Origin of the sequence: Asticcacaulis benevestitus DSM 16100 = ATCC BAA-896 (assembly GCF_000376105.1) — a bacterium.
GTDB classification, from domain to species: domain Bacteria; phylum Pseudomonadota; class Alphaproteobacteria; order Caulobacterales; family Caulobacteraceae; genus Asticcacaulis; species Asticcacaulis benevestitus.
Genome location: NZ_AQWM01000005.1, coordinates 55,118 through 110,492, shown reverse-complemented (window position 1 = coordinate 110,492; position 55,375 = coordinate 55,118). Strand labels below are relative to the sequence as shown.

At 60.8% G+C, this 55,375-nt stretch carries 60 protein-coding genes and 1 tRNA gene (2 of these 61 cut by a window edge); 25 read left to right on the top strand and 36 right to left on the bottom strand.

The features are described 5' to 3' along the window. Together B060_RS0108940 and B060_RS0108935 are read left to right on the top strand one after the other, a co-directional pair. Window positions 1–881: the end of an outer membrane protein assembly factor BamB family protein gene (locus B060_RS0108940; RefSeq protein ID WP_018081435.1), read on the top strand. It extends 1,237 nt beyond the left edge of the window; the window shows 881 of its 2,118 coding nt (coding positions 1,238–2,118); its start codon lies beyond the left edge, outside the window; its stop codon occupies window positions 879–881. 97 nt (window positions 882–978) lie between these two features. After that, complete coding sequence (locus B060_RS0108935) at window positions 979–2,997, top strand: TonB-dependent receptor (RefSeq protein ID WP_018081434.1); 2,019 nt, start codon at window positions 979–981, stop codon at window positions 2,995–2,997. On the opposite strand, the gene B060_RS0108930 is transcribed toward B060_RS0108935, so the two are convergent. Next, entirely contained in the window at window positions 2,994–3,926 is a 933-nt protein-coding gene (locus B060_RS0108930; RefSeq protein ID WP_236621544.1) for a sugar phosphate isomerase/epimerase family protein, read from the bottom strand. The two genes, B060_RS0108935 and B060_RS0108930, sit on opposite strands and share 4 nt — an antisense overlap. A 133-nt stretch (window positions 3,927–4,059) precedes the next feature. Between B060_RS0108930 and B060_RS0108925 the strand changes: the two genes are divergently transcribed. Both B060_RS0108925 and B060_RS0108920 read left to right on the top strand, forming a co-directional pair. Further along, entirely contained in the window at window positions 4,060–6,207 is a 2,148-nt protein-coding gene (locus tag B060_RS0108925) for an exonuclease domain-containing protein (protein ID WP_018081432.1), read from the top strand. 85 nt (window positions 6,208–6,292) lie between these two features. Then, window positions 6,293–6,820 carry a cysteine hydrolase family protein gene (locus B060_RS0108920; protein WP_018081431.1) on the top strand — a complete coding sequence of 176 codons (528 nt, stop codon included), beginning with the start codon at window positions 6,293–6,295 and terminating at the stop codon, window positions 6,818–6,820. Here the strand turns inward: B060_RS0108920 and B060_RS0108915 are convergent. Together B060_RS0108915 and B060_RS26485 are read right to left on the bottom strand one after the other, a co-directional pair. Beyond that, entirely contained in the window at window positions 6,817–7,041 is a 225-nt protein-coding gene (locus tag B060_RS0108915) for a hypothetical protein (protein ID WP_018081430.1), read from the bottom strand. The two genes, B060_RS0108920 and B060_RS0108915, sit on opposite strands and share 4 nt — an antisense overlap. Before the next feature lie 26 nt (window positions 7,042–7,067). After that, window positions 7,068–7,484, bottom strand: coding sequence for a hypothetical protein (locus B060_RS26485; protein WP_018081429.1), 417 nt, complete (start codon window positions 7,482–7,484; stop codon window positions 7,068–7,070). A gap of 147 nt (window positions 7,485–7,631) precedes the next feature. Between B060_RS26485 and B060_RS0108905 the strand changes: the two genes are divergently transcribed. Together B060_RS0108905 and B060_RS0108900 are read left to right on the top strand one after the other, a co-directional pair. Continuing rightward, on the top strand, window positions 7,632–7,931 hold the full coding sequence (locus B060_RS0108905; RefSeq protein WP_018081428.1) for an antibiotic biosynthesis monooxygenase family protein: 300 nt from the start codon (window positions 7,632–7,634) through the stop codon (window positions 7,929–7,931). A gap of 67 nt (window positions 7,932–7,998) precedes the next feature. Next, on the top strand, window positions 7,999–8,298 hold the full coding sequence (locus B060_RS0108900) for a helix-turn-helix transcriptional regulator (protein ID WP_018081427.1): 300 nt from the start codon (window positions 7,999–8,001) through the stop codon (window positions 8,296–8,298). On the opposite strand, the gene B060_RS0108895 is transcribed toward B060_RS0108900, so the two are convergent. After that, window positions 8,295–8,570, bottom strand: a complete 276-nt coding sequence (locus B060_RS0108895) for a hypothetical protein (protein WP_155847566.1) — start codon at window positions 8,568–8,570, stop codon at window positions 8,295–8,297. The two genes, B060_RS0108900 and B060_RS0108895, sit on opposite strands and share 4 nt — an antisense overlap. A gap of 184 nt (window positions 8,571–8,754) precedes the next feature. Further along, window positions 8,755–8,830 (bottom strand) — tRNA-Ala (locus B060_RS0108890). A 121-nt stretch (window positions 8,831–8,951) separates the two neighbouring features. Between B060_RS0108890 and B060_RS0108885 the strand changes: the two genes are divergently transcribed. Further along, window positions 8,952–9,257, top strand: a complete 306-nt coding sequence (locus B060_RS0108885; RefSeq protein WP_018081425.1) for a YggT family protein — start codon at window positions 8,952–8,954, stop codon at window positions 9,255–9,257. 6 nt (window positions 9,258–9,263) lie between these two features. Beyond that, window positions 9,264–9,536: a DUF167 family protein gene (locus tag B060_RS0108880; protein WP_018081424.1), complete on the top strand. Its 273-nt coding sequence runs from the start codon at window positions 9,264–9,266 to the stop codon at window positions 9,534–9,536. On the opposite strand, the gene B060_RS0108875 is transcribed toward B060_RS0108880, so the two are convergent. The 10 genes from B060_RS0108875 to B060_RS27140 form a co-directional block, all read right to left on the bottom strand. Next, the gene (locus B060_RS0108875) at window positions 9,520–9,960 is read right to left on the bottom strand and encodes a hypothetical protein (protein WP_018081423.1); all 441 of its coding nucleotides are present in this window, start codon (window positions 9,958–9,960) and stop codon (window positions 9,520–9,522) included. The genes B060_RS0108880 and B060_RS0108875 overlap by 17 nt on opposite strands. Before the next feature lie 130 nt (window positions 9,961–10,090). Further along, window positions 10,091–11,158 (bottom strand): 3-isopropylmalate dehydrogenase, encoded by a 1,068-nt coding sequence (gene leuB / locus B060_RS0108870; RefSeq protein ID WP_018081422.1) that lies wholly within the window; start codon window positions 11,156–11,158, stop codon window positions 10,091–10,093. Beyond that, on the bottom strand, window positions 11,158–11,751 hold the full coding sequence (gene leuD, locus B060_RS0108865; RefSeq protein WP_018081421.1) for a 3-isopropylmalate dehydratase small subunit: 594 nt from the start codon (window positions 11,749–11,751) through the stop codon (window positions 11,158–11,160). The genes leuB and leuD overlap by 1 nt, the downstream gene beginning before the upstream one ends. A 2-nt stretch (window positions 11,752–11,753) precedes the next feature. After that, a complete protein-coding gene (leuC, locus tag B060_RS0108860; protein WP_018081420.1) occupies window positions 11,754–13,181 on the bottom strand; it encodes a 3-isopropylmalate dehydratase large subunit in 1,428 nt (475 codons plus the stop codon). A 196-nt stretch (window positions 13,182–13,377) separates the two neighbouring features. After that, window positions 13,378–14,322, bottom strand: a complete 945-nt coding sequence (locus B060_RS0108855; protein WP_018081419.1) for a branched-chain amino acid transaminase — start codon at window positions 14,320–14,322, stop codon at window positions 13,378–13,380. A gap of 169 nt (window positions 14,323–14,491) precedes the next feature. After that, window positions 14,492–14,770 carry an ACT domain-containing protein gene (locus B060_RS24110; RefSeq protein WP_018081418.1) on the bottom strand — a complete coding sequence of 93 codons (279 nt, stop codon included), beginning with the start codon at window positions 14,768–14,770 and terminating at the stop codon, window positions 14,492–14,494. After that, window positions 14,748–16,433, bottom strand: coding sequence for an acetolactate synthase 2 catalytic subunit (gene ilvG / locus B060_RS0108845; protein WP_018081417.1), 1,686 nt, complete (start codon window positions 16,431–16,433; stop codon window positions 14,748–14,750). Before ilvG ends, B060_RS24110 begins: the two co-directional genes overlap by 23 nt. A 134-nt stretch (window positions 16,434–16,567) precedes the next feature. Continuing rightward, window positions 16,568–17,575 carry a ketol-acid reductoisomerase gene (gene ilvC / locus B060_RS0108840; RefSeq protein WP_018081416.1) on the bottom strand — a complete coding sequence of 336 codons (1,008 nt, stop codon included), beginning with the start codon at window positions 17,573–17,575 and terminating at the stop codon, window positions 16,568–16,570. Window positions 17,576–17,618: 43 nt separating this feature from the next. Further along, complete coding sequence (locus tag B060_RS0108835; RefSeq protein ID WP_018081415.1) at window positions 17,619–18,191, bottom strand: IlvD/Edd family dehydratase; 573 nt, start codon at window positions 18,189–18,191, stop codon at window positions 17,619–17,621. A gap of 109 nt (window positions 18,192–18,300) precedes the next feature. Further along, the gene (locus B060_RS27140; RefSeq protein WP_018081414.1) at window positions 18,301–18,453 is read right to left on the bottom strand and encodes a hypothetical protein; all 153 of its coding nucleotides are present in this window, start codon (window positions 18,451–18,453) and stop codon (window positions 18,301–18,303) included. Between the two features lie 330 nt (window positions 18,454–18,783). Between B060_RS27140 and B060_RS0108825 the strand changes: the two genes are divergently transcribed. The 3 genes from B060_RS0108825 (at window position 18,784) to B060_RS0108815 (ending at window position 22,688) form a co-directional block, all read left to right on the top strand. Next, complete coding sequence (locus B060_RS0108825) at window positions 18,784–19,743, top strand: alpha/beta hydrolase (RefSeq protein WP_018081413.1); 960 nt, start codon at window positions 18,784–18,786, stop codon at window positions 19,741–19,743. Window positions 19,744–20,072: 329 nt separating this feature from the next. After that, window positions 20,073–21,938: a dihydroxy-acid dehydratase gene (gene ilvD / locus B060_RS0108820; protein WP_018081412.1), complete on the top strand. Its 1,866-nt coding sequence runs from the start codon at window positions 20,073–20,075 to the stop codon at window positions 21,936–21,938. Window positions 21,939–22,004: 66 nt separating this feature from the next. After that, window positions 22,005–22,688: a DUF4197 domain-containing protein gene (locus B060_RS0108815; protein WP_155847567.1), complete on the top strand. Its 684-nt coding sequence runs from the start codon at window positions 22,005–22,007 to the stop codon at window positions 22,686–22,688. Window positions 22,689–22,710: 22 nt separating this feature from the next. Here the strand turns inward: B060_RS0108815 and B060_RS0108810 are convergent, their stop codons facing one another. Next, window positions 22,711–24,198 (bottom strand): methyl-accepting chemotaxis protein, encoded by a 1,488-nt coding sequence (locus B060_RS0108810; RefSeq protein ID WP_018081410.1) that lies wholly within the window; start codon window positions 24,196–24,198, stop codon window positions 22,711–22,713. 328 nt (window positions 24,199–24,526) lie between these two features. Here B060_RS0108810 and B060_RS0108805 point away from each other — a divergent pair, with 328 nt between their 5' ends. Further along, complete coding sequence (locus B060_RS0108805) at window positions 24,527–26,161, top strand: long-chain fatty acid--CoA ligase (RefSeq protein WP_018081409.1); 1,635 nt, start codon at window positions 24,527–24,529, stop codon at window positions 26,159–26,161. Between the two features lie 4 nt (window positions 26,162–26,165). Here B060_RS0108805 and B060_RS0108800 read toward each other — a convergent pair whose 3' ends face one another. The 3 genes from B060_RS0108800 to B060_RS0108790 all read right to left on the bottom strand — a co-directional run bounded on the left by B060_RS0108800 (window position 26,166) and on the right by B060_RS0108790 (window position 30,129). Next, window positions 26,166–27,050: an AraC family transcriptional regulator gene (locus B060_RS0108800; RefSeq protein WP_018081408.1), complete on the bottom strand. Its 885-nt coding sequence runs from the start codon at window positions 27,048–27,050 to the stop codon at window positions 26,166–26,168. Window positions 27,051–27,153: 103 nt separating this feature from the next. Further along, window positions 27,154–29,121 (bottom strand): putative bifunctional diguanylate cyclase/phosphodiesterase, encoded by a 1,968-nt coding sequence (locus tag B060_RS0108795; protein WP_018081407.1) that lies wholly within the window; start codon window positions 29,119–29,121, stop codon window positions 27,154–27,156. 108 nt (window positions 29,122–29,229) lie between these two features. Continuing rightward, window positions 29,230–30,129 (bottom strand): peptidylprolyl isomerase, encoded by a 900-nt coding sequence (locus tag B060_RS0108790; protein WP_018081406.1) that lies wholly within the window; start codon window positions 30,127–30,129, stop codon window positions 29,230–29,232. A gap of 138 nt (window positions 30,130–30,267) precedes the next feature. Between B060_RS0108790 and B060_RS0108785 the strand changes: the two genes are divergently transcribed. Beyond that, entirely contained in the window at window positions 30,268–30,696 is a 429-nt protein-coding gene (locus B060_RS0108785) for a VanZ family protein (protein ID WP_155847568.1), read from the top strand. A gap of 14 nt (window positions 30,697–30,710) precedes the next feature. Here B060_RS0108785 and B060_RS0108780 read toward each other — a convergent pair whose 3' ends face one another. The 4 genes from B060_RS0108780 to hemC are packed head-to-tail and all read right to left on the bottom strand — an operon-like array spanning window position 30,711 to window position 34,933. Then, window positions 30,711–32,261: a heme biosynthesis protein HemY gene (locus B060_RS0108780; protein ID WP_018081404.1), complete on the bottom strand. Its 1,551-nt coding sequence runs from the start codon at window positions 32,259–32,261 to the stop codon at window positions 30,711–30,713. Beyond that, window positions 32,258–33,229, bottom strand: a complete 972-nt coding sequence (locus B060_RS0108775) for a COG4223 family protein (RefSeq protein WP_018081403.1) — start codon at window positions 33,227–33,229, stop codon at window positions 32,258–32,260. Before B060_RS0108775 ends, B060_RS0108780 begins: the two co-directional genes overlap by 4 nt. 8 nt (window positions 33,230–33,237) lie before the next feature. Next, window positions 33,238–33,990: a uroporphyrinogen-III synthase gene (locus tag B060_RS0108770; RefSeq protein ID WP_155847569.1), complete on the bottom strand. Its 753-nt coding sequence runs from the start codon at window positions 33,988–33,990 to the stop codon at window positions 33,238–33,240. A gap of 1 nt (window position 33,991) precedes the next feature. After that, on the bottom strand, window positions 33,992–34,933 hold the full coding sequence (gene hemC / locus B060_RS0108765; RefSeq protein WP_018081401.1) for a hydroxymethylbilane synthase: 942 nt from the start codon (window positions 34,931–34,933) through the stop codon (window positions 33,992–33,994). 82 nt (window positions 34,934–35,015) lie between these two features. Between hemC and tsaD the strand changes: the two genes are divergently transcribed. The 3 genes from tsaD to B060_RS0108750 all read left to right on the top strand — a co-directional run bounded on the left by tsaD (window position 35,016) and on the right by B060_RS0108750 (window position 37,629). After that, entirely contained in the window at window positions 35,016–36,125 is a 1,110-nt protein-coding gene (gene tsaD / locus B060_RS0108760; RefSeq protein WP_026172709.1) for a tRNA (adenosine(37)-N6)-threonylcarbamoyltransferase complex transferase subunit TsaD, read from the top strand. Then, entirely contained in the window at window positions 36,122–37,129 is a 1,008-nt protein-coding gene (locus B060_RS0108755; RefSeq protein WP_018081399.1) for an NAD(P)H-dependent glycerol-3-phosphate dehydrogenase, read from the top strand. Before tsaD ends, B060_RS0108755 begins: the two co-directional genes overlap by 4 nt. Window positions 37,130–37,266: 137 nt before the next feature. Further along, window positions 37,267–37,629, top strand: a complete 363-nt coding sequence (locus B060_RS0108750) for a hypothetical protein (RefSeq protein ID WP_018081398.1) — start codon at window positions 37,267–37,269, stop codon at window positions 37,627–37,629. Between the two features lie 61 nt (window positions 37,630–37,690). Here B060_RS0108750 and B060_RS0108745 read toward each other — a convergent pair whose 3' ends face one another. Further along, window positions 37,691–38,428, bottom strand: coding sequence for a creatininase family protein (locus B060_RS0108745; protein ID WP_018081397.1), 738 nt, complete (start codon window positions 38,426–38,428; stop codon window positions 37,691–37,693). Window positions 38,429–38,635: 207 nt separating this feature from the next. Here B060_RS0108745 and acs point away from each other — a divergent pair, with 207 nt between their 5' ends. Then, window positions 38,636–40,579 carry an acetate--CoA ligase gene (gene acs / locus B060_RS0108740; RefSeq protein WP_018081396.1) on the top strand — a complete coding sequence of 648 codons (1,944 nt, stop codon included), beginning with the start codon at window positions 38,636–38,638 and terminating at the stop codon, window positions 40,577–40,579. A gap of 92 nt (window positions 40,580–40,671) precedes the next feature. Continuing rightward, window positions 40,672–40,977: a hypothetical protein gene (locus B060_RS0108735; protein ID WP_018081395.1), complete on the top strand. Its 306-nt coding sequence runs from the start codon at window positions 40,672–40,674 to the stop codon at window positions 40,975–40,977. On the opposite strand, the gene B060_RS0108730 is transcribed toward B060_RS0108735, so the two are convergent. The 5 genes from B060_RS0108730 to rlmN form a co-directional block, all read right to left on the bottom strand. Continuing rightward, entirely contained in the window at window positions 40,974–41,264 is a 291-nt protein-coding gene (locus B060_RS0108730) for a DUF1905 domain-containing protein (RefSeq protein ID WP_018081394.1), read from the bottom strand. The two genes, B060_RS0108735 and B060_RS0108730, sit on opposite strands and share 4 nt — an antisense overlap. Beyond that, window positions 41,254–41,889 carry a DNA-3-methyladenine glycosylase family protein gene (locus B060_RS0108725; protein WP_018081393.1) on the bottom strand — a complete coding sequence of 212 codons (636 nt, stop codon included), beginning with the start codon at window positions 41,887–41,889 and terminating at the stop codon, window positions 41,254–41,256. Before B060_RS0108725 ends, B060_RS0108730 begins: the two co-directional genes overlap by 11 nt. A 40-nt stretch (window positions 41,890–41,929) precedes the next feature. Beyond that, window positions 41,930–42,751 carry a hypothetical protein gene (locus B060_RS0108720; RefSeq protein WP_018081392.1) on the bottom strand — a complete coding sequence of 274 codons (822 nt, stop codon included), beginning with the start codon at window positions 42,749–42,751 and terminating at the stop codon, window positions 41,930–41,932. Between the two features lie 6 nt (window positions 42,752–42,757). Next, window positions 42,758–43,216, bottom strand: coding sequence for a DUF350 domain-containing protein (locus B060_RS0108715; protein ID WP_018081391.1), 459 nt, complete (start codon window positions 43,214–43,216; stop codon window positions 42,758–42,760). A gap of 150 nt (window positions 43,217–43,366) precedes the next feature. Continuing rightward, complete coding sequence (gene rlmN / locus B060_RS0108710) at window positions 43,367–44,590, bottom strand: dual-specificity RNA methyltransferase RlmN (protein WP_018081390.1); 1,224 nt, start codon at window positions 44,588–44,590, stop codon at window positions 43,367–43,369. Between the two features lie 130 nt (window positions 44,591–44,720). Between rlmN and B060_RS0108705 the strand changes: the two genes are divergently transcribed. Next, entirely contained in the window at window positions 44,721–45,179 is a 459-nt protein-coding gene (locus B060_RS0108705) for a hypothetical protein (RefSeq protein WP_018081389.1), read from the top strand. Between the two features lie 98 nt (window positions 45,180–45,277). Then, on the top strand, window positions 45,278–46,993 hold the full coding sequence (locus B060_RS0108700) for a methyl-accepting chemotaxis protein (RefSeq protein ID WP_018081388.1): 1,716 nt from the start codon (window positions 45,278–45,280) through the stop codon (window positions 46,991–46,993). Window positions 46,994–47,075: 82 nt separating this feature from the next. Here the strand turns inward: B060_RS0108700 and B060_RS0108695 are convergent, their stop codons facing one another. Then, window positions 47,076–47,726 carry a YitT family protein gene (locus B060_RS0108695; RefSeq protein WP_018081387.1) on the bottom strand — a complete coding sequence of 217 codons (651 nt, stop codon included), beginning with the start codon at window positions 47,724–47,726 and terminating at the stop codon, window positions 47,076–47,078. A gap of 148 nt (window positions 47,727–47,874) precedes the next feature. Beyond that, window positions 47,875–48,624: a HesA/MoeB/ThiF family protein gene (locus tag B060_RS0108690; RefSeq protein ID WP_018081386.1), complete on the bottom strand. Its 750-nt coding sequence runs from the start codon at window positions 48,622–48,624 to the stop codon at window positions 47,875–47,877. Between the two features lie 61 nt (window positions 48,625–48,685). On the opposite strand from B060_RS0108690, the gene hslV reads away from it, so the two are divergent. Genes hslV through hslU form a run of 3 tightly spaced genes read left to right on the top strand, consistent with a single transcriptional unit; the run spans window position 48,686 to window position 51,010 of the window. Next, window positions 48,686–49,243: an ATP-dependent protease subunit HslV gene (hslV, locus tag B060_RS0108685; RefSeq protein ID WP_018081385.1), complete on the top strand. Its 558-nt coding sequence runs from the start codon at window positions 48,686–48,688 to the stop codon at window positions 49,241–49,243. After that, a complete protein-coding gene (locus B060_RS0108680) occupies window positions 49,240–49,710 on the top strand; it encodes a GNAT family N-acetyltransferase (RefSeq protein WP_018081384.1) in 471 nt (156 codons plus the stop codon). The genes hslV and B060_RS0108680 overlap by 4 nt, the downstream gene beginning before the upstream one ends. 1 nt (window position 49,711) lies before the next feature. Further along, on the top strand, window positions 49,712–51,010 hold the full coding sequence (gene hslU / locus B060_RS0108675) for an ATP-dependent protease ATPase subunit HslU (RefSeq protein WP_018081383.1): 1,299 nt from the start codon (window positions 49,712–49,714) through the stop codon (window positions 51,008–51,010). On the opposite strand, the gene B060_RS0108670 is transcribed toward hslU, so the two are convergent. Together B060_RS0108670 and B060_RS0108665 are read right to left on the bottom strand one after the other, a co-directional pair. Then, entirely contained in the window at window positions 51,011–51,289 is a 279-nt protein-coding gene (locus B060_RS0108670) for a DUF3144 domain-containing protein (protein ID WP_018081382.1), read from the bottom strand. Window positions 51,290–51,296: 7 nt separating this feature from the next. Next, window positions 51,297–51,761 carry a low molecular weight protein-tyrosine-phosphatase gene (locus B060_RS0108665; protein WP_018081381.1) on the bottom strand — a complete coding sequence of 155 codons (465 nt, stop codon included), beginning with the start codon at window positions 51,759–51,761 and terminating at the stop codon, window positions 51,297–51,299. A gap of 58 nt (window positions 51,762–51,819) precedes the next feature. Between B060_RS0108665 and nth the strand changes: the two genes are divergently transcribed. Beyond that, window positions 51,820–52,515, top strand: a complete 696-nt coding sequence (gene nth / locus B060_RS0108660; RefSeq protein ID WP_018081380.1) for an endonuclease III — start codon at window positions 51,820–51,822, stop codon at window positions 52,513–52,515. Here the strand turns inward: nth and B060_RS0108655 are convergent. Both B060_RS0108655 and B060_RS0108650 read right to left on the bottom strand, forming a co-directional pair. Beyond that, window positions 52,499–53,017 carry a GNAT family N-acetyltransferase gene (locus tag B060_RS0108655; protein WP_018081379.1) on the bottom strand — a complete coding sequence of 173 codons (519 nt, stop codon included), beginning with the start codon at window positions 53,015–53,017 and terminating at the stop codon, window positions 52,499–52,501. The two genes, nth and B060_RS0108655, sit on opposite strands and share 17 nt — an antisense overlap. Continuing rightward, a complete protein-coding gene (locus B060_RS0108650; protein WP_236621545.1) occupies window positions 53,007–53,939 on the bottom strand; it encodes an ATP-grasp domain-containing protein in 933 nt (310 codons plus the stop codon). The genes B060_RS0108655 and B060_RS0108650 overlap by 11 nt, the downstream gene beginning before the upstream one ends. Before the next feature lie 58 nt (window positions 53,940–53,997). Between B060_RS0108650 and B060_RS0108645 the strand changes: the two genes are divergently transcribed. After that, window positions 53,998–54,993, top strand: coding sequence for an adenosine kinase (locus B060_RS0108645; protein WP_018081377.1), 996 nt, complete (start codon window positions 53,998–54,000; stop codon window positions 54,991–54,993). A gap of 139 nt (window positions 54,994–55,132) precedes the next feature. Here the strand turns inward: B060_RS0108645 and B060_RS0108640 are convergent, their stop codons facing one another. Then, window positions 55,133–55,375: the end of a Smr/MutS family protein gene (locus B060_RS0108640; protein ID WP_018081376.1), read on the bottom strand. It continues 333 nt past the right edge of the window; 243 of the gene's 576 nt are visible here — the last part of the coding sequence; the start codon falls outside the window, past its right edge; its stop codon occupies window positions 55,133–55,135.

The following is a 55,375-nucleotide window of genomic DNA, read 5'->3' as shown; positions in this document are numbered from 1 at the left end:
CCACCGTGCGTTCGCGCGGGGCATTTGATCCGCCTTCGATCGGCGGCACTATCCTGCTGCCCGGCATGGACGGTGGCGCCGAATATGGCGGTGCGGCCTATGATCCGCAGACTGGCCTGCTCTATGTCAACGCCAACGAAATGGCGTGGATTTTGAAGGTCAAGAAACAGCCACCACTGATCGCGGGTCGCAGCGGCGAGGCCCTGTATCAGAACGCCTGCGCCACCTGTCATGGTGTCGAGCGCAAGGGCTCTCCACCGGAATTTCCGTCTCTGGTCGGGGTGGCGCAGCGCCTGACCGACGCGCAGATCGAACGCCAGATCACGGTAGGTGGTGGACGGATGCCGGCCTTTGCGCAGTTCGATGCGGCCGACCGTGCCGCCCTCATCGGCTATCTCAAGGGGGATCCGAGGCAGACCGCGCAGAAAGAAGCGCCGGCCTATCCTTCGACCGACGGTGACCCGTATGTCTTCGATGGCTATACGCGATTCCTCGATCCGGACGGCTATCCGGCCATCGCGCCGCCGTGGGGCACCCTGTCGGCGATCAATGTCAACACCGGTGAATATGCCTGGAAAATCCCGCTCGGCGGCTATCCCGAACTGGCCGATCAGACGACCGGCAGCGAGAACTATGGTGGCGCGGTGGTGACGGCCGGTGGTGTGGTTTTCATCGCCGCTACGATCTATGACAACAGGTTCCGCGCCTTTGACAAGCGCACCGGCAAGCTGTTGTGGCAAACCACCCTGCCGGCGGCCGGTATCGCCACCCCCGCCACCTACAGCGTGGGCAAGAAGCAGTATGTCGTCATCAGCGCCGGCGGCGGCAAGAACGCCAAGGTTAAGCCGGGCGGCGAGATCATCGCCTACAGCCTGCCCTGAGACCTAGCCTTCTTTGAGACCCAGCCTTCTTTGAGAATAGAGTGGATTTCTTATTTTATTCCGGCGATGAGGAGCGCTGTAACCGGCGGAGACGAGCATGACATACCTTGGACTGGGCCTGATCGCACTGGCCGGAATGGCGCAGGCGGAGGCGCCGACCGAGGTCATCGTCCGCGCTCATCGTTTCAGTGCCTATGCGGGTGATGCCGCTTTCAGCCGTGTCGATATCACGCGCGATGCGCTCCAGCGCGGCGCGGCGGCGGACCAGACCTTGAAAGACGCCGCGCAGGCCTCGCTGTTCCGCCGTTCCTCCAGCCTGACCGCCAACCCCACCGTGCAGGGCATGAGCCTGCGCGCCATCGCCCCTTCCGGCGCCGGCCGTGCTCTGGTGACGCTGGATGGTATTCCGCAGAACGACCCCTTCGGCGGCTGGGTGATCTGGGCCGCGCTTCCGCCTGAAGCTTTGAGCAGCGCCCACGTCGTGCGTGGCGCCGGTGGCGGTGCCTATGGCGCCGGCGCGCTGACCGGCGTGGTCGATCTGTCACTGGTGCCGCCACAGGCCCTGCAACCCTATGCCGAGGTCAGTCTCAACGATAACGACAGTCGTGTTTTTGCCGGTGGTATTGCGGTCGGCGGTCTGGGTATCCACCTGCTCGATCAGACCTTGCACGGTGATGTGCCGGTGCGCGGCAGCCAGCGCGGCGCGGCCGATGTCGAGACCCATGGCCGCGATAAAAGCGTGCTGGTCAATGGCCAGTGGACGGTGGGCGAGGGCGAGCTGTCGCTGCTGGCGGGTGGCTATGACAGCGTCCGCGAGACCGGTCTCAAAGGCGCTACGGCGCGCTCCAGAGGCGATCAGGTCAGCCTAGCCTATACCCGCGCTCCGACAGAGGAGCGCAACGGGTATCGTCTGCAAATCTGGCACAAGGATTCCGATCTCGCCAACCGCTCGGTCTCGGTGCAGGCGGGCCGCGTCGCGACAACGCTGGCCAATGATCAGGTCAAGACACCGGCCACAGGCAACGGCTTCAATGCCGCCATACGTCACCAAACACCGAAATCAGAATGGGAGATCGGCATCGATGCCCGCACGGGCGATGGCGAGTCGCGCGAATATTACCGCTATATGGCGGGCGCGCCGACGCGCTATCGGGTGGCCGGTGGCGAGAACAGCCTGATCGGTGTCTATGCCGAGGGCACGCGTTTTCGCGGCCCCCTGACCCTGACCGGTGCACTGCGTGTCGATCAGTGGCGCACAAGCAATGCGCATCGCTATGAGACCGATCTGATCACCCATCTGCCGGTGCTCGATCTCGCCTTGGCGGGCAAGGAACAGACCCTCGCCTCGGCGCGTCTTGGGCTGGCCTATGCGGTGACGCCGCAGTCGACGTGGCGTGTGGCGGCCTATAACGGTTTCCGGCCGCCCAGCCTCAATGAGCTTTACCGGCCGTTCCGCATTGGCAACGATATCACCGAAGCCAATGCCGACCTGAAACCGGAACCCCTGGCAGGCGCCGAACTCGGCTGGCGCTTTGCTGGGGCTAGGCTCTCGTTGGATAGCGATATTTTCTACAATGTGGTGACCGATCCGATCACCAATGTGACGCTCGGTATTGGTCCTGGCACCTTCCCGCTGGCGGGTTTCGTGCCGGCTGGCGGCGCCTATCGCCAGCGCCAGAATGTCGGGGAGATCCGCGCCTATGGTCTGGAAGCGCAAGGCCGCTATGTGCTTGGCGAACGGTTAAGCCTGACATCCTCCCTGACCGTGACCCATGCCCGCGTCGCCGGTGCGTCAGGCGCGGTCAATGGCAAGCAACCGGCGCAGGCGCCCGATTACAGCGCGTCCGTCGGCATGACGGGACGGCTGGCCAAGGTCGATCTGCGCGCCGATGTGGTGTTTGAAGGCCAGAGCTTCGAGGATGACCTTAATGTCTTGCCGCTGAAGGCCTACAGCAAGTTCAATCTGTCCGCCGGTTACGCTTTTACGCCCCATATGGGGGTGACGGTGCGGGTTGATAATGCGCTCGATGCAGCGGTGCCGATTCAGCGCAGCAACGATGGCACGATCAACTACGATACTGGCCGCGCTGTCTGGCTGAGCCTGAGCTATCGTTAAAGTGAGGCGATAAAGGCGCGGCTGTCTTTCAGCGATTCGATGGCCGGCTTGAGGAAGGGTGGTTCCTGCTCAACGAAATAGCTCTTCACACCCAGCTCCTGCGCGGCGGCGAAGACCGGCTTCCAGTCGATCATGCCATGACCGACTTCGGTTGAGCGGAAACCGGCAGCTTGCTTGTCGTCCTTGATCATGTCCTTGATGTGCAGCAGGTCGAGGCGATCAGCGTATTTTTTCATCGTCGTCACCGGATCGAGGCCGGCCACCGCCACCCAGCCGATGTCGAGTTCGGCGCGCAACTGCGCCGCCGGGGCAGCCGACAGCAGGATGTCGTAGCCGGTCTGGCCGCCGCCCAAATTTTTGAATTCCATCGGGTGATTGTGATAGGCGAATTTCAGGCCGGCGCCGGTGACGATCGGGGCGATCTTCGCCATATGCTCGGCGTTCATCTTCCAGGCGTCGGCGGTCATGGCCTTGGTCATGCCGACGATCCAGTCGGAGCCGGCGGGCAGGGGCGTCGGTGTCTTCGGTGACGAGCAGACCAGCCATTCGGCACCGAGCGCCAGGGCATCGGCGATATCGCGCTCCATATGATCGATCAGGCTGGGCATGTTGGTGTGGGCCGAACGAATTTTGAGGCCGGCGGCTTCGACGAGCCCCTTATACTCCAGCGCCGTCTTGCCCTGGAGGCCGGCGGTCTCGACCACATCATAGCCTGCGCCCTTGATGGCTTTCAGCGTGCCGGGAATATCCCTGGCCAGTTCGGCACCGACCGTCCAGAGCTGCATCCCGACCGGCCAGGTATCCAGCACGGATTTTGGTTTGGGCGCGGTGGTATCGGGGGCCTTGCTGCAGCCGGCCAGCAGGCCTGCGCTCAAAAGCGCCGCACTGCCGAATAGCATATGCCGACGTGAAGGGATGAAAGGGGTCATGGTATCTTCCTGCCTGTAGGTGCGATCTGTCGTCGCGTGACAGGAGAAAAGCACGAATTGTAATCGTGTACAATCGTTAACCGAGACATGTCCGTCTTGTTTTATTGGTCCGGAACATATATAGAACAATCCTATGGCCCGTGACTTCATAACCCTGCCGCCGCTCTATTACCGCGATCACTTTCTGGAGATGATCGGCTTCGTGACGTCGGTCTATGGCGCCATGCTGGGCGAAGACGAACAGGCCTTTATCAGCCGTTTCGGAGAACTGGATGAATGGGCGCAATGCCTCTATATCCGCATGGTCAACCGCAAAAAGGCGGTCTTCTCGCCCGGTGACCTGGACTATCAGGAGATCGGCGACCTGTGGGGCGGGCTCGATCAATTACGCGAACATGGCTTCATCCGTGAGATTTGCGCGCAGGATTATCACGCCTGTCTCGACGATCACGCCAAGCCTGACTTGCAGAATCTGGCGAAGGACCATGGGCTTGAGGTCAAGTCCGGCTGGTCAAAACCAAGGCTTGCCGATCATATCCAGGCCCATCTGGCCTATGACGCCTTTGCCTCCGGCTTCCTGCGTTCGGACCATTTTGTGCCGGAACACAAGGATACGCTCGGCTTCCTGCTCTATCTCTATTTCGGTCGCTTAAGCGACAACATGACCAGCTTCGCTCTGCGTGATCTCGGCGTGGTGTCGGTGAAGGCGCGCGACAGCTATCAGGCGCGCTTTGATAACTTGCAGGCAGCGCGCGCCGGCTATTTCTATACGCGGCAATTGCAGGCGTTGAGGCAGGGGGCCGATGCCACGGCGCTGGCTGATAGCCTGGACGCATGGCCGCCGGCTGAGAGCGAGGCCAGTCAAACCTTGCGTGATACTCTGCTGCACCAGATCGGCCTGGCGTTTGAAAAGCGCAAGGATACGGCTCGCGCGCTCGACATCTATGCCCGTTCCGGTGCTTTCGAAAGCCACGAGCGCGGTGTTCGCCTTCTCTACGCTATGGGCGCCACCGATGAGGTCAAGGCGCGGCTCGAAGCCATGTTGCAAAGCCCGGCGCATGATGAGGAATATATCTTCGCCAGCGATTTCTATGCCCGCAAGTTTGGCCAGCAACGCATGGGTATCTTCACCCATCTGCTGCGTTCGGCCGAGACGCTAGAGGTCGATGAACTGTTCCGCGGCGATGCCGAATACGCCGCCATGCAGGCCTATGCCAAACAGGGCTGGACGCCTTGGCACAGCGAAAATGATCTGTGGGCGGTGCTTTTTGGCCTGTTGTTCTGGGAAGAACTGTTTGAAAGCGCCGCAAGCTTTGGTTCGGATTTCGATTGCCGGCCACAGAGCCTGAAAGATCGCACCTTCCACACGCGCTTTGCCGATCAGATCGCGCAAAAACTGGCGTGGGTGCGCGCAGGTGAGGCGACGGATTACATGCGCGATATTATCCGGCGTCATCATGGCGAGAGCAACGGGCTGTTTGTCTGGTTCAAGGGGCTGGAAGACCTGGTCACTGCCTTCTTAAGCGCTGCCCCGCGCGACGCTGTGGCGGGTTTGCTGCAAAACATGGCCGAGGATTTCTATGGTTTGCGCGATGGTTTCCCCGATCTGGTGCTGATCCGCGACGACGCGGTGCGCTTTGTCGAGATCAAGGGCGAGGGCGACTGCGTGCGCCGCCACCAGTTGGCGCGGCTGAACCTGTTGCGCAGTTTGGGTTTCGCGGCCGATATCTGCCGGGTTAGTTACCGCACCGATCCAGATCAGGTTTATGTTGTGGTCGATGTCGAAACCACTGGCGGGCGGCCCCCCAATGATCGCGTCACCGAGATTGGCGCGGTCAAGGTGCAGCATGGCCGCGTCATCGGTGAGTGGTCGTCGCTAATCAATCCGGAGAAACGTATTCCGCAGTTCATCACCCAACTGACGGGAATCAGCAACGATATGGTGCGTGATGCGCCTAAATTTGCCGATATCGCCGATGACTTCGCAATGTTTATCGAAGGCGCCATATTTGTGGCGCATAATGCGACATTCGACCATGGGTTTATCGCCAGCGAGTTTCGCCGCTTGGAACGGCGCTTTCGCCACCCCAAACTGTGTACCTGCGCCTCGATGCGCAAACATTACCCCGGCCACGCCTCCTATGGCCTGGCCAATCTGTGCCGTGCGTTCAATATCGAGCTGAAAAACCACCATCGCGCCCTGGCTGATGCACGCGCTGCTGCCGAACTGCTTCATCTTATTAATGAAAAACGTCTCGAAGGCTTGTCATCCTGCGCTTAAGTTGACTAAAAGAACTGATCCAAAGCGGCCTAGAAACCCTATAAGCCAGTGAGCTAAATTCTAAGCGCCTTGAAGAGGGGAATTCATGTCTGAAGAGTCACAGGTCTTGATTGTCGTTGATGTGCAAAAAGGCTTTGTGACGCCACAATCTGAGCATGTGGTGACGGCGCTCGAGAACCTGCAATACGAGTTTGATTATGTCGTCTTCACCAAGTTCTACAACCCCGACCCGTCGCCGTTTCGCAAGCTGCTGAACTCTGCATCCATGGCGCCACAAAGCCCGGAGACCGAACTGGCCCTGACGCCACGCGAGGATGCCGTCATTATCAGCCGGCCACTCTATAGCTGCGTTACCGAAGCCTTGCTGGTGCGGTTAAAAACCTGGGGTTTAAAAGAAGTCTTTATCGCCGGCATAGGCACAGAGACCTCCGTGCTCAAGTCGGTGACAGATTTGTTTGAGCTGAATATCCGCCCATGGGTTTTGAAGGATTTGTGCGCCAGCGAGAAGGGCGCCGAATTTCATGATCCGGCCATCGCGATCATGAGTCGACTCATCGGTCAGCAACACGTCATCACCTGCAATGGCGCCGAGGCAAATATAGCGCGAAGCTAAACGTCTTCCGACTCTTTGGGGTGTGGAAACAGACGGTTTTTTCCGGCCCAGATGCCACCTAAAATGGCCAGAACGCCGATACCGGCCAACCCCGCCAGGGTCAGGCTGGTTTTGGGCATATTGCGATAATTGATGAGCAGGCGCTCGGCCTTCATACTCAATGTATCTTTCACCAGCGGCGCATAGGGGGCGGCCGTGGTGGGGGCGTCGACATAATCCATGATTCACCTGTGCGAAAAGCAGAACTCTAATAGCTGCTGGGGGGATCGCTGGCAGGGAAGCTGTCATCGATCATCGAGTCGATCTGATCTTCATCAAGACGGTCTCGCATCTCCTTGTCGCGCCGCAGATGGGTGCTATGCGGCGTGGTGCGGAAAAATCCCTTGAGGAAACCTTCGATAAAGGTGCTGACAATGGCCAGAGTTGTCGCGTGCCCAGTCTTGTAGCCCAGTGCGGCCTTTGTGGCCTTGACCGACTCGGCCTCGCTGATCGGCTCATCCGCCACATGATCGGGCTTGATAAGCTTCTCATCCGTGCCCTCTGGCGCGAAGGGATCGCTGGGCCCATGGCCTTGAGCCACCTCAGCCGAGGATGTGCCATCACCGGCATAAGGGGCTTGCGCACCAGCCTGCTGGGTATCGCTGATATCTTTGAGATCGGGCATAAATGTCCTCCTGTTTGACGCTCAGTGTAGACTCTGGCGGATAAGGACACGCTGGCGATCAGGCGCGCCTTGCGTAAGGTGTTGGTAAGCGGCTTGAGAAAATAGCCGCGCCATGACATAGAGGTGCGCCTCGCCACAGGAGCCCTCATGATCACTGAAATCGCCACCCTGCGGATCGATTCCGCCAAGTCTGCAGAGTTTGAAGCCGCTGTTGCCGCCGCCGCGACCTATTTCAAGGCTGATGCCGGCTGCCATGGCATGTCGCTCGAAAAGGTTATCGAAGATCCGGGCGTCTATAATCTGCGTGTCCTGTGGGAAACGGTCGAGGCCCATACGGTCGGCTTCCGCGGCAGCGATAATTTCCAGCAATGGCGCGCCCTGGCCGGTCCTTTTTTCATCGAACCGCCGAAAGTTGTCCATTGTGAAACCGTCGGCAACTATTTCTGATACAATGAGGGCTTCCTAAGCGCGGCCTTACCCTTTATGGGTGACCGCAACTTATGAGATTCCAGTTATGAACGATACCCCGCAAGAACCCGCCCGCACCACACGCCTGTCGCTGCTGACCCCGCTCGAATTCGCCAAAATCGCCGATCTGGCCTGGCGCACCGATCCGCGCGGTTCGCTGGCCCGCCAGATCTCCGAAGCCATCGGCGTTTCGGAAAGCTCGATCGAGCGCTGGCTGAAAGATGAACGGCACCCGGCGCCGCCCGAACGCATCGCCGAGGCCCTGCGTCTGGCGGATAAGCGCATGCATGAAAATTCCGATTTTCTCTACAAGGTCGCCATCACCCTGTCGCAAAATCCGGCTTAACGTCTGAAGATGATCCGCAGGGCCGTGGTCAGCGCCACGGTCAGGCCGATACCGGCGATAACCGTCATGGCGATATTGAGCAGGTCGTCAGAATCTGGCTGCGTTTCCGGCACGCCTTCGGAGCCGCCAAGCGGTCGTTTGGCCTGAAGTGGTGCTTCAGCCGGCATCCACTCCCAGATGCCGGGATAGCGGCTCTCCGACTCCGGCATGTTGATATTGACGGGCGGGACGTAGGCGGCGGAAGGGCTAACGGGCAGGGACAACTCTGGCATGGGGTGCTCCAGATGGATGTGGAACCGAACGGCCATCATACGCCGATTTTAAAATAAGTCATCAATCTTGACGTTAACGTAATTCGACACACGCGTCTGTATGTAGTGATACGGTGCAGTTTTACGTGAAGCCGAAGAGGATTGGCCTGGCCAGATATAGGGATCGGTGGGACCGAAGGCACGGTGGTGGAGCTATGCGGATTCGAACCGCAGACCTCCTCATTGCGAACGAGGCGCTCTACCAACTGAGCTATAGCCCCGTGCCGTTTCGGTCCCGTGTTATTAAGGCAAGTTTGACCGCTGTCAAGCGCTCCTTAACTTGTAGTCGCTAGGAAATACCCTATATTGACATGAGTTTAACGCGCAGGGGCAACCGCACGCATGGCCGGATTTATTTTCTTTATCATCAACGGGCTTTTTTCGTTTGTTATCTGGTCGTTGATCCTGAGCGCGATCCTGAGCTGGCTGGTGGCCTTCAACATCATCAATACCCGTAACCGCGCCATGTACATGGTCATGGACGTCCTTGACCGGATCACGACGCCGATTCTGGCGCCCTTCCGTATGCTGATCCCGCCGATGGGTGGCCTCGATATCAGCTTTATAGTCGCCTTTCTGGTGATCAAGGGGATGCAGATCTATCTGCTGCCGCCGGCCTACATGACCCTGCAACAACTGATCGGCTAAGCCCTTATGCGGCTTTATGTGCGCCTGACACCGAAGTCGTCGGTCGAACGAATCGATGGCTGGGATATGGACGACAAGGGGCGGCGTTTTCTGAAAGTTCGGGTGCGCGCTGCGCCGATCGAAGGCAAGGCCAATGAAGCGCTGATCGCCTTTCTCGCCAAGAGCCTGAAGGTGCCGAAATCACGGCTTACCCTGGTGACGGGCGACACGGCGCGCCTCAAGCAGATTGATATCGATGGCCTTGATGAAGTGGCTTTAGCGATTAGTTTTCCAGATTAGGCATGCCCAGAATGCATATGCGGTTGTCGGCGCTTAAGGCGGGGATATCGAACGGGCCAAGGGTAGCCCCTCCGAGCTGAATAAACAGCGTGTTGTCGTGGCTGAGCGCATCGACCAGGTCCTGCGAAGCCGGCAGGGCCACCTGGGTTGCATCGGTCACGCCGTAGCCTTTGAAACTGCTGCCCTCGGTCATGATGACGAAGGGGGTATACCAGTCACGCGGCAGGTTCAGGGTATCCACCGTGATCGCCAGCCGGAGATCGCCTTGTGTCGTCTTGTCGAGCACGATCAGTGTGTCGAGTTGAGGCTCCAGGCTGACGCTGCACGTCGTCTCATCGCCGACCATGCGCCAGAGTGGCGCCGCCTGACCGGGCAGGGCAATCAGCCCTAAGAGAGCGATGGCTGACAGAACTAAACCTTTCATTCGCCTCCCTTCCACGATTGCGCAATGCACCAAGGTTAGCGTGCGTCCTTGCCGCTCGCCAGACAAAAATAAGGGTTCCAGAGCCGAAGCCCTGAAACCCAAGTCTACCTTTGCGAGGTATGCGAAGACTTTACGCGGCGACTGTGGCGCTTTCACGAATTTGAGCGTTGATCGCCGCAGAAACCTGCGAACCGGAAGCCGTGCCGCCAAGGTCGCGCGTGAGAACACCCTTTTCGACCACGGCATCAATAGCCGCGTCGAGTGCGTCAGCTTCTGTCAGCAGATTGAGCGAGAAGCGCAGCAGCATGGCGACGGACTTGAGGGTGCCGATCGGGTTGGCGAGGTCCTTGCCGGCGATATCCGGGGCGGAGCCGTGGATCGGCTCATAAAGACCCTGACCGGTGGCGCCCAGCGAAGCGGAGCCCAGCAGGCCAATCGAGCCCGGCAGCACCGAGGCGAGATCGGACAGGATGTCACCGAACATGTTTTCCGTCACCACCACGTCGAACGAGGTCGGGCGGGTGACGAGGTGCATGGCCATGGAATCGACCAGAGCGTGCTCCAGTTCGACGTCCGAATACTCTTCCTTGTGCAGGCGGATGACGGTTTCGCGCCACAGGCGGCTGGTCTCGATGACATTGGCCTTATCGACGCTGGTCACCTTGTTGCGGCGCTTGCGAGCGGCTTCAAAAGCGACGCGGGCGACGCGCTCGACTTCGGCGACCGTATAGACGCACTCGTCGGTAGCGGTGGTCTCGGTGCGCGTCTGCTTGCCGAAATAGAGGCCGCCGGTCAGTTCGCGCACGATCAGCATGTCGGCGCCTTCAACGACCTCACGCTTGAGCGGCGAACGGTGGACCTGCGAGGCCTTGACGTCCATCGGGCGGAGATTGGCGAACAGGCCCATGGCCTTGCGCACGGCCAGCAGGCCCTGCTCAGGGCGTTGCTTGCCTAAGTCCCACTTCGGACCGCCAACGGCGCCGAGGATCACAGCGTCAGCCGCGCGGCAGGCCTTGTCGGTGTCTTCGGGGTAGGGGTTGTTGTCGGTATCGATGGCGATGCCGCCGATGCGCTTTTCGTCGAAATTAAAGGTGTGGCCGTAGACCTCGCCGATGACCTTCAGGGCCGACACGCCGGCAGCGGCGACTTCGGGACCGATGCCGTCACCCGGCAGGACGACGATATTAAAAGTGCCCATTATGCGGCTTCCTTGTTGTTGGCTTTCTCGTAGGCTTCGATGGCGGGCAGGCGCTTCAGCACCCAGCCCATGGCGTCAACGCCTTCCAGCAGACACTGGCGGGCGAATTCCTCGACCTGGAAGGTGAAGACGGTGCCGTCTTCCAGGGTCAGGGCGCAGGTTTCCAGATCGATGGTGACGCGCTGTTGCGGGTTGGCGAGCAGCTTGTCATAGGTCGCCTTGTCGACGACGACCGGCAGCAGGCCGTTCTTCAGGCTGTTCGACTTGAAGATGTCGGCGATCTCGGTCGAGATGACGGCCCTGAAGCCGTAATCCATCAGCGCCCACGGGGCGTGTTCGCGCGAGGAGCCGCAGCCGAGATTGTTGCCGGCCACCAGCACCTGGTGCTCGCTGGCGTCGATGGTATTGAGGATGAAATCCTTGTTCGAACCATCGGCATTGTAGCGCCAGTCATTGAAGGCCACCTTGCCCAGACCTGCCTTGGTGGTCGTGGTCAGGAAGCGGGCAGGGATGATCTGATCGGTGTCGATATTGGCTTCCGGCAGAACGACGATGCGCGATGAGAAGCTGTTGTTGGATTCTTGATTGCTCATCTTTATGCGCTTTCCAGAGCCATGAATTGACGGGGATCGGCGACATGGCCGGCGATGGCCGAGGCGGCAGCGGTGGCCGGCGACGCCAGTACGGTGCGCGAACCGGGGCCCTGACGGCCTTCGAAATTACGGTTGGAGGTCGAGACGGCCAGTTGGCCCGGCAGGACGAAATCGCCGTTCATGGCGATGCACATCGAGCAGCCCGGCAGACGCCATTCGGCGCCGGCATCGGTGAAGATCTTGTCGAGACCTTCCTTTTCGGCCTCAAGACGAACCCACTCAGACCCCGGCACGACGAGGGCGCGAACGCCCGCGGCGACCTTGCGACCCTTGAAGATATCGGCGGCGGCGCGCAGGTCGGACATACGACCATTGGTGCAGGAACCGATGAAGACGACGTCGACCTTGGCGGCGCTTCGCGAGTCTCCACCTTTCAGGCCCATATATTTCAGGGCGCGTTCTTCGTCTTCGGTGTGTGCCACCGGCACGCCCTTGACGATGGGTGCGCCCTGGTCAGGCGAGGTGCCCCAGGTTGCCATCGGCTCGATGCTTGAGCCGTCGATACGGATTTCCTTGTCGAAGGTGGCACCTTCGTCGGAGGCTAGCTTGAGCCATTCAGCAGCAGCGACATCGTAGTCGGCGCCTTGCGGTACATATTCGCGGCCACGCAGCCATTCGACCGTCTTGGCGTCGGGGGCGATCATGCCGCAGCGGGCGCCGGCTTCGATCGAGAGGTTACAGACCGTCATGCGGCCTTCCATGTCGAGCGCTTCGATGACCGGGCCGGCATATTCCAGCGCGTAGCCGGTGCCGCCGGAAAAGCCGAGCGTGGCGATAATGGTCAGGGCAACGTCCTTGCCGGTCACGCCGGGCTGGAGCTTGCCGTCGACGGTGATGCGCATGGTCTTGGGCTTGCGCTGGGCCAGGCACTGGGTGGCCAGAACGTGGCCGACTTCCGAGGTGCCGATACCAAACGCGATGCAGCCGAAGGCGCCGTGGGTCGAGGTGTGCGAGTCGCCGCAAACGACGGTGTAGCCCGGACGGGTCAGACCCATTTCCGGCCCGATGACGTGGACGACGCCGCGGTTCTCGGCATCATAGCCGAACAGGCGCACGCCGTTCTTCGCGGCGTTGTCTTCCAGCGTATGGACCTGAATCTCCGCTTGTGCCGTGATGTAGGGGCGGTTGCCGTCAGCGTCGGGGCGCAGGGTGGGAATGGAGTGATCCAACGTGGCGAAGGTGCGGTCCGGGCGGCGGACCTTGAGGCCGCGGGCTTCCAGTTCGGAAAAGGCCTGCGGGCTCGTGACTTCGTGGACAAGGTGCAGGTCGATATAGAGCACGGCGGGGCTGGTGGCGCCCTCCGGCTCGACGACGTGCGCGTCCCATACTTTTTCAAACAGCGACTTTGGAGGGCTAGATTGGGCGGTCATGGTTTCGTCTCGTTATTTAAAGGAAGCAAGACACCCCACCACCACGCCGCAAGGGCGGCGCGGTCCCCCTCCCCGACAAGTCGGGGAGGTATAAGATTAGCTTTTCCTATATCTCCCCAGCTAGCTGGGGAGGGGGACCGCACGACGCCGAGCGTGCTCGGCTAGATGCGGTGGTGGGGTTTCTTACTTTAAAAGTTTACTCAGCCGGAACAGCGGCCTCGATCGGGTCGAGCCAGCCGAAGCGGTCTTCCGTCGTGCCGTTGAACAGGCCGTGGAACAGGGTCATCAGGCGCTTGGTGACCTTGCCCGGACCGGCGGCGCGGGTCGGGATGTCGTCCACCGAGCGGATCGGGGTGATCTCGGCGGCTGTGCCGCACATGAAGACCTCGTCGGCGAGGTACAGCATTTCGCGCGGCAGGGCCTGTTCGATGACTTCGATGCCATCGGCCTTGGCCAGCTTGATGATCGAGTCGCGCGTAATGCCACCCAGGATGGAGGCGGCGACCGGCGGGGTGTGAATTTTGCCGTTCATGATCAGGAACAGGTTTTCGCCAGCGCCTTCCGACAGACGGCCATCGGTGCCGAGGCCCAGACCTTCGGCATAGCCACGGCCGCGCGCTTCCTTGCCGATCAGGTAGGACGACAGGTAGTTGCCGCCCATCTTGGCCGCGTTGGGGATGGTGTTCGGTGCGGCGCGCTGCCACGACGACACGCAGACGTCGACGCCCTTGGTCAGGCCTTCTTCGCCGAGATAAGCGCCCCATGGGAAGGCGGCGACGGCGAAATCGACCTTGATGTTGTCGCCCTTCGGCGTGACGCCCAGGCCATTTTCACCGAGGAAAGCGACCGGACGCCAGTAGGCGCTCTTTAAGCCGTTGGCGGTCAGGGTGTCCTTACAGGCCGCAATCATCTGATCGAGCGTGTAAGGGATGTTGATGCCGTAGATGCGGGCGGAATCTTCCAGGCGCTGCAAGTGGTCGCGCAGGCGGAAACCGACGGAGCCATGCGGGGTTTCGTAGGCGCGGATGCCTTCGAAGACCGAGGTGCCGTAGTGCAGGGCATGAGTGAGGACGTGGACCTTGGCGTCTTCCCAGTTGAGAAGTTGGCCGTTCATCCAGATTTTATCAGCGAGTTTGGTCATGTGTTTCAGCAATCTTGAATATGTTCGAATGGGGAACTCTGTACGCCTTTTCACAGGCGCCAAAAAGAGGGGTTTTGCTAAGGCGTGGCAAAACCGCATACTTGGCCGGGGCCGCGACCACGGCCCCGATACCCCAAATCCCCAATGCTTGATGTCATCGCGTGAGGGTTCATGCGCTGACCTTATTCTTTATGGCCGATGTCGTGACGCCGCGCGGATCGGCGCTCAGGCGCCTGATGCCGTAGAGGCGGTCGATCTGAAGACCAAGTGTTTCGAGATTGCGCGAGGCTTCACGCGGACGAAGCGTCAGCGACAGGCCGCGCTTGTCCTCACCGAGATCATAAAGCTCGGCGCCATCGATGTTGAAGCCCCGGCGCTCCACGAGCCCTAAGATACGCAGCAGGGAGCCTTCCAGGCGATCCAGCTCAATATGAATCAAGTGGTTCATCCCAACGCTCCTCCATCATTTCCGCATTCGACGCGCCCGGCGGCACAAGCGGCCAGACGTTTTCGCGGGGATCAATCAAAACATGCAACAGGGTCGGACCCTCGGCGGCCAGCAGCTTGTCCAGCGCACCCTCGACCTCATGGCGATGGGTGATGCGGAAGGCTGAGAGACCGAACGCCTTGGCGACCTCGACGAAATCGGGATTATCCGACAGGTCGATTTCACTGTAATTTTCCTGGTAGAACAGTTCCTGCCACTGGCGCACCAGGCCGAGCGAGGAGTTGTCCAAAAGAACGATCTTCAGGGGGATGTTATAGCGGTTAAGCGTCGCCATCTCCTGAATGTTCATCATAAAGCTGCCGTCGCCGGAAATGGTGACGACGTGGTGATCCGGGCGCGCCAGCTTGGCGCCGACACCGGCCGGCAGGCCATAGCCCATGGCGCCGGAACCGCCCGACGTCAGGTGGCCGCGATTGTGGGCGAACTCGCAGTGCTGCGCCACCCACATCTGGTGCTGGCCAACGTCACAGGCGGCGACGAACTTGTCGCCGGCCTTTTCCGACAGCGATTTCAGCAGGCCGGGCGCATAGACGCCCTTGCCGGGAGCATTGTACTTGAAGCGGTGCTCCCACTTGTCGGCCTTGCACTTCTCAACCCATTTCTGGATGCCAGACACCTTGGGGTTCAGGGCTTTCAACGCGGCTTTCAGATCACCGACCACGGCGACATCGGCATGGCGCAGCTTGTTGATTTCCGCCGGATCGATATCGAAATGGATGACCTTGGCGTTGGGCGCGAAGGCATTGAGCTTGCCGGTGGCGCGGTCGTCGAAACGCGCGCCCAAGGCGATCAAAAGATCAGTTTCCTGAACGGCGGTATTGGCGGCGCGGGTGCCGTGCATACCCAGCATACCGAGCGCCAGATCGTGCGTGGTCGGCAGCGTGCCGAGGCCCTTGAGGGTCGAGACGACGGGGATGCCGGTGCGGGCGACAAAATCGCGCAGTTCCTGGGTGGCATTGGCCATTTCAACGCCGCCGCCGATATAGAGCAGGGGCTGTTTGGCGGCTTCAATCATTTTCGCGGCGGCTTCGATCGACTTCGGATCGGCGGCCGGCGGTGTCCAGGTCGGGAAGGTGGCGACCGATGAGACCTCGACCTTCGAGGCGGCGACGTCCTTCGGAATATCGATCAGAACCGGACCAGGGCGACCTTCGACGGCGATGGCGAAGGCCTCGGCGATGATGGCGGGAATGTCGGCGGCATCGCGGACCAGCCACGAGTGCTTGACGATCGGCAGGCAGATGCCGAGGATATCGACTTCCTGGAAGCCGTCCGTGCCCATCAGGTGCGTGGCGACCTGGCCTGTGATGCAGACGAGCGGGACTGAGTCCATATAGGCGTTGGCGATGCCGGTGATCAGGTTGGTGGCGCCGGGGCCGGAGGTGGCCATGCAGACGCCGACGCCGCCGGTCGAACGCGCATAGGCGTCAGCGGCAAATGCCGCGCCCTGCTCATGGCGGACCAGAATGTGCTTCAGGCCGGAACCGGCCAGGGCGTCGTAGATGGGCATGATGGCGCCGCCCGGATAGCCGAACACGGTCTCGACCCCCAACGCTTTCAGCGTGGAGATGACCAGTTGGGCGCCTGTGGGTTGGTTGCTCATCTTATCTTACTCGGTGTGTGTGACTTGGTAGATCTTCTTCCCATGAAGAGAAGAAGGGTGGCGGCGGACCCGCCTAGGTCCGCCGCCGCTGTCGGATTGAAACCCGATCAATCCTGACGTTCTTTTATCGATGTTTACGCCTCGACATTGGCCTTGTTCTGCAGCCAGCTCATGCGCGAACGCAGATCCTTGCCGACCACTTCGATCGGGTGCTCCAGATCCTGACGCATCAGGGCGTTGTAGCGCGGACGGCCGGCCATGTTTTCCAAAATCCAGTCGCGGGCGAAGTCGCCCGACTGGATGTCGGCCAGCACTTCTTCCATGCGTTCGCGGGTTTCTTCGTTGATGATGCGCGGGCCGGAGACCAGGTCGCCGTACTTGCAGGTTTCCGAAACAAAGGAGTGCATCTTGGCGAAGCCGCCTTCATACAGCAGGTCAACGATCAGCTTCAGTTCGTGCAGAACTTCGAAGTAGGCGATTTCCGGACGGTAGCCGGCGTTCACCAGGGTCTCGAAGCCCATCAGAACCAGTTCGGTGGTGCCACCGCAGAGGACGGCCTGTTCGCCGAACAGATCGGTTTCGGTTTCTTCCTTGAAGGTGGTCTCGATCACGCCACCGATGGTGCCGCCGATGCCACGGGCATAACCCAGCGCCTTGCGCGAAGCCTGGCCGGTGACGTCACGGTCAACGGCGAACAGCGACGGCACGCCGCGGCCGCGTTGATATTCGCGACGGACCAGATCGCCGGGGCCCTTGGGGGCAACCAGGATGACGTCGAGGTCGGCGCGGGCGATGACGCGGCCGTAAAGCACCGAGAAGCCGTGGGCGAACAGCAGGGCGGCGCCCTTCGGGGCGTGCTTTTCGATGATGTTCGAGTAGATTTCAGCGTGGCTCATGTCCGGGGTCAGGATGGCGATGATGGTCGCGTCCTTGACGGCGTCGGCGATCTCGGCGGTTTGCAGGCCGTCGTGCTTGGCCTTTTCCTCACCCGAACCGCCGGCGCGGACACCGACGATCACGTCGGCGCCGGAATCGCGCAGGTTCTGGGCATGAGCGCGGCCCTGGCTGCCATAGCCGATGATGGCGATGCGCTCACCCTTCAGGCTGTCGGGGGAAACGTCGTCATTCGTATAGATCTTCACAGTAGGCTCCGTAGTCTTTTTAAGTAGAAGGATTGGGATGGGATCAGGCGCCGAACATGCGGGCGTAACGTTCGCCGGGGGCGAAGGATTTCGGCGCATGGGCGTTGAAGGTTTGAGCGCCCTTGGCCGCGGCGTCGCTCATCAGGTCGATGCGGCGGGCAGCAAGGTCGATGTGGATGGTGTCGCCGTCACGCACCAGCGCGATGGGGCCGCCGGCGGCGGCCGAAGGCGCGACATTGGCGATGACGCGGGCCATGTAGCCGTTGGTGGCGTGGCCAACGCGGCTGTCGGTGATGATGCTGACCTCGGCCAGGCCCATGATATCCAGCGAGCGGCTGATGGCCGTCAGGGCCTCGGTGGAGGCGCCGCGCATGATGATGATGTCGCCATCGGTGATGTCGCCGGCCATGATCGCGTCCTGTGCCGCTTCGGCATGACCGAAGACGCGGGCCGTGCAATCGAACGCGGTCTCGAACATATCGGTGCGGATGACGCAGCCTTCGGGCGCCAGGGTGCCGTGCATAATCGCGAAACCACCCGTTTGCGCGCCTACAAGTGCGCCGGCGCCGTAAAACGGAGCGGAGGTCTCTTGCTTTCTCAGGGGCTGGATGGTCACGATAAACTCTCTTTTCAGGTGCGTCTGGGTTTAGATGTGCGAAAAAAATCCCGCTCGGATCAGGAGCGGGAGGATGTTGATCCTCAAAGTGCGGGTGTTTAAACCTGCGCTACCACTCCGGAAGCATGGGGCGTACAATTACGCCCCCAATAAGCAGCGATACGAGGTCGAGTACGATGACAGCCATGGCAAAAGAAACAGCCAGAGCGATAAGCTCTTGCGTCTTGTCTTGCTTCAGGGTGATGGCCTTGGCCATGGTCATGGAACCGCTCCGCGCTGCCCGGTGTGGGTGCGTTGAAGCCATATAGTCAGATGTTTTTGAAAATTGCAAAGGAAAAATTGGAAAAATTTTCCTGCATTTCAAGCTATTACGGCATTGCAGCAAAATAATTTGCCTTTAATTGGGCATTTGCGGGCGGATTATTTCTATTTAAGGCGCTGAATCACGAAAAAGCGCGGCAGTCCGGCGGAAAAATCGCAACAATCTCTCCCCACGCAGAAATAACCATAACCCTGCGGAAAGCGCCCTCCCTTGCCAAGCGAGGTGCGAGGTCTATCATGCTTATGCCTTATAAAAATAAGAGGGAGCGCCATGAAACTGATCGTCGCTGCGATTCTGAGCCTGTTTATCTCGTCTCAGACCATGGCTGAAGCGCCGCGAAAGCCGGGTGATTATCCGCTCGGTGCTGACTCTGAGGTGAAGGCGGTGCCGCATGGCCAGGTCATCGGGCCGGTCGAGTTTCACGCCAGAGCCTTTCCCGGCACGGTGCGGCGCTATTGGGTCTATGTGCCGGCCGGTTATGACGCCAAACGCCCTGCCAATCTCTTGGTGTTTCAGGACGGCCAGCGCGCGCTCAATCCCGGTGGCCCGCTGCGCGTCAATACCGTGCTGGACAATCTGATCGCCCAAGGAGCTATCCCGCCCACGATCGGCGTCTTTGTCACGCCCGGCAATCTCAGCGAACACTATCCGGATAATCTCGGCATGAGCAATCCCGATCATCGCGCCGAGGAATATGACGCGCTGGGCGATGACTATGGCCGGATGCTGATCGAGGAGCTTTTGCCCGAGGTGGCGAAGACCTACGTGTTTAGGTCTGATCCGAAAAAGCGTATCATCGGCGGCACCTCCTCTGGAGCGATGGCCGCCTTTACCGTGGCGTGGAATCACCCGGAAGCGTTTGGCAATGTCATCAGCCTGATCGGCTCCTACACCTCGATCGGCATGCATCCGGCGACGGCGACCACGCCCTTTGTTCCCGGCGGTGACACCTATCCCGGCCTGATCCGCAAATCGAAGATCCGGCCTCTACGTATCTTCATGCAGGATGGTTCGAACGATCTCGACAACGAACACGGCAACTGGTTCCTGGCCAATCAGCAGATGGTCAAGTCACTGGAATGGGCCAATGCCAATGCTGACCCATGGAAGCTGGGTCCGGCGCGCTATGACCTGAAATATGTCTGGGGCGATGGCAGCCATTCCGACCAGCACGGCGGCGCGATGCTGCCGGATATTCTGCGGTGGATGTGGCGCGACGATGTGAAGTAAGGCCACCCACAGATGACACAGATTTTTAGAAAGAGAAGGAATCCACAGATAAACCAGATAAGCACAGATAGCCCGTTAGGAGGTGGCTGGGTGCAATAAGACTAAAGCTTATTGAGCGCCTTTGGCGCTCGGACGGCACGAACAAAGAGTCACCATCCCCTACCAAACGCTCTGACCATCTGGGCTTATCTGGCTTATCTGTGGACCGCTTTTCTTCACTCCACCTCAAAGCCATCGCAAAAATCATTGCCTAAAACCGCATGAAGCCTATATAGAGCCCATCCCGCAAAGCCTTGTTTCTCTTATATTTGCTTACACAGGTAACGACCATGCCCGCTTTACGCTCCCGCACCACCACCTTTGGCCGCAACATGGCGGGCGCACGGGCGCTCTGGCGCGCGACCGGCATGAAGAACGAAGACTTCTCCAAGCCGATCATCGCGGTGGTCAATTCCTTCACCCAGTTCGTGCCCGGCCACGTCCACCTGAAGGACTTAGGCCAGCTTGTGGCGCGCGAGATCGAAAAGGCCGGCGGCGTCGCCAAGGAATTCAACACCATCGCGGTCGATGACGGCATCGCCATGGGCCACGGCGGTATGTTGTACAGCCTGCCGTCGCGCGACCTGATCGCCGACTCGGTGGAATACATGGTCAACGCCCACTGCGCCGACGCCATGGTCTGTATCTCCAATTGCGACAAGATCACGCCGGGCATGCTCAATGCCGCCCTGCGCATCAATATCCCCGTCATCTTCGTCTCCGGCGGCCCGATGGAAGCCGGCAAGGTGGTCTGGCCCGACGAGAACGGCGTGGCAAAAACCCACGCGCTCGATCTGGTCGACGCTATGATGCAGGCCGGTGACGAACGCATTTCCGACGCGCAGGTGCAAGCGGTCGAGGAAGCCGCCTGTCCGACCTGCGGGTCGTGCTCGGGCATGTTTACCGCCAACTCGATGAACTGCCTGACCGAAGCGCTGGGCCTTTCGCTGCCGGGTAACGGCACTACGCTTGCTACCCACTCCGACCGCGAGCGCCTGTTCTGCGAAGCCGGCCGCACCATCGTCGATCTGTGCGAGCGCTGGTATGATCAGGATGACACCAGCGTGCTGCCGCGTTCCATTGCCACGCGCGAAGCCTTCGAGAACGCCATGACGCTCGACGTCGCCATGGGCGGTTCGACCAATACGGTGCTGCATATCTTGGCCGCTGCCCAGGAAGCCGGCGTTGATTTCACCATGGCCGATATCGACCGGATTTCACGCAAGACGCCCTGCATCTGCAAGGTGGCGCCGGCCTCGGCCGATGTGCATATCGAAGACGTTCACCGCGCCGGCGGCATTGTCGGGATCCTGGGCGAACTGCATCGCGGCGGCCTGATCCATGGCGAACTGCCGACCATTCACAGCCCCTCGATGGCGGCGGCGCTGGCGCACTGGGATATCAAATCCTCCAACGATTCCTCGGTGGCCGAGTTCTTCAAGGCGGCGCCGGGTGGCGTGCGCACCACCCAGGCCTTCTCGCAATCGAAGCGCTGGGATGATCTCGATACCAACCGCCAGTCGGGCGTGATCCGCTCGGTCGAAAACGCCTTCACCAAGGATGGCGGCCTGGCGGTACTCTACGGCAATATCGCCGAAAAGGGCTGTATCGTGAAGACGGCCGGTGTCGATGAATCGATCTGGAAGTTTACCGGCAAGGCGCGTGTGTTTGAATCACAAGACACAGCGACGACGGCGATCCTCAACAACAAGATCGAGGCTGGCGACGTGGTGGTGATCCGCTACGAAGGCCCCAAGGGCGGACCGGGCATGCAGGAAATGCTATACCCGACCACCTATCTGAAATCCAAAGGTCTGGGCAAGGCCTGCGCGCTTCTGACCGATGGCCGTTTCTCCGGCGGCACGTCGGGCCTTTCCATCGGTCACGCTTCGCCGGAAGCGGCGGCCGGCGGCCTGATTGCGCTGGTGGAAGATGGCGACAGTATCGAGATCGACATCCCTAACCGCACCATCCATCTGGTGCTGTCGGATCGTGAGATCGCCGAGCGCCGCGCTGCCGAGGAACATCGTGGTGAGGATGCCTATACGCCAAAGAACCGCGAACGCTATGTCTCGACCGCGCTCAAGGCCTATGCCGCCATGGTCACCTCGGCCGATACCGGCGCCGTGCGCGATCTCAGCCTGCTGAAGCGCTGATCTTAACACTTGCGAACGGCGGAAATCTGCCGCACCTTGGCGCCCTTAAGACAGGGGAGCCGGGGCATGGATAGAAGATATGTGATGGCGGGGGCTTTAAGCCTCTTCGCGATGGGGCTTTCCGAAGAGGCTTTGGCCAAGCTGGGTTTGTCCGACAAGGATGCCCAGAGCGGCCTGCGCCAGATTTTGAAACAGGGCACCGAAGCCGCCGTGACGCGATTGTCGCAGACCAACGGCTACTGGAACGATTCCGCAGTGCGTATCCCCCTGCCGAAGACCTTGGCGCAGACTCAAAAGCTGCTCAAGCCGATCGGTCAGTCCAGTGTGCTCGATGATCTGCACCTGCGCATGAACCGCGCGGCCGAAACCGCGGCGCCGGTGGCCAAGGGGTTGTTCGTCGATGCCATCCAGTCGATGACGATCAAGGACGCGGTCGGCATTGTCAAAGGCGGCAACACCTCCGGCACCGACTATCTCAAAAAGACGACCACGCCGCGCCTGACCACGGCCTTTACGCCGCCGATGCAGAGCGCCATGCAGGCGACCGGCGCCGTTGATTATTTCGACCGAGCCATCCGCCGCAACAATCTGCAGAGCTATTTCAAGACCGACGCCAAGACCTATCTGGGGGATTATGCCGTTGGCCTCGCCCTGCAGGGCCTGTTTCATTATGTCGGCACGGAAGAGGTCGCCATCCGCCGCGATCCGGCCAAGCGCACGACGGATATTCTGAAGACGCTGTTCGGTTGAAACCCTTTAAGTCTTCATGCGTCTAGGCGACGAGAACCTCGACATCCGCCTTCACCTTTTCGGACGCTTCGGCGACGTTTTGGAAGGTGTGGTTGATGTGGCCCAGGCTGTCATTGATCTGGCCGATCGCCGAAACGGCCGACTGCATGTTGGCGGTGATCTCGTTGGTCACGGCATCCTGCTGTTCGATGGCGCCGGCCACCGAGGTGACGTTATCGAGCACATCGTTCATCGAGGTCGAGATCAGGGTGAGGGCTTCGACCACCTCGCCGGTGACCGACTGCATGGTGGCGATCTCGGCGGCGATGGTCTTGGTCGAGGCCGCGGCCTGATTGGCCAGGTTCTTCACTTCCGAAGCGACGACCGCGAAGCCCTTGCCAGCCTCGCCTGCGCGGGCGGATTCGATGGTGGCGTTGAGCGCCAGCAGGTTGATCTGGCCGGCGATGTTCTGGATCAGGGTGACGATGTTGTTCATCGCTGCCGCCGATTTATCGAGCGAAGCAGCTGATTGATTGGCATTTTCAGCATGGCGGAATACGCCCTGCACACTGTTGCGTGCATTACCCATGCTGTTGGAAATTTCGCGCACACTCTGGCTCAACTCTTCCGATGCGGCGGCCACCGAATTGATGATCGCGCCGGTTTCCGATGAGGCGGTGGTGGCCGATGACGTCATCTGCGTTGCTTCGGTCATTTGCGTCATAACGCTGCCGAGGTCGCTGTTGATGGTGTTGCCAAGGTTCTCGTTGCGCATGCGCTTGCGCACCGCCTCGGTGGTGTCGATGGCGAACTTGACCACCTTCACAACGGTGCCGGTATCATCGAGGATTGGGTTGTAGGTGGCCTGGATATAGACTTCGCGGCCACCTTTGCCGATACGTTTATACTCCGCCGCCTGAAACTTGCCGGCGCGCAGGTCGTCCCAGAAACGACGATAGTCGGCGGAGGCAGCATAGGCCGGCTCGCAGAGCTGGCTGTGTGGTCGTCCCCTGATCTCGTCGATACGGTAGCCCAGCACATTGAGGAAATTCTCGTTGGCGGCGATGACCTCGCCCTGCGGCGTGAATTCGATGACCGCCTGCGAGCGTTGCAGGGCGTCGATCTTACCGCGCTGGTCGATCTCGGTCATCTTCGCCGCGGTGATATCCGAGGCGAACTTAATCACCTTGATAACCCGGCCGGTCATATCGCGGATCGGATTATAGGTGGCCTGCAACCAGACGACCTTGCCGTCTTTACCGAAGCGCTTGAACACACTGGACTGGAAGCGGCCTTCGTTGAGATCGCTCCAGAAGCGGCGATAATCGTCGCTGGCGGCGTAGGCTTTGTCGCAAAACAGGTTGTGTGACTTGCCGGCGATCTCATCGAGCCGATAGCCCATGGCCTCCAGGAAGTTCGCATTGGCGGTCAGAATTTCGCCCTTCGGCGTAAATTCGATGACGGCTTGCGAGGCGCTCAAGGCGGCGACAATGCCCTTAACGTCGGTAGCGGCCTGTTTGGAGAAAAACATGATCCCTGGTTCCTGGGAACATTGTCCCTGTATTTTATGATGGCGTCAGCCTTGTGAGACGTTTTTTTGTATACGCGTTACGGTTAACAAGCTGTTAGCGGGTGAGACTTTCACGCGTAATAACTGTTGAAATTTCAACAACTTGAGCGGTCGTTTTAGAATCGGCATGTCTTCACACGGGAAAAATATAACTTCGTTCTTCAAGGCTGGCTGGATGGTTTCCGCAAGGTGAGGCGCAAGATTCCGTTTCCCAAGTCGACCTCTTCAGGTTAACCTTCACGTAAAGCGGGGCTAACCCGCGCAAATGACAGATTAAGGGAAACGTGACATGCTGGGTCTGATGATGGATGCGCCTTTGCTCATCCCCTCCATCCTTGATTATGCGTCGAGATATCATCCGAACACAGAGATCGTGTCGCGCAATGAAGACCACAGCCTGCATCGCTACACCTATGCCGAAGCGGCGGTGCGCACGCGCAAGCTGGCCAATGCGCTGAAGACGCTGGGGCTTAAGCCCGGTGATCGCGTGGCCACCCTGGCGTGGAACAATTACCGTCATTTCGAACTCTATTTCGGTGTGCCCGGCGCCGGAATGGTGTGCCATACGGTCAATCCACGGCTGTTCAGGGAGCAGATCGAGTTCATCATCAACGATGCGCAGGATCAGTACATCTTCACCGATCCCTGTTTTGCGCCGTTGGTCGAGGCCATGATCATCAACCTGCCCTCGGTCAAGGGCGTGGTGGTGATGGGTAGCCGCGAGCAGATGCCGGGCAATATTCTGCATCGCGCCCTGTGCTACGAAGACCTGATCGCGCCGGAATCACCGGTGCACGCATGGGAGCAGTTTGACGAGAAGACGGCTTCGGGCCTTTGCTACACCTCCGGCACGACCGGCCATCCGAAAGGTGTGCTCTATAGCCACCGCTCGACCGTGCTGCACGCCCTGGCGATCAATCAGCCCGGCATGTTTGGCTTTGGGCCGAACGAGACCGTCCTGCCGGTGGTGCCGATGTTCCACGTCAACGCCTGGTGCGTGCCCTATGCGGCGCCGCTCGTGGGCGCGCGGTTGGTCTTGCCGGGGCCGCGTCTTGATGGTGCCGGCCTGCTGGAGGTGATACGCGGTGAGGGTGTCACCGTTTCGGCCGGGGTGCCGACCATATGGATGAACCTGCTCAATTTCTGCGATGAGCACCAGCAGTCGGTGGCGCCGATGCGCCGCGTCGTGGTCGGCGGGGCCGCCTGTCCGCAAGCCCTGATTGAGCGCTTCGCCGCCCACAAGGCGCTGGCCATTCAGGGCTGGGGTATGACGGAAACCTCGCCGCTTGGTTCGGTGAGCGTGCTTGATGCGCGCCACGAAACCCTAAGCGAAGAGGCGCGCATGGGGCTGATGCTCAAGCAGGGGCGTAGCCCGTACGGCATTGAAATGCGTATCACCGATGCCGAGGGCAGGGCGCTGCCATGGGATGGCAAGGCGCGCGGCGAGCTTGAGGTGCGCGGTCCGTGGGTGATCTCGGCCTATTACAATCTCGACGACGACAGCCAGTTCACTAAGGACGGCTGGTTCCGCACCGGCGATATTTCGACCATTGATCCGGATGGATTCATGAGCATTGTCGATCGCGTCAAGGATGTCATCAAGACCGGCGGCGAGTGGATCAGCTCTATCGAACTGGAAAACCTGGCGCTGCAGCATCCGAGCGTGCGTGAGGCCGCCGTCATCGCCCGCGCGGATGCCAAGTGGAGCGAACGCCCGCGCTATATTCTGGCCCTGCATCCCGGCAAGACGATCACCGGTGCGGAATTGCGCGCCACCATCGAGCCGTTCGTGGCGCGATGGTGGATTCCGGAGGATTTCATCGTGGTGGATGAGATTCCCCATAGCGCGACGGGCAAGATTCTGAAAACCGAACTGCGGGAGAAATTCGGCGCCGAGCAGCATCCTGACGCGCAAAAGATGTAGTACGCTATTTCAACGGCAGAAAAAGTTCCACGATCACGTCATGCGATGACCTGTCCGGAGCGAATGAGAAGTGCCGCTGACAATAGATCGGAAAGTCACGCGCCTCCTCGCCACTGGCGGGCAGCCAGTCGCGATAAAGATAAAGCGCGGCGGGCTCCAGGTTGTGGGTATTTTGCACGACGCGCAACACCGCGCAGCGTCCACCGGGGATCACACCGGCCTTCATGATATCGTCGTCAGGGTCGATCGGCAGATTCGTCCCGACACACAGATCCATGCTGTAATCGGCCGGGTTCGCGGGGGTTCTCTCCGAACGGAAAACGTTGAAGGTCGGGCTCGTTTCAGGTGACAAGCCGGTGGCCTTGCGCCAGGCAATGAACCGCTGGATGGTCTCTTCGAGAGTGGCCCGGTCACCGCGATGCTCCAAAATCGCTACGGGCGTGGGGGGAACATCCCGGATCAGGACGTCGTTGTGGTCATAGGTGATCGGCATAAGCTTGCTCCTGGCGTTGTCGAGAGGCCCGAAGGCCGATAGCCACGGCGCCCAGTCGGGCGATTTCCGGAAGGACGATGGCGATTGCCCGAACCTTTGCCGAAAGGCGCGAGCGAAGGCGTCCGGTGCATCGTAACCGGCGTCCATCGCTATATCCGTGATGCTTTGGCCGTCCATGTTCGCCAACTGGTGCGAAGCGCGTTTCATGCGGGCAAGCTGGACATAGCGATGCACGGACAACCCGAAGGTTGAGGTGAACTGCCGGTGAAAATGGAACTTTGAGAAGGCCGCGACGCCGCTCAAGCTTTCCAGGTCCAGATCACCGTCAAGATGCTGGTCTATGTAGTCCAGCACCCGCTGCATCCGGGCATGGTAGTTGTGAAGCACCGCCGTCATCGTCTTGTCTCCGTGGCGGAACCATCTAGCCGCACAAGCTTATAACACGCTCGACCGATCTTGCGCTTTGGCGATCAAGTCAAGGCGCGTGAAGACGCAGATTTCAGGCGCGCTTCGCCGTCGCCAGATCGAGATAGGGCAGCACATCACATTCCGGCATCGGACGGGCAAAATAATAGCCCTGCACCCTGCGGCAGCCGAGTTCCATCAAGGTGGCCAGTTGCGCCTCTGTCTCGACGCCTTCGATGATGCACTCCAGGTCCATGTCAGCGCACAGGGCTGTCAGAGATTTGACGATCTTGAGACTGACTGGATTGGTGTTGATGTCGGTGACGAAGCTCCGATCGACCTTGATCTTGTCGAGCGGCAGGCTGTGGACGTGGCTCAGCGACGAATAGCCGGTGCCGAAGTCATCGAGCGAAATGCCGACACCCAGTGCCTTGAAGGTGGTGACGGCGGCGCGTGCCTGGACGAAGTCATGCGACACCGAGGTCTCGGTGATTTCGAAATCGAGGCGCTTGGGGTTAATGCCGGAGCGATTAATCAGGGCGATGATCTGAACGACACTCTCCGAATCGGACAGGTCGTGCGCCGACAGATTGAACGACATTCGCATATCAGCCGGCCATGTCTTCAACGCCGCCAGCGCTTTTTTCAGCAGGGTACGGGTCACGCGGCGGATCAGACCGGCGCGTTCGGCCACGGGGATAAACTGATCAGGGCCGACAAAACCGAGCGTTGGGCTATGCCAGCGCGCCAGAGCCTCAAACGCAATGGTCTCGCCCGTCGTCGTATCGACTATCGGCTGATAGATCATGGACAGCTCGGCGTCGAGATCTGCGTTTTGCAGGGTGCGTTCGATGATGCCGTGACTGCGTATCTCTTCTTCATGTTCCTCCGAAAACACGACCATATCGCCGCGATGATGACGCTTGGCATGGTAAAGGGCATAGTCGGCGCGTTCAAAAAGCACGTCAGGCGTATCGGCCGATTGCGGATAAAAGGCGACACCGATCGAGCAACCGAGCTGTACGCTCGAACTGCCGATGCTGAAGGGCAGGCGGAGCAGGCCCGTGATGCTGTCAGAGAGCGCCTGCAGGTCTTCCGGTGCGGGATTGCGGCTGGCGATGAAGCCGAACTCATCGCCGCCGAGACGGGCCAGGATGAGGTCGTCAGCGCAGGCCTGTCGAATACGCTGCGCCGCTTCCACCAGTACGCGGTCGCCGGTGGTGTGGCCGTAGGTGTCGTTAATGGGTTTGAAGCCATCGAGGTCGATGATGCCGATCGCAAAGCCGCGACCATCGATCAAAGCGCTGGCGTATTGCCGCTCAAGTTCCGCGAAGAACAGGCGGCGGTTGGCCAGTTGGGTCAGGCTGTCGAGATTGGCAATACGGAAGTTTTCATCGCTGAGACGGTGCGTTTCGCCGCGCGACGCCACCAGCCGCGCAAAGTCACGCGAATAGATCATCAATACGGTGATCATGGCGGCGCAGACAAAGGTGAGATTAAGCGCCATGGCCTTCAGACTGATTTGCGGCTGCATCAGGAAGAAGGTGATATAGGGGATGTTAACGACCAGCGTCACCGAGATGGCGGCCGAGCGCAGGTGCATCAGGCAGAAGATGCAGCCGATGACGGTAACTGCCATGTAGAAGGAAACATGCGCATGTGCGTAGGCATCGCCATAGTCATATAGACTAAGGGCCCAGGCCGTGAAGCCTGCGGCGATGATGATGGCCAGCTTGTTGGTGCGGCGCAATTGATGCAGCACATTGTCATCGTCCAGTTCGGTCCTGGATTGTCGCGCCCAATGTATCAGGCGCGCCACGCAAAGCACGCAGAGCATGGCAGGTATGTAAATGCCAAGCCATGGTGGCGCCAGAGGGGCGTAGGTAAAGGCGACGGCGATCGTGTTGATAGAGAGGAGGACATAAAGCAGAGGGATTTGCTTGGTGAAGGCGCTGTATTGCGCGCGCGCCAGTTCCATATTGTCGGTCGGCACGCGAAACAATGCGAACAGCGCCGTGGCCGCAGATTTAAGATGGCCAATCTTTAAAGACGAGATTTTCAACAACAACGCTATACCATGCTCCGGAAGCTCCGAAGTCCCTGCACCGCCTGATGCGGCTTATGACAGCTCAAGGTAGCATCGTTATATGTATAATCAGTTAGTATAGGGTCACATGGGTTTCAGGCGAATCGGCGCCGGAGCGTTGCAGATATCGACCGCGCCGGCCGAACGCACAAAAAACGCACCCGAACGGTTGGCGCGCGCCTTGACCCACGCCGAGAAGCTCTGGCTGTCGCTATCCATCACCTGATAAGCCGGACGTTCTGCCATGGGCAGGTCGGAGGCCATTTTCGTCGAGACGATCCTTATACGCTGGCTGTCGTCCTTGTAGAAGCCAAGCTCCTCTGTACCGCGCGGACGGTTGGTGAGGAATTCCATGCCGCCGACCACGCGCCCGACCACGGCGAGATTGCGATCAAGATGACGCGGCGCGTGGCCGATCACTGTATAGAGCTGCGTGCCGGAGCCGGTGTCGGGCGCTACGTCGCGCGCCACGCCGATCATGCCGTAACAATGGATCAGCCAGTTCGTCTTGCCATCACTGGCCACTGGCCAGGATTTGATATGGCCGACCTTTTCGGCATAGGCATCGCGGTAGGGCAGGGCCTTGAAGGCGCCGGGCGCGGCGAACTCATATTCGGCCGGCGGGGTGGCATTGATGCCCTTGGCCTCGGTCTTGTCGTCATCGGCCCGACCCCACTGGACGACATAGGCGTCCTGCACGCGGATGATCGAGGCACCGTCGAAATAGCCCGAACGCACAAGCTGGCGGATATTGGCGACGTGCACGGGCGCGAACGCGCTGGCAAGCTGATAGCTGACCTTGGAGCCATCGGCCAGCGTCATGATCACCAGATCGTCGGACTGTACATCGGTCCAGGCACTGGCGGGGGCGGCGTCGAGCACCTCCTGCGGCGAGGCCTGCGTGGCGCTTCCCTGTTGGGTGATCGGGGCGGCGCCCATAAGTAACAGAGCGGCGGTGCCGGTCAGAAGAAGACGCTTGATCATGAAAGGCTCCGGAGATGTTTCACAAGAGACTACGCGCCCGAAACAGGCGCGCAAGCAAAATTCTTTTTAACCACGTCTCTTCACCGCGTTTTCGCATCCCGTCTGTAAGATGACACCCTAAACAGATGGAGTTTCGCCTTGTCCCGCGCCCGTAACATGACCTTCATGATCCGCACCTGCCTTGTGGTTCTGACCGTAACCATAGGTGTTCTGGTGTTTGGGCCTTTCAGCGGGCTCGAACAAAAGGTCGGCTTCACTGACAAGGAAGCCCATGCGCTGGCCTTCTACGCCCTGACGGTGGTGGCGTTGCTGGCCCTGCCGAAGATCCGCAAGTGGGATGTGGCCCTGGCCTGTCTGGCGCTTGGTGGTCTAGTCGAGGTGGTTCAGGCTATGGTGGGCCGTGATGGCAATATCGCCGACTGGCTGGCGGACGCGCTGGGCGTGGCACTCGTGATGGCGCCTTTGGTCATGCTGTCGCTGCGCCGCTCGATGCAGGGCCAGCGCCCATCGCGTCGTCGCACCGATCGCGTCGGTTCGCATGCTGATAGGCCTGCGCGCAAGGTTTAGGCAAACGCCAGACGCTATTTCCTCGCCTTGGGCGCGGCCTTGCGGGTGCGGACGGGCTTGCCGGGCGCAGCTTCAATCACATCCAGATCCTGCCCGCTGATAGCGGCATCGAAACCGCCGGGATCATCTGGCTGCGGTACAGGATTGACCTTGCCGACAGCCGGCTTTTGCGCGGCGCGGATAAACGGCATCGACGGCACATAGCGCGACGCCATATCCGGCACTTCCGCCAGGCCCTTTTCACCGCGTTCATAACGCGGATGGGCGAGGGTGGCGTTACGGGCATAGGTCAGGATCAGGTCGCTCCAGTCAGAAGCGCTATAGGCGAATGCCTTGCCTTCGGCATCAATATCCGACCATTCGGGTTCACCCTTGGCCATGGCGGCCTGCGCCACCCAGGTGCGGGCTGAGTCCATGTCGGCCAGGGCCTGCGCACCACGCGCCATAAGGCCGGCGATACGCTTGGTCAGCTTGTCCTCAGTGGCGTCTTCGGCCAGGGCCGCTATGGCAGCGGTGATCTCGGGGCGGGCGGCATTAAGCAAGGCGCGTTCGAGCTGGAGGATGCGGCTTTCGCGGTGTTTCGGATTGCGGTCGACCAGCCCGATCAGGCGGCGTGCGCGCTCCTTCGGCGTTTCGCTCGACACCAGATCGCGGTAGGTCAGCCAGATGGCCGGGTGCGGATGGGCACCCCAGGCGGCTTCGAGCACATCCTCGGCGCGGCCAAGCTTCTTGGCGCGGGTCAAAAGGCGGGCGGCGATCAGCGCGGCGGGGGTAAAGCCGGGCTGCAGCTTGGCGGCGCGCTGGGCGTAATCGAGCGCCTGATCACGCACGGTGGCGTCTTCTGAGGCTTCGAGGCGGGCTGCGGACGCGGCCATCAGCGAGGCCTTGGCGCGTTCGGAGAAGATCGGCGAGATCAGCTTGCGGTTCAGCGCGCTTTCGATCAGGTCGAGCGCCTCCGCCCATTCACCGGCCTCAAGACGGGCCTCGAACAGGGTCTCAAAGGCCCACATGGTCGGGCGCGGCTGGTTATAGGCCTCGGTGGCAAGCTTGACCGCTTCGGCCTTTTCGCCCTGACTTTTCGCCAGTTGCATCAGGCCTTTGAGGCCGGCCAGCTTGAGTTCGGGCACATTGAGCATGGCGCTGTAGGCGGTTTTGGTAGCGACGTCATCACCGGCTTCTTCGGCGGCCATGGCGCTTAATATCCGTACCAGCACGATATTATCACACAGATCGAGCGCCTTGGCGGCGTGACGGCGGGCTTCATTGCCATCACCGCTGGCCACGCTCAGGAAACCGCGGGTCAGGGTTTCGTCACCCTGTTTGCGGCGGGTGGCGGCACGGGCGCGCTCGGCGCGTTGCGGCGAACGCGACAGCCACAAAGCGACGTTCCAGAAGGTGACGGCGCAGAAGGCCAGCACGCCGATGATAATGACGGCCGCCGCCGCCGAGGTATCGACGCGGTAGCTGAGCCAGTTCAGGCTGGCCGTGCCGGCGTCCGAAATACCGGCGATCGTCAGGGCAACCAGCGTGGTGATGCCGAGCAGGATCAGAAACGAACGGATCAAAGCACGCCTCCGTTGCGCAAGGGGGTATCGGTCGCGGTCGTCTGGCTCAGGCGATTGAGCGCGCTTTCCGAGATATGGCGCGTGATGTCATCGACCAGCACACGGGCGCGGGCCTGATCGATCCACGGCGAAAGCGCTTTTTGAGCGGCCGGCGACAGGGTGTTGAGATAGGCGACGGCGCCCTTGAGGTCGCCGTTGTTCAGCCGGATTTCGGCGCGTTGCAGAATGGCGTCAGCCCCTTGTCCCTTGATGTCATCTGTGCGGCGGATGGAGATAAAGCCACCAAGCGCATGTCTCAGTTGGCTAAAGAGGTCGTCCTTGCCGTCATCGGCCTGAACGGCGCTGTTGGCGCGGGCCGCCACGGCGGGGAATTTGACCGCCAGGGTGACTTCGCTCGGCACGCCCTTTTCGGCGTAGGGACGCAAGGCCGTCACCAGGCTTGGATCATCAATGCCGGCTTCGACCACGGCCAGTTCCGACAGGAAGGGCTGTTCGGTGCGGGCGGCCTGCTGCAGGGTGCGGGCGGCAAAGGCAGAGGCCGCCGCCTTGGCCAGCGCCTGCTGGTTGGCCTCGACGCGATCGAGACGCGCTGAAAGCTGGGAGAGGGCGGTTGGATCGGCGGTATAGAGCGGTTGAGCAGGTGCCGTGGCCTCAGCGGGATGAAGCTGGCCTTGCAGGGCGGCGATCTGGCTTTGCAGGGCGGCAATCTGAGCGTCTTTCTGCGGATCGGAGGCCGCCACAGCCGGTGCGCTGGCGGCGGGCGTCGCTGTTGCTACGATCGCCCTGGAATCCTGAGACATTTTGAACGCGACCGCCGCTATGACGATGGCGATCATGATAACCAGTGGGGCCGCGAACAGCAGGAACACGCGCGTCATTTTCGCGGCGTCCTTGCGATGCGCGTCTTCCGCTGCAAACTCCTGGTCGAGAGTTTCACCTGAGAGTGTGGAATCAAGTGGTTCGCTCATGATCTGCCCTACGTTACGTCTGTCATCACATCCAGCATGGCACCTTCGGTCGGGGTGGCGGCGATGCGCCGGTTCAGGCCCGCTTCAAGCGCGTCCCTGATCTCCGGTGCAGCACTGTCGCGCAAGCCGCGCTTCACACCCTGCCATGCCGCTTCAGAAATACAGATAAAGGTGATCTTGGGAAAGCAAAGTTTATCGTGATAGGCAATTAGCGCCTCGGCGATGGCGCGGCCGGCCTTGGGTGACTGGACCAGAATAAAGCGCATGCGCTCCAGATCGGCGGGCGTAAAGCGCGGCAAGACGTATTGCGTCTCATAGACCGCGACTTCGCTGATCCGGAAGCCTTCGGCTTGCAGGGTTTCGCTCATGGCCGAGGCCGGTTCGCGTGGCGCGGCATAGAGCAGGCGTGTGCGCTTGTCGGCCTCGCCACGGATGCGGTCGGTCAGGGTATGGACATTGCCGCCGGCCGAGATCACGCGCTGGAACTTCTTTTCGCGGGCGGCGTCGGCGGTGGATTCGCCGACGCACCAGACGGTGAGCGCACGGCGGCTGCATAGCGCGCTAAAGGCATTGAGGCCATTGCGGCTGGTGATGATCAGAGCATCGAAGCTGTGTGGATCGATGATCGGCTTGAGCGGCTGGATCTTGAGCACAGGTGCCACAAAGGTGGCAAAGCCCTTGGCCTCGATGGCGCGGGCCGTCCGTCGTGCCCCCTCTGGCGTGCGGGTAACCCAAACGAGTGGCGTGGCTGATTTTGTCACTTCAGCCGCCAATCTGAATGAGGTCGGGGCCCGCTTCGGCCTTGATCTCTTCGCCGAGGCGCAGGCCCAGGTCACGCGCGGTCTGGCTGGTCGGGTGTTTCAGGATGCCGCGCCTTTGCCAGCGTGTCTTGCCATCGGCGCTGAGGGCCTCGACGAACAGGTGCATCTCGTCGCCGCTGATCGTGGCATAGGCCCCGACCGCCGTTCGGCACGAGGCTTCGAGCGCTTCCAGTGCGCCGCGCTCGGCGTGAATAAGCAGGTACGTCTCTTCGTGGTGCAGGGCCAGCAGCCACGGCTTGTCCAGATCTTCGGTGCGGCACTGGATGGCCAGCGCGCCCTGGCCGGGGGCCGAGGCGTACAGATCGGCGTCGATATAGGACTTGATGTGGTGCGACAGGCCGAGCCGGTTCAGACCGGCAGACGCCAGCAACAGGGCGTCACACAGGCCGTCTTCGAGCTTTTTCAGGCGCGTATCGACATTGCCGCGCACCATGACGATGTCAAGATCGGGGCGCTGGTTCAGCGCTTGCGCCTGTCGGCGCAGACTGGCCGTGCCGAGCTTCGCGCCGTGCGGCAGGTCGGCGAGGCTGGTATATTTGGGGCTCAGGAAGGCGTCGCGCGGGTCTTCGCGCACGGGGATGGCGCCCAGCGACAGGCCGGGAATCTCGGCCGCCGGCATATCCTTCAGCGAATGGACAGCCAGATCGATGTCGCCGCGCAAAAGGGCGTCCTCGATCTCCTTGGTGAAGAGTTGCTTGCCGCCGGCTTCGATCAGGCGTCGATCCTGGATGCGGTCTCCGGCGGTGGAAATGATGACCAGAGGCGCGATGTCATCGGCTCTTGCCGGGTCATCGCCCATCGCGGCGACGATCTGTCTTTGCACCCAGCCGCACTGGGTCAGGGCCAGTTTTGATCCGCGTGTACCTATTTTCAGTTTGCTCATAAGCGGTTCCTACCACTTTATCGCCGCCATTCAATGCAAAACACTTGACGTGCGACTATATGACGGGGTGTTAAGAGCCACTATGACACCAGACATAACCGTATTGGGTATCGAATCGAGTTGCGACGAAACCGCCGTGGCCGTGGTGCGCCGCGATGACGCGGGCACGCATGTCCTCTCTTCGGTGATCCACTCGCAGGTGATGCAGCACAAGGCCTATGGCGGCGTGGTGCCCGAAATCGCCGCACGCAGCCACGTCGAAACCATCGATGATCTCGCCCGTCAGGCGCTGGAAGACGCCGGCCATCCGCCGCTTGATCTGGTGGCCGCCACTTCCGGCCCCGGTCTGATCGGCGGCGTTATGGTCGGGCTGTCGTTCGCCAAGGGTTTCGCCCTGGCGCGCGGTTTGCCGCTCATCGGCATCAACCACCTCGAAGGTCATGCGCTCTCCGCCCGCCTGACCGAAGACGTCGCGTTCCCCTTCCTGCTGCTGTTGATCTCCGGCGGCCATTGCCAGCTTCTGAGCGTCAAGGGGGTCGGCGACTATGAACGCCTCGGCACCACGATCGACGATGCCGCCGGCGAGGCCTTCGACAAGATAGCCAAGGTGCTGGGTCTCGGCTATCCCGGCGGCCCGGCGCTTGAGGCCTGCGCGAAAACCGGCGACGCCGCGCGCTTCACCCTGCCGCGCGCCCTGCTGGGCCGCAAGGACTGTGATTTTTCCTTTTCGGGGCTCAAGACCGCCGCTGCCATGATCGCCTACGAGCACGTCAAGACCGAGCAGGACCGCGCCGATCTGTGTGCGGGTGTGCAGGCGGCCATCGCCCGCCAACTGGTCGAGCGCTCCGAACGCGCCATGAAGCTTTTCCGCGAACAGACTGATGTTGCCGATCCCGCCTTCGTGGTGGCCGGCGGTGTAGCGGCCAATCAGGCGCTGCGCACAGCCCTGACGGCCATCGCGCAAAAGCACGGTTTCACACTGAAAGCACCACCGCTGAAATACTGCACCGATAATGCAGCCATGATCGCCCTGGCGGGTCTTGAACATTATCAAAAGCTGGGCAAAGGTGCGCTCCCCGATACAGCCTCGGGCATGAGCACGATCGCGCGGCCACGCTGGCCACTCGATGAGGTCAGCGCCGCCAACGCGCCGATCCATAAATATTCCGGCCGCAAGGGAGCGAAAGCGTGACGGTTCAGACATTTAAAAAGGTCGGCGTGATCGGCGCCGGTGCCTGGGGCACGGCTCTGGCGCAGGTCTCGACGCTCGGCGGCAATCAGGTTCTGCTGCACGCCCGTGAAGCCGAGGTGGTCGCCTCGGTCAACAACAGCCGCGAAAACAGCCTTTATCTCGGTGGTGTGACGCTCTCCGCCGATATCACTGCCACCACCGATCTGGCCGATCTGGCGGAATGCGACCTGATTCTGGCCGTGCCGCCGGCGCAGCATATGCGCGCCACGCTCACCGCCTTCAAACCCTATGTCCGCGCCGGCCTGCCGATCGTCCTGTGCGCCAAGGGGGTCGAACGCGGCACCGACTGCCTGATGACCGAGGTTCTGGAAGCCGTCCTGCCCGAAGCCGTCGCCGGTGTACTGGCCGGTCCGAACTTCGCCCGCGAAGTGGCGCAAGGCCTGCCGTCGGCGGTTACCATCGCCTGCGCGGACGCAGCCCTGGGCGCGCGCATTGCCGCAACACTCGCCGGTCCGACCTTCCGTCCCTATAAATCGACCGACCTGATCGGCGCCGAAGCCGGTGGCGCCATCAAGAACGTTATCGCCATCGCCTGCGGCATCGCCGAGGGCAAGGGGCTGGGGCGTAACGCCCACGCCGCCCTGATCACACGCGGTTTCGCCGAGATGTCGCGCATGGCCATGGCGCTGGGCGCGCGTTTCGAGACCATGTCGGGCCTGTGCGGACTGGGCGATTTGGTCCTGACCTGCTCGTCGCCGCAATCGCGCAATATGAGCGTAGGGCTGGCGCTGGGGCAGGGGCAGACGCTCGAAGAAGCCCTGGCCGGCAAGGTATCGGTTGCCGAAGGCGTACAGTCCGCGCCGGCTGTGGTCGATCTTGGCCGCAAGTTCGAGACGGAACTGCCGATCTGCGAAGCGGTCAATGCGGTGCTGAGCGGCGATATGTGCGTCGCCACCGCTATCGACGCTCTGTTGTCGCGCCCGTTGAAGTCCGAACGAGCGTAAAACACACCATAAATCGTATACAATCACAAAATGTTGCAACGCAATATTCCATGATGACAGCGTTGTCATTGTGAGTCACTATGTGAGCGCTACCATCGTTCCAGATGGAGCTTTGTCTCAAACTGTGAGTGTGTCCTATGTCCTTCAAGACTCCCCTTCTCATCACCGGCCTGACCCTGGCGCTTTCCCTGACCGCAGCACAGGCTTTTGCTGGCTGTGAACAAAAGACCGAAGCCGCTGCTGGCCAGAGCATCGCCGATGCCGTCGCCTCGCAGATCCGCGACAAGGTCCCCGCGCAACACAAGCGCCTGATCAAGGTGCAGGATTGCGAAGTCACCAAGGGCGTGCTGACCGCCAACTTCACCTACAACTATATCAACGACAAGGGCGCCTACGCTGTGGATGGCGCGGCCCGCGTCGTTGATGGCAAGGTCGAAATTTCCAAGCTGGTGCGCCCGGCCGCCATCGTGGCGTCGATTGAAAGCAACTACACCGAATAGGATAGGCGTCTTTTCGCAGTAGTTTAAAGCCGTCCGGTGTCTTTCAGACCGGACGGCTTTTTTATTCGGCTTCGAACTTCGCCACATCGTCGATCAGGGCGGTGACGGCGGCGGCGATGATTTGCTGGCCCTGCTCGATGGTCGCCAGGGACGAATCCGAACCGATCCGGCCATCCGCAAAGCGGGCGCGGTAATCGAGCGCATCACGGATCGGGCCGTCGGGGGCTATCTGCGGTTCCATGGCGGCGGACTTGACGAAATCCGGATAGGCGGCAAAGGTCACGGCGATTTCCGAAGGGGTGGCGTGGCTGCCATGCCCCTTGGGATAGAGCTTGGCGCACAGGCGTAAGACCCCCGGCAAATCCCACCAGTTGCGCAGTTTCAGAATGAACGGGCACGGGTTGCCGGAATAGGAATAGTGGGAATAGATTTGGGAAAAGGTCGCTTCGATGGTGGCGACATTGCCGCCGTGGCCATTGAGGAAATAGATGCGGTCGAAACCGTGGCGGGCCAGCGAATCCACCCAGTCTTCGATGGCCGACATGAAGGTGGTGGGGCGCAGGGATATGGTGCCGGCAAAACCCAGATGGTGTTGCGCCATGCCGATATTGAAGGTGGGAGCGATCAGAAGATTGCCCGCCTTTTCGGCCGCGTGGGAGATGATTTCCGGACACATCCAGTCGGTGCCGAGCAGGCCCATGGGCCCATGCTGCTCGTTGGAGCCGATGGGAATGATGACGGTGCGCGAGCTTTTCAGGCGCTCATCGATCTCGCGCCAGGTGGACTTGGCCAGAAGCATGGGGAAACTCCGCAAATATCAGATGCAACAAGCATAGGCGCCTCGGCGTGGAAAGAGCAAGGCGGCGTGTCGCAATACGCGCCAATAGTCCATGGATTAGCGCTAAACGCCCGTTCGAATCAGAAATTTATGATTGGTCTTATAGACTTGCCGGCTCCCCTTCCTTAAGGTTCGCCACAAGTAAAAAAGACCTTGAGGAACTGCCAGATGAGCGACACGTTTTTTCGCGTCCCCGCCGATTTCATCCGCCCGAAAACCCTGACCGCCGACGGTCTGGCGGCGCAGCACGCGCTTTTCGCTAGAGATCCGGACGCACACTGGCGAACGCTCGGCGATGCCCTGGCGTGGATCCAGCCCTATAGTCAGGTAAAAGACGTTTCGTTCAACCGCGAAGATTTTCGTATCCGCTGGTTTTACGATGGCGTGCTAAACGTCTCGGTCAACTGCATCGATCGTCACCTGGCCACACGCGGCGAGCAGGTAGCGCTGATCTTCGAAGGCGATGATCCCTCGGTTTCGTATTCGGTGACGTACAACCAACTCGCCAAAGAGGTCAACAAGCGCGCCAACCTGCTGAAAAAGTACGGCGTGAAAAAGGGTGATCGCGTCACGCTTTACCTGCCGATGGTGCCGGAAGCGGCCTATTTCATGCTGGCCTGCACGCGCATCGGCGCCGTGCACAATATCGTTTTTGGTGGCTTCTCGCCGGACAGCATCGCCAGCCGCATCCAGGACTGCCAGTCCGATGTCGTCGTCACCGCCAATGAAGGCCTGCGCGGCGGCAAGGTCATCCCGCTCAAGGCCAATGTCGATCTGGCCCTGCTGCAATGCCCCAATGTCCAGACCGTTTTGGTGGTCGAGCACACCAACGCCCATTACCTCACGCATGGCGGCCGCGATGTCAGCGTGGCCGTGGCGCTGGAGGGGATTTCCGACGAATGCGCGCCTGAGCCCATGAACGCCGAAGACCCTTTGTTCATCCTCTATACCTCCGGTTCGACCGGCAAGCCCAAGGGCGTGCTCCATACCACCGGCGGTTACCTTGCCTGGGCGGCCTATACCCACAAGACGGCCTTCGATTATCAGGACGGCGACATTTACTGGTGCACCGCCGATATTGGCTGGGTGACCGGGCACTCCTATGTCGTGTACGGCCCTCTGGCTAATGGTGGCACCTCTTTGATGTTCGAGGGCGTGCCGAATTATCCGGACAATTCGCGCTTCTGGCAGGTGGTCGACAAACACCAGGTCAATATCTTTTACACGGCGCCGACCGCCATCCGCGCCCTGATGCGTCATGGCGATGAGCCCGTAAAGGCGACTTCGCGCACATCCTTGCGTGTATTGGGCACGGTCGGCGAGCCGATCAATCCGGAAGCCTGGCTGTGGTATCACCGCGTCGTCGGCAACGGCAATTGCCCGATCGTCGATACCTGGTGGCAGACCGAAACCGGCGGTCACCTGATCACGCCGGTGCCGGGCGCCACGCCGCTCAAGCCCGGTTCGGCCACCAAGGCCCTGCCCGGCGTCGTGCCGGTCCTGGTCGATGCCGAAGGCCAGGTGCTGGAAGGCGCCATCGAAGGCAATCTGTGCATCGCCGATAGCTGGCCGGGCCAGATGCGCAGCGTCTATGGCGATCATCAGCGCTTCCTCGACACCTATTTCTCCACCTATCCCGGCAAGTATTTCACCGGCGACGGCTGCCGCCGCGACGAAGACGGCTATTACTGGATCACCGGCCGCGTCGATGACGTGCTCAATGTCTCCGGTCACCGCTTAGGCACGGCCGAGATCGAAAGCGCGCTGGTCGGTCACTCCGGCGTCACCGAAGCCGCTGTGGTCGGCTATCCGCACGACATCAAGGGGCAGGGCATCTGGTGCTATGTCACGCTGAAGCAGGGATTGGCGCCGAGCGACGCCCTGAAAAAAGAGCTGCGTGATCATGTGCGTTCGGAAATCGGGCCGCTGGCCTCGCCGGATGTCATCCAGTGGGCCCCCGGCCTGCCGAAAACGCGCTCCGGCAAGATCATGCGCCGAATCCTGCGCAAGATTGCCGAGGGCCAGCCGGATCAACTGGGTGATATCTCGACCCTGGCTGATCCGTCGGTGGTGGCCGATCTGATCGAAGGTGCCAAGGGCCTGAACGGATAGCCTTACACGGCCCTTACAGGCGCTCATAGCTTTCGGAACGCCGTTCTTACAGGGTTCGGGCTAGTGTGGTCTCCAAAATAAGGAGACGCGCCATGATGCCCGATACCTTCAAGACACCTCCGGCGGAACATGATTCGAAGGCCACGACCTTGACGGAAAACAATCTGCCGGCGGATAAGCTCCATGTCGGCAGCGATACTCCCGACCGCGACAAACCGCAAAGCCGAGAAGGTAAGCTGGTCTTTTCGCCCAATGAATTGAACCAGGCGGGTGAGGACAAGGAATATTTCCATCCGGAAAAGGACCACAGGTTCGACGCCCCGAAAGATGCCAATAGCCATGCCTTGACGCCGGATGTGGAAGTCACACCGGACAACAAGATAAAGCCAATCGGTTAGAGGGACACCTCGACCTCGGTGACATCGCCTTCACCGAGGTTTTCCGCCTTGCGTACCGCCGCCTTGACCGGCAGAAGATAACCACCTGACGCTTTATCGGGGAACAGTGATGTGCGCCATGCGGTGGTGCCTATGCGTGCCTGAATGGCCACAGACCCCCAGGCGCGGCGGTTTTCGCTGGCGCACTTGATGGCAAAAGCGACCTCGGCGGGCAGGGTTATGAAAATCCACGAGGCGGGCGCGTCGCCAGTCCAGCGCCATAGTTTTCCTTCGAATCTATAGCTCACGCGACATCTCACCACGCTTGACCGCGCCATACCAGCCCCAGAGCAGGTGGGCGGCGATAGTGCGGTAGGGCGACCAGACGGCGGCGCGTTCGGCGCAATAGGCTTCGTTCGGGCGCTCCGGCAGATCGTCTAGCCAGCCTACGGCCTCACGCAGGGCCACGTCACCAACCGGAAACAGATCAAGCCGGCCTTCCGAAAACATCAGATAGACTTCGGCGGTCCAGCGGCCGATGCCTTTCAGCGCCACCAGTCGCTGCGCGGCGTCCTCGATGCTCAGGTCTTGCAGGGTATCCGTATCAAAGCCGCCCGTGTGAAAGGCTTCGGCCAGGGCGCGGGCGTAGGCAATCTTGGGCCGCGAAAGACCGTAACCGCGCAAGGCGTCCTCGTCATGCGCCAGAAAAGACCGTGGTGTGACCTCGATAAGGCCATCCTTCACGCGTCCGAAAATGGTGTCCGCCGCCTTGACCGACAACTGTTGCTCGACGATCAGCCCCAGCAAAGCCGGAAAACCGCCCGGGCGCTTGCGGTGCTGCAAATGGGCGAAAGCCTCGGTCAGCGGTTTCAGACGCGGATCGCGTTCGGCCAGATGCGCGAGGTGTTCGGGATCAAGAGGATTGTCGTTCATCTGTAAGGCGTAGCACGCGATCAGCCCAAATCCGACAGCATTACGATATGATGCAGCCGACCTGCGCTACGCGGTATTCACGTCGCAGGGTATCGGAAACAATACCGTAATTGCGCTTGGTGATCGTGGCCTCGGCGTCGAAATCCGGCGCGCGCGCGGTGCTGGCGGCAAATGCAGCCACGGTTTCAGGCACCGCCGTATAGATACGCCCGCGGCGAGGCTTTTCCTTGATGGTGATGCCGACGACATGCGAGGCGTCATCGATGGCCGGGCCGCCGACCAATTGGTTGAGATCGCTTTTCAGGTCTTCGGTCTGACCGGCCTTGGCCCAGGCCAGCACCGGCTCATTCGGCTGGCCGCGCTTGGAACGCTCGATGACCGTGCGGCCGATCAGACGACCGGTGGCCTCACCAACCTGACCGCCGGGATAGCCCGGCATGAAGGCGCGCATACCCGGCTTAACGTTGGCCGGATCGATCAGCGGCAGCGGCCGGCCGGCGCCTTCGGTGATGGCGATGAGATAGTTACCATGACCCGGCACGGCGCGCGTCTTGAAGGGCACGGCCAGATTGCCGCCGATATTGAGGAAGGGGTGGGTGCAGGCGCCGACGCTCTCTTTGGCCACGATCCATTCGCCATTTTTCGAGATGGCGAAGGCCGTGCCGGTCATGATCTTCTGGTCATCGACCGGCAGGTTGATGATCGAGGAGACAGCGAACGGCGTGAAACTGGCGAACAGCGACATTTCACCGATGCCCGGCGGCGGCGGCGCGGGCGGCGAGTTCGATTCCTCGTGCCACTTGCCGGTCACGACCACCAGGGCCGTGATGGTCGCTGCATAAAGGAGCCAGTCCAGTTTCATGGGAATTTACGCGGCGACGGCGGCGGCAAGGACGAGGGCGGCGGCGAGCTTGGCGGAGACCAGAAGTACGGCGGCCGAGACCTCACCTTCATTGATGCGCGCCGGCAGGCCGGTCAGCAGGAAGTCGACGAAGCGGAAGACGAACAGTTGCAGCACGATGGTGGCGCCGCCCCACAGCACGATTTCGCGCAAGGACGTTGAGGCGGCCATCGAGGCGGCGAGCGGAATGGCCAGGCCGATGATGACACCGCCAAAGGCGACGGCGGCGGCCGAATTGCCCTCGCGGATCTGGTTGATTTCCTTGTAGGGGGTCAGCAGTGAATAGACCGTGGCGCCGATCAGCAGCAGCAGCAGGGTGACGCCGGCGTGGACGAGCGTGATCGGGAAGCCGGTGGCGAAGGCCTGAATCTCCGGTCGCAGCACATCGGGCGACAGGAAATTGAAGTTAAAACTATCCGGCGTCATGCTTGGTCCCCTAAACGCTCATCCAGCGCCCCGTTGCAATCGCAACGGCCCAGCGCACTTTAGGGGTAAGTTTCCTGCAAGATCAAGTCCAACGGCGCGGCTGTGGATAAAATTTATATGACGGCGCAATTATCCAGATAAGGCAAGCGCTTAGTCGAACATGCCACCGGCAAGATGGGCGAAGGGCAGGGACACTTCGGCCGGCGCGTTGTCCTGATTTGAAGCAGTTTCTTCGCGCTGTTCGCGGCGCACGGTTGAGGCGCGCTTCTTTTCGCTCTCGGACTTGAGCTGACCGCAGGCGGCCAGAATATCACGGCCGCGCGGGGTGCGGATCGGTGAGGCGTAGCCGGCCTTATTGAGGATCGAGGCGAACAACTCGATGGCGCGCCAGTCCGAGCACAGATAATCGGTGCCGGGCCAGGGGTTGAACGGGATCAGGTTGATCTTGGCCGGAATTCCCTTCAGCAGCTTGATCAGGGCGCGCGCCTCGTTGGGGCTGTCGTTGATGTCCTTCAGCATGACGTATTCGAAGGTGACACGGCGGGCATTAGACAGGCCCGGATAGTTGCGGATGCCTTCGATAAGCTGCTCGATATTGTACTTCTTGTTGAGCGGCACGAGCACATCGCGCAACGGATCGTTGGTGGCGTGCAGCGAGATGGCCAGCATGGCCTGGGTGCGGGTGCCGAGCGCTTCCAGTTCCGGCACCACGCCCGAGGTCGAAACCGTGATGCGGCGGCGCGAAATGGCGATGCCTTCGCCGTCGGAAATGATGTCGATGGCGTCGGCCACATTGTCGAGATTATAGAGCGGCTCGCCCATGCCCATGAAGACGATGTTGGAGAGCTTGCGGTCTTCCTTGGGCGACGGCCATTCGCCGAGATCATCGCGCACCACCTGCACCTGCGCGACGATTTCCGCGGCGGTCAGGTTACGCACCAGCTTTTGCGTGCCGGTGTGGCAGAAGGTGCAGTTGAGCGTACAGCCGACCTGCGACGACACGCACAGCGCGCCCGAACGGCCGACGTCAGGGATATAGACGGCCTCGACCTCGATGCCCGGCGCCATGCGGATCAGGTATTTACGGGTGCCGTCCTGGCTGACTTGCTTTTCAGAGATTTCGGGACGCGCCAGGGTGAACTTTTCCTTGAAAAGCGCGCGCTGCTCCTTGGCGATGTCCGTCATCAGGTCGAAATCGGTGAAGCCGTAATGGTGCATCCAGCGCCAGACCTGCGTGGCGCGCATCTTCGCCTTGCGTTCCTCGACCACGCCGGATTCGAACAGGGCCTTGGCCAGTCCGGCGCGCGTCAGGCCGGTGATGTTCACAAGCGACGCAGACGGGGATTTGACGGACAGGTCGAGCGTATGGGCCAAGATATGCGGCTTTCAAAGGAGGCAATGTCGGGATGTGAGCGGGTCTATAGCGGATAATGCCGCAAATGTCTAATCGCCGCCACATTGCGCGGTCAGAGTGAAGATCCTGGTATCCTGACATGAGGTGAAGATGACATACGCCGTGAAAATCCTTGCTGTTACGTTGGCGCTTGTTACTGCTGCGCCGGCTGTGCAGGCCGCGCCCGATCCGGCCAGCCAGGCCCTGTCGGCCTGTCTGGTGCGCTCGGCCACGCCGGAGGACCGCACCACCCTGATCCGCTGGGCCTTCACGGTCGTGGCGCGCCACCCGAAGGTGGCCGATCTGTCGTCGATCACCGATGTTCAGCGCCAGGCGGTCAACAAGGCCACCGGCAAGCTGCTGACGCGCCTGATCAGCAGCGATTGCGCCGCCGAGGCTAGATCGGCCATCGCGACCGGCGGACAGGAGGGCCTCACCGGCGCTTTCAATGCGCTTGGTCAGGAAGCGCTGAAGGATCTGATGAGTGATCGCAGCGTACAGTCATCGTTTGGCGAACTGCTGAACTATGTCGATCAGGGCGCCTTGCTGCGCGCTCTCGTGATGCAATAATTATCCACAGTCGGCGGGGTTGAGGTCGATGTTAAAGCAATTTTAAGCATGAATTGCCAAGGGTATCCTTATAGTATCAGTGTTACAGGACCCCCGACATGGAAAATCTGCTCAGCCGCTTCAAGATGGCGCGCCTCATAGGCCTGCTTATGGTGGGGTTTGTCGCCATCACCGTGTGCGGTCTGGTTGGTGTCGTGGTTGTGCAGATGCGGGCGGATACGGCCAGCACGGCGCTGAAATATCAGCATTCCGCCCTGCGGGTAGCCAGTGCCACCCTGCACCGCCAGTTTCCCGATACGTCCGTCGAATGGGCGCCGGATGGCAATGTGCAGAAGGTGGTTATGGACACGGTCCCCACCTTTACCGATCACGCCATGATCGACGAGATCGCCCGTGTCTCCGGCCAGCAGGCCACGCTTTTCGCCTTTGATCCGGCGCAGGATGATTTCATCCGTACCACCACCTCCATCACCAAGCCCGATGGCAGCCGCGCCGTCGGCACCAATCTCGGTCAGGACAGCAAGGCTTTCGCGCCGATCAAGGCCGGCAAGACCTATCTTGGCAAGGCCGATATCCTCGGCACGTCCTACTACACCATCTATGCGCCGGTCTTTAACACCAGGGGCGATGTCACCGGCATCCTGTTCTCCGGGGTAAAGACGGCAACCGTTCAGGAAGCCGCCAATGCCCTGATGATGAAACTGGTGATCATGGCCGCCGTACTGATGGTGGCCCTCTCGATCGTAGCGGCCCTGCTGACGCGCCGCCTGATGCAGCCCCTGCAGCGTCTGGAAAAGACGGTGGGTGAGATCGCCGGCGGCAATTACGCCGTCACCATCCCTTATGTCGCCGCGCACAATGAAATCGGCAGCATGGCGCGCGCGCTCGAAATCTTCCGCACACAAGGCCAGGAACGTCAGGCCCTGGCCGCCCACAAGGATGAAGAGGATGCGCGCCGCGAACAGCGCCAGCTTCGGACCGAAACCCTGATCGGCGCCTTCCGCACCGATATGAAAGCGGCGCTTGAAGGCGTTGGCCAGACCATGAACGATATTCTGACCACCGCCGATGACCTGTCACGCGCCAGCGCCGAAACGGCTTCGAGCGCCACCAGCGCCGGCTCGGCCGCTTTTGACGCTTCGGGTAATGTTCAGACCGTGGCCAGCGCCGCCGAGGAACTGACGGCTTCAATTGGCGAGATCACCGATCAGGTGGTGCGCGCCAATGAGGTGGTGTCCGGGGCCACGCGCGTGACGCTTGAGACCAACACCAAGGTGGAAAGCCTGGCGGGCGCCGCCACCAAGATCGGCGACGTTGTGGCCCTGATCCAGGCCATCGCCGCCCAGACCAATCTGCTGGCCCTCAACGCCACGATCGAGGCCGCACGCGCCGGTGACGCCGGCAAGGGCTTCGCGGTCGTGGCTTCCGAGGTCAAGGATCTGGCGGCCCAGACCGCGCGCGCCACGGCGGAAATCTCGGGCCAGATCGCCGAAATCCAATCATCAACGCGCGAAACGGTCGAGGCCATCGCCAATATCACCCGCACCATGGACGAGGTGTCGCACTTCACCACGGCTATTGCCGGCGCGGTTGAGCAGCAGGGCGCGGCGACCCAGGAAATTACGCACAATGTGGTGCGGGCCTCGGAAGGGACGCGCATCGTCAGCGACAACGTGACTTCCGTGCGCGATGAAGCGGCACAGACGGCGGATTCCGCTGGCCGGGTGGCGAACGCCTCCCGCACGGTGGCGCAGAAGAACGAAAGCCTGAAACAGACCGTTGATCGCTTTCTGTCGGACGTGGCGGCGGCTTGATGCCGCTCAAGCGCCCCCAAGGCTCGCTGCATAGGCAGCGGCGGGCACTTGCCCTTGCCATAAGAAATAGTTTCTTATGGAGTTATCGCCCTAAATAGCGTTCCGGCTTGTGGAAGCCGACCATGACACCGCTCATGGCGGCGGCGGAAATCACCGAAAACAACAATTGGTGCGGATTGAGGATCAGGATCGACGTCGCCATGATCAGGGCGTCGCAGGCCAGTTGCGTCTTGCCGGCGTTGATATTTTTCGTCTTTTGCAGATAGAGCGCCAGCACGCCTGTGCCGCCCGCGCCCGCGCCATGGCGGGCCAGCGCCAGAATCCCCATGCCGATGATGGTGCCGCCGAAAAGGGCTGCGAACAAGGGGTTCAGGCTTTCCAGCTTGAAGGCATAGGGCGCATAACTGGCCATGCCCATGATGGCGAGATTGACGATCACCGTCTTGATCATGAAGCGCTTGCCCATGGCGGGCCAGGCGAACAGAAAAAACGGAATATTGATCAGGATAAACAGCACGCCGACCGGCAGGGGGGCGACATAGGAGACCAGAAGCGCGATGCCGGCCACGCCGCCGGTGGTCAGCCCGGCCGTCTTGAGCATGACGATGCCCAACGCGATGAACGAGCAGCCGATGGCGAAGGCGTAGATATCCTCCAGCACCGTGTGTTTCACGGTGGGGTAAAGAGCGTCCTTGCCATCCTTATCGATAAGCTGGCCGGTTGTCGTCGTCATCAGGCGGCATCCACTAAAGCGGTTGGCCTGCGCGTTTCGTTCCCAAGTATATATAGTTGGTTTCTTATGACACAATTTTTGCAAGGCGGGAATAGTGAAGCCAGAAACCCCACCGCCATGCCTCAAGTGCGGCGTGGCGGTGGGGTTTTTACGGGTTTCCGCACACCGGACAGGCCGGATCGGACGGCAGTTTTACAATGCGCGAGGTCATGTCGAGGCCATCAAAGATCATCAGCTTGCCGCGCAAGGTTTCGCCCGCACCTGTGATGATCTTGATGGTTTCCAGCGCCGCCAGAGAGCCCATGACGCCAGCCAAAGCGCCGACCACGCCGACGCGTTCGCAGGTTTCGGCATCGGGCGGTATCTCGGGCACCAGGCACTGGTAGCAGGGCGAACCGTCGAAAGTGGCCAACTGACCGCTGAAGCGGCCAAGCGCCGCTGACACCAGCGGCTTTTTCAGATCATGGCAAACGCGATTGACCAGCAGGCGGGTCTCGAAATTGTCACAGCCATCGAGCACGATATCGTAGCCGTCCAGTACGTCTGCGGCATTTTCGTCCGTCAGGCGCAGGCGATGGACGCGGCAGTCGCAATGCGGATTGAGACCGCTGAGATGGGTCGCGGCCGCCTCGACCTTGGGGGCGCCGATATCGCGCGCACCGAACAGCACCTGCCGTTGCAGATTGCTCAAACTCACATCGTCATCATCGATCAGGCCCAGCGTACCCATTCCCGCCGCCGCCAGATAAAGCGCGGCTGGCGATCCGATGCCGCCCACGCCGATCAGGGCCACCTTCGCGGCTTTCAGCTTCATCTGTCCCTGACCACCGATCTCCTTGAGGACCAGATGGCGGGCATAGCGGTCGATTTCATCGTCTGTAAATTCGTTGGGGAGCATAATGCGTCAAATGCGCTCACGGGCCTTGAACTGCAAGTGCAAAAGCGCCAATTAAGGCGGCATGAGCGAACACAATTCCCCCTTCCCAAACTGGCATGGCACCACCATCGTGGCCGTGCGTAAAAATAACAAGACGGTCATCGCCGGTGACGGTCAGGTCTCGATGGGCCCGACGATCGTCAAGGGCGGCGCGCGCAAGGTGCGGACGCTGGCCGGCGGCAAGGTGATCGCCGGTTTCGCCGGCGCCACGGCCGACGCCTTTACCCTTCTGGAACGGCTCGAAGCCAAGCTCGAACTCTTCCCTGACCAACTGGCGCGCGCCTGTGTCGATCTCGCCAAGGACTGGCGCACCGATCGTTATCTGCGCCGTCTGGAAGCCATGCTGCTTGTGGCCGACAAGGATCATATCCTGACCATCACCGGCGTCGGCGATGTGCTGGAACCCGAAGACGGCGTGGCCGCCATTGGCTCTGGCGGAGTCTATGCCTTGTCGGCCGCCCGCGCGCTGCTGGAGTATGAGCCGGATGCCGAGCTTATCGCCCGCAAGGCTATGAAGATCGCGTCGTCTATCTGTGTCTATACCAATGACCACCTGACCCTTGAGAAGCTGGAGGCGTGATTACGTTCCGGCCCCTCAAGGACAGCGATGCTGGTCTGCTCCTGATCTGGATGGCGTCACCGCATGTCCAGCCCTGGTGGACGCAAGGCGACTCGACGCCTGAGGACGAGGTCGAGGACGCGCTGAACCTGATCGGCAGTGACGAGGGCGCGGCTTTTATCATCGAACGCAACAAAAGCCCGATCGGCTATATCCAGTCTTCTCCTTGCGGACCCGATCAGCCGGAAGGTGCGCTGGGCCTCGATATGTTCATTGGTGATGTATCGTTGACCGGCGAAGGGCTTGGCCCGCAGATCCTGCGTCAGTTCGGCGATGACCTGCTGGCCAGGGGCGCGACCCGTCTGCTGATGGATCCTCATAGCGCCAATGACCGCGCCATATCGGCCTGGCGCAAGGCCGGCTTTGATATTGTTGAAACACGCGGCGACGTCACGCTGATGTCCCGTAACCCGAAACTGAGTGCCTAACATGACCACCTTCTCTCCCCGCGAGATCGTTTCCGAACTCGACCGTTTCATCATCGGCCACCACGACGCCAAAAAGGCCGTCGCCGTCGCCCTGCGTAATCGCTGGCGCCGCAAGGCGACCGATGAAAGCATCCGCGACGAGATCACGCCGAAAAATATTCTGATGATCGGACCCACGGGCGTCGGCAAAACCGAGATCGCCCGCCGGTTGGCCAAGCTGGCGCAGGCGCCTTTTATCAAGGTCGAAGCGACCAAGTTCACCGAGGTCGGCTATGTCGGCCGCGACGTCGATCAGATCGTGCGTGACCTGGTGGAAGCCGCCATGCTGATGATCAAGGACAAGAACCGCCTGAGCGTGCGCGCCAAGGCCGAGGCTGCCGCCGAGGAGCGTCTGATCGATGCGCTGGTGGGCGAAACCGCCGCGCCGGCAACGCGTGAAAGCTTCCGCAAGAAGCTGCGCAATAACGAACTGGACGACAAGGAAATCGAAATCTCGCTGACCGACACGGGGCCTGCCGTCGGCATGATGGAGATACCCGGCCAACAGAACGGCGCTTTCAACCTCTCCGACATGCTGTCTAAGGCCATGGGCGGCCGCAAGAAGACGATCAAGACGACGGTCAAATCGGCCATTCCCAATCTGATCACCGAGGAATCCGACAAGCTGCTCGATCAGGATTCGGTGGCCAACGAAGCGCTGAAACTGGCCGAAAACGAAGGCATTGTTTTCCTTGATGAAATCGACAAGGTAGCCTCGCGCTCCGATCGCGGCGGCGCCGATGTGTCGCGCGAGGGTGTGCAGCGCGATCTGCTGCCGCTTATCGAAGGCACCACGGTCTCGACCAAATATGGTCCGGTCAAGACCGACCATATCCTCTTCATCGCCTCGGGCGCCTTCCACGTGTCGAAACCATCAGATCTGCTGCCGGAATTGCAGGGCCGCCTGCCGATCCGCGTCGAACTGAAGGCCCTGACCCAGGATGATTTCCGCCGAATCTTAAGCGAACCGGAAGCCAATCTGATCAAGCAAAACCAGGCCTTGATGCTGACCGAAGGTGTGACCCTGACCTTTGATGACGGCGCCATCGCGGCCATGGCCGAGGCGGCTGCTACGGTCAATGCCAAGGTCGAGAATATCGGCGCGCGCCGGCTCCATACCGTCATCGAAAAGGTGATGGAGGACCTGTCCTATACGGCGTCCGATATGTCAGGGCAGACGGTGGCGATCGATGCCGAGTACGTCAAAAAGCGCCTGGGCGATATCGCCACAGACGCTGATCTGAGCCGCTATATTCTGTAGCTACTTCACCGTTTCGAAATTGCTGGCGAACTCGTCGTAGCAATCGTGAAACATCTGGCGGAACTGTTCTTCGAACATGAGAGTGGCCTCGGCGCGCCGGGCCACCATCTGTTCACCGGAACCATTACCGTTGAGGCAGAGATAGGCGCCATAACGTGCCGCAGCATAGAGGGCCGACAGCGCGACATCCTCGGCGTGGGCGTGTTCGCTCTGTGCGTTGCAGATATCGATATGCGCTTTGGCTCGGGCGGTAAACGCCAGTTCTTCGGGGGTAGACATGGGAACCTCAGTTGCTCGTCAGGGATTTTAGTAAGCCGGCGCTGGCTTTGTCGCACAGTTGATAGACCTCTTCAAAGTGCGAATTGCCGCCGTAATAGGGATCGGGCACATCCTTTTTGATGCCCAGTGCTTCTTCGAGATAGAGCGCGACGCGAGCCTGCGCGCCTTCCGGGCGCATGGATTGCAGATGGCGGACATTGTCACGGTCGAGCCCCAGGATCAGGTCGAAACGATCGAAATCATCGACCTGGATTTGCCGGGCGCGCTGATCGGAAATGTCGATGCCGTGATGCGCCGCCGTGGCAATAGAGCGCTTGTCGGGCAATTCGCCGCTGTGCCAGCCGCCGCAGCCGGCGGAATCGATGCTAAAGCGGTTCTCAAGCCGCGCCGCCGCCACATGGGCGCGAAAAACCCCCTCGGCCAGCGGCGAACGGCAGATATTGCCAAGGCAGACGAAAAGAACAGAGGTCATGACAAGCTTTCACGGAATCGGGCATAGTGCCGATCCTATGTAATGTTGAAGTTGCCCGATGAAAACCACGAAGCCGACGCCCAAGGCCGCCAAACGCCGCAAGGTTGATCCCGAACTGATCCGTCAGTTGTTCGAGCGTTTCGAGCAGGACAAGCCGGAACCCAAGACGGAGCTGAACTTCGTCAACCCGTTTACGCTCACCGTGGCCGTGGCGCTATCGGCCCAGACCACGGACGTGGCGGTCAACAAGGCGACGGCGCCGCTGTTCGCCATCGCCGATAATCCGGCGGATATGCTGGCGCTTGGTGAAGAGAAACTGATGCGGATGATCAGCTCCATCGGGCTCTATCGCAACAAAGCGAAGAACGTCATGGAGATGTGCCGCATTCTGCTGGCGCAGTATGATGGTGATATCCCGCTCAATCGTGCGGCCTTGCTCAGCCTGCCGGGCGTGGGTAACAAGACGGCGTCTGTGGTGCTCAATGAACTGGATATCGAGCCAGCCATCGCGGTCGACACCCATGTCTATCGCGTCTCGCACCGTCTGGGTTTGGTCGATGCCAGTGCCAATACACCGGACAAGGTGGAGGCCGCACTGATGAAGGCCATCCCGAAGCCCTGGCTGAACCGCGCGCACCACTGGCTGATCCTGCACGGCCGCTATTTGTGCGTGGCGCGCAAGCCCAAGTGCGAAATCTGCATCGTGCGGGATTTGTGTCCCAAGATCGGCGTCGAGTTTACGCCTCTGCTCTGAGCCGCTCCAGTACACCGATTGTCTCGCCGTGGAAGACGCTTTCACGCAAAGGCCTGAAACCGCATTTGAGCGCCAGTTTCAGCGAGGCGTCGTTTTCATAGCTGATCATGCACTGGAGTCGCGGCATGTTCAGCGCTGTATCGGCATGGTTAAGCGCAGCGCTGAGGGCCTCCGAGGCATAGCCCTTGCCGTGAAATCCGGCATCGAATACCCAGCCAGATTCGGGCGCTTCCAGTGGTGGTGTGATGGCGCGTTTGTAGTCGAAGACGCCGACCACCCCGATATGCTGATCCGTGTCTTTCAGGCGCACCGACCAGTTGCCGAAGCCGAAGACCTGCCAGTGACCGATATCGCGCAGCAGGCGCAGCCAGACCGTTTCGCGGTCCATCGGCTTGCCGGTGATATAACGATAGACATCGGGCTGGCTCCACAGGGCGCATTGGGCCTCGTAATCGGTCGCGGCCAGCGGTTTCAGCACCAGGCGCTCGGTCTCAATGAACATGGTGATCGCTCGAACAGCCGCAAACCAGCATCGCGCTCTCGACAGCGTCCTTGAAACGCATGGAGGCCTCAAGATCATAGGTCAGGTAAAGATCGGGTTCGATCAGTTCCAGTTCCATCAGGCAAAAGCCGCCGTCCTCGGCACGCACCATATCGACGCGGGCATAGAGCAGGCGGTCGCGGCCGATGAAGTCGATGGCTGATTGCGCCAAGGCCAGGGCTTCCGGCGGCGGCGTCAGGGCGCGCAGATGGGCGTCGTAATCGGGCTGCGAACGGAAGTCGCCGGACTTCGGCGTTTTCAACACGGCGTGTGAAAACTGGCCGACGAAAAAGATCAGCGACCATTCGCCTTCGGAGCGGATCGCCGGCATGAAGGGCTGGATCATGGCCGGCCCGACCGGAACGGCCAGTTTCTTGTCCTCGACGTCGCGCACCTCGCTCTTCAATTCCGAAAGCGCCTCGCCTTCCCAGATCAGGGTGTTCTTGGCGCCGGCCGAGATCGCTGGCTTGAGCACCAGCGCCTTCTGGCCGAAATCGGCACGCGCGCGCGCCACATCCTCATCGGTAACGCCCTCGGTGAAGAGGGTAGGGATGATGCGCACCCCGGCCTCGGCGAGATCGCGCAGATAGCGCTTGTCGACGTTCCAGCTCACGATTTCCGGCGGATTGAAGACGCGGCGCTCGGCCGCGCCCATGGCCGTCATGGCGCCGATAAAGCTGTTGGGCGCGTTATGGTAACCCCAGGCCACCAGCGGCAGAATCAGGTCAAAATCCTCCGCGATCGGTTCGGACCATGGCTGATCGAAGATCTCGGCGTCGATGCCGGCCAGGGCCTCGCGGTAGGCATCGAGCACATAGGGCCAGCGGCCATGGTGCGACGGATGGTCAGGATTGGGTGTCAGGATCAGAATACGCTTGCTCATGGACTCTTTATTGATCATTAGGTTACGCCATATCAACTGATTTCTGAGGCCCCACGCCATGACCATCGAATATGACATCACCGCCGTTGGACATGCCATTGTCGATGTGCTCGCCCCTTCCGATGACGGCTTCCTGAGCAAGCACGATCTGCACAAGGGCTCGATGACCCTGATCGACACGCATCGCGCGCTCAGTCTGTCGGAAGCCATGAACGACAGCGAGATGGCCTCGGGCGGTTCGGCGGGGAACACCATCTCCGGCGCGGCCTCCTTCGGCGCCAAGTGCGCCTATGTCGGCAAGGTGGCGCATGACGGCCTGGGCGAATTTTTCAGCAAGGACCTGAAAAAGATGGGCGTCGAGTTCCGCACCCCGGTCCTGCACGATGACCCGACCCCGACCGGCCGCTGCCTGATCAATGTCACGCCCGATGGCCAGCGCACCATGGCGACCTTCCTGGGCGCCGCCGCCCTGATCAGCCCGAAAGACCTCGACGAGGAGATCATCAAGGCGTCGCAGATCACCTATCTGGAAGGCTATCTTTTCGACACACCGTCGGGCAGAGAGACGTTCGCCAAGGCGGCGCAGGTCGCGCGCTCTTCAGGCCGCAAGACCGCCATCACCCTGTCGGATGGCTTTGTCGTCAACCGCTGGCGCGATGACCTGCTGGCCTTTATCGACCGCCATATCGATCTCGTCTTCGCCAATGAAACCGAACTGTTGGCGTTGTTCCAGACCGACGACTTCTTCAAGGCGCTGCGTTACCTGCGCGGCAAGACCGAACTGGCCTTCGTGACGCGCGGCGCCGAAGGTTCGGTGGTGGCCAAGCTTGATGACATCCACACCATCGCGGCCTCACCGGTCGACAAGGTGGTCGATACCACCGGCGCCGGCGATCAGTATGCCGCGGGCGTTCTGTTCGGCCTGACGCAAGGCCTGCACGTCACGGTCTGTGGTCAGTTGGGCTCGCTGGCGGCGGCGGAAGTGATCGGGCACTATGGCCCGCGTTCGCAGGTGTCGCTGAAGGCGCTGGCGACCGAGAAGGGGCTGATTTAGGCGCGCCCCTCCGTCAGCCCGAATGCGGGTTGCCACCTCCCCATCTTCGCTTAGGCTCGATAGGGAGGAGAGGGGAGTCCTCCTCCCTACGGCTTGCCGTGGGGAGGTGTCACGGCTTGTCCGTGACGGAGGGGCGTTCTTAGCTTCTCCGCTTCAATGCCACATAAAGCGCGCCGGTGCCGCCATGGCGGGCGTGGGCCTGACTGATGCCGGCGACGATATGGCCGAGCGCCGGATCGGCCAGCCATTCCGGTGCAAAGCGTTTCAGGATGCCGGTTTCCGATATACCCTTGCCGGTGATGACAAGGATGGCGCGATAATCATTGGCATAGGCCTGCTGCACAAAGGCCTTGAGACGCGCTTCGGCGGCGAAGGCGTTGAG

Bases quoted from the DNA above. Each gene is read 5' to 3' on its own strand.
- B060_RS0108935 (WP_018081434.1), top strand. From the start codon at position 979: ATGACATACCTTGGACTGGGCCTGATCGCACTGGCCGGAATGGCGCAG.
- B060_RS0108930 (WP_236621544.1), bottom strand. From the start codon at position 3,926: ATGACCCCTTTCATCCCTTCACGTCGGCATATGCTATTCGGCAGTGCG.
- B060_RS0108925 (WP_018081432.1), top strand. From the start codon at position 4,060: ATGGCCCGTGACTTCATAACCCTGCCGCCGCTCTATTACCGCGATCAC.
- B060_RS0108920 (WP_018081431.1), top strand. From the start codon at position 6,293: ATGTCTGAAGAGTCACAGGTCTTGATTGTCGTTGATGTGCAAAAAGGC.
- B060_RS0108915 (WP_018081430.1), bottom strand. From the start codon at position 7,041: ATGGATTATGTCGACGCCCCCACCACGGCCGCCCCCTATGCGCCGCTG.
- B060_RS26485 (WP_018081429.1), bottom strand. From the start codon at position 7,484: ATGCCCGATCTCAAAGATATCAGCGATACCCAGCAGGCTGGTGCGCAA.
- B060_RS0108905 (WP_018081428.1), top strand. From the start codon at position 7,632: ATGATCACTGAAATCGCCACCCTGCGGATCGATTCCGCCAAGTCTGCA.
- B060_RS0108900 (WP_018081427.1), top strand. From the start codon at position 7,999: ATGAACGATACCCCGCAAGAACCCGCCCGCACCACACGCCTGTCGCTG.
- B060_RS0108895 (WP_155847566.1), bottom strand. From the start codon at position 8,570: ATGCCAGAGTTGTCCCTGCCCGTTAGCCCTTCCGCCGCCTACGTCCCG.
- B060_RS0108885 (WP_018081425.1), top strand. From the start codon at position 8,952: ATGGCCGGATTTATTTTCTTTATCATCAACGGGCTTTTTTCGTTTGTT.
- B060_RS0108880 (WP_018081424.1), top strand. From the start codon at position 9,264: ATGCGGCTTTATGTGCGCCTGACACCGAAGTCGTCGGTCGAACGAATC.
- B060_RS0108875 (WP_018081423.1), bottom strand. From the start codon at position 9,960: ATGAAAGGTTTAGTTCTGTCAGCCATCGCTCTCTTAGGGCTGATTGCC.
- leuB (WP_018081422.1), bottom strand. From the start codon at position 11,158: ATGGGCACTTTTAATATCGTCGTCCTGCCGGGTGACGGCATCGGTCCC.
- leuD (WP_018081421.1), bottom strand. From the start codon at position 11,751: ATGAGCAATCAAGAATCCAACAACAGCTTCTCATCGCGCATCGTCGTT.
- leuC (WP_018081420.1), bottom strand. From the start codon at position 13,181: ATGACCGCCCAATCTAGCCCTCCAAAGTCGCTGTTTGAAAAAGTATGG.
- B060_RS0108855 (WP_018081419.1), bottom strand. From the start codon at position 14,322: ATGACCAAACTCGCTGATAAAATCTGGATGAACGGCCAACTTCTCAAC.
- B060_RS24110 (WP_018081418.1), bottom strand. From the start codon at position 14,770: ATGAACCACTTGATTCATATTGAGCTGGATCGCCTGGAAGGCTCCCTG.
- ilvG (WP_018081417.1), bottom strand. From the start codon at position 16,433: ATGAGCAACCAACCCACAGGCGCCCAACTGGTCATCTCCACGCTGAAA.
- B060_RS27140 (WP_018081414.1), bottom strand. From the start codon at position 18,453: ATGACCATGGCCAAGGCCATCACCCTGAAGCAAGACAAGACGCAAGAG.
- B060_RS0108825 (WP_018081413.1), top strand. From the start codon at position 18,784: ATGAAACTGATCGTCGCTGCGATTCTGAGCCTGTTTATCTCGTCTCAG.
- ilvD (WP_018081412.1), top strand. From the start codon at position 20,073: ATGCCCGCTTTACGCTCCCGCACCACCACCTTTGGCCGCAACATGGCG.
- B060_RS0108815 (WP_155847567.1), top strand. From the start codon at position 22,005: ATGGATAGAAGATATGTGATGGCGGGGGCTTTAAGCCTCTTCGCGATG.
- B060_RS0108810 (WP_018081410.1), bottom strand. From the start codon at position 24,198: ATGTTTTTCTCCAAACAGGCCGCTACCGACGTTAAGGGCATTGTCGCC.
- B060_RS0108805 (WP_018081409.1), top strand. From the start codon at position 24,527: ATGCTGGGTCTGATGATGGATGCGCCTTTGCTCATCCCCTCCATCCTT.
- B060_RS0108800 (WP_018081408.1), bottom strand. From the start codon at position 27,050: ATGACGGCGGTGCTTCACAACTACCATGCCCGGATGCAGCGGGTGCTG.
- B060_RS0108790 (WP_018081406.1), bottom strand. From the start codon at position 30,129: ATGATCAAGCGTCTTCTTCTGACCGGCACCGCCGCTCTGTTACTTATG.
- B060_RS0108775 (WP_018081403.1), bottom strand. From the start codon at position 33,229: ATGAGCGAACCACTTGATTCCACACTCTCAGGTGAAACTCTCGACCAG.
- hemC (WP_018081401.1), bottom strand. From the start codon at position 34,933: ATGAGCAAACTGAAAATAGGTACACGCGGATCAAAACTGGCCCTGACC.
- tsaD (WP_026172709.1), top strand. From the start codon at position 35,016: ATGACACCAGACATAACCGTATTGGGTATCGAATCGAGTTGCGACGAA.
- B060_RS0108750 (WP_018081398.1), top strand. From the start codon at position 37,267: ATGTCCTTCAAGACTCCCCTTCTCATCACCGGCCTGACCCTGGCGCTT.
- B060_RS0108745 (WP_018081397.1), bottom strand. From the start codon at position 38,428: ATGCTTCTGGCCAAGTCCACCTGGCGCGAGATCGATGAGCGCCTGAAA.
- acs (WP_018081396.1), top strand. From the start codon at position 38,636: ATGAGCGACACGTTTTTTCGCGTCCCCGCCGATTTCATCCGCCCGAAA.
- B060_RS0108735 (WP_018081395.1), top strand. From the start codon at position 40,672: ATGATGCCCGATACCTTCAAGACACCTCCGGCGGAACATGATTCGAAG.
- B060_RS0108725 (WP_018081393.1), bottom strand. From the start codon at position 41,889: ATGAACGACAATCCTCTTGATCCCGAACACCTCGCGCATCTGGCCGAA.
- B060_RS0108720 (WP_018081392.1), bottom strand. From the start codon at position 42,751: ATGAAACTGGACTGGCTCCTTTATGCAGCGACCATCACGGCCCTGGTG.
- B060_RS0108715 (WP_018081391.1), bottom strand. From the start codon at position 43,216: ATGACGCCGGATAGTTTTAACTTCAATTTCCTGTCGCCCGATGTGCTG.
- B060_RS0108705 (WP_018081389.1), top strand. From the start codon at position 44,721: ATGACATACGCCGTGAAAATCCTTGCTGTTACGTTGGCGCTTGTTACT.
- B060_RS0108700 (WP_018081388.1), top strand. From the start codon at position 45,278: ATGGAAAATCTGCTCAGCCGCTTCAAGATGGCGCGCCTCATAGGCCTG.
- B060_RS0108695 (WP_018081387.1), bottom strand. From the start codon at position 47,726: ATGACGACGACAACCGGCCAGCTTATCGATAAGGATGGCAAGGACGCT.
- B060_RS0108690 (WP_018081386.1), bottom strand. From the start codon at position 48,624: ATGCTCCCCAACGAATTTACAGACGATGAAATCGACCGCTATGCCCGC.
- hslV (WP_018081385.1), top strand. From the start codon at position 48,686: ATGAGCGAACACAATTCCCCCTTCCCAAACTGGCATGGCACCACCATC.
- hslU (WP_018081383.1), top strand. From the start codon at position 49,712: ATGACCACCTTCTCTCCCCGCGAGATCGTTTCCGAACTCGACCGTTTC.
- B060_RS0108670 (WP_018081382.1), bottom strand. From the start codon at position 51,289: ATGTCTACCCCCGAAGAACTGGCGTTTACCGCCCGAGCCAAAGCGCAT.
- B060_RS0108665 (WP_018081381.1), bottom strand. From the start codon at position 51,761: ATGACCTCTGTTCTTTTCGTCTGCCTTGGCAATATCTGCCGTTCGCCG.
- nth (WP_018081380.1), top strand. From the start codon at position 51,820: ATGAAAACCACGAAGCCGACGCCCAAGGCCGCCAAACGCCGCAAGGTT.
- B060_RS0108655 (WP_018081379.1), bottom strand. From the start codon at position 53,017: ATGTTCATTGAGACCGAGCGCCTGGTGCTGAAACCGCTGGCCGCGACC.
- B060_RS0108650 (WP_236621545.1), bottom strand. From the start codon at position 53,939: ATGAGCAAGCGTATTCTGATCCTGACACCCAATCCTGACCATCCGTCG.
- B060_RS0108645 (WP_018081377.1), top strand. From the start codon at position 53,998: ATGACCATCGAATATGACATCACCGCCGTTGGACATGCCATTGTCGAT.